The following is a 57,671-nucleotide window of genomic DNA, read 5'->3' on the forward strand; positions in this document are numbered from 1 at the left end:
AAAGGTTTTGTTCCTTACGGCGCAACATTCCTGATGTTTATGGAATACGCACGTAACGGTTTACGTATGTCTGCATTAATGAAGCAGCGTGCTATTCAGGTGTTTACTCATGACTCAATTGGTCTGGGTGAAGACGGTCCTACTCACCAGCCGGTAGAGCAGATTGCCAGCCTGCGTTTAACGCCGAATATGGACACATGGCGTCCATGTGACAGTGTTGAGTCTGCTGTTTCCTGGAAATCTGCAATCGAACGTACTGACGGTCCAACATCACTTATCTTCAGTCGTCAAAACCTTAAGCCGCAGCCTCGTGATGCACAGCAGTTAGCCGATGTTGCAAAAGGCGGTTACGTACTGTTAGACAGCGCGGCTCCTGCTGAAATTATCTTGATCGCTACTGGTTCTGAAGTACAGCTTGCAGTTGAAGCTCACGCTGAACTGACAGCTCAAGGTAAAGCGGTGCGTGTTGTTTCTCTTCCTTGTACAGATGTATTTGAAACGCAAAGTGCAGAGTATAAAGAGTCTGTATTACCGGCTGCTGTAACTAAACGTGTTGCAATTGAAGCGGGTATTGCGGATTACTGGTACAAGTACGTTGGTCTAAACGGTAAAGTTATCGGTATGACAACATTCGGTGAGTCAGCACCAGCTGAGCAGCTGTTTGAAATGTTCGGTTTCACTGTTAAAAATGTAGTTGAAACTGCTAACAGCCTGTAATCTTTAACTTATAAAGATTAATAAAAAACCGCGTTTATCGCGGTTTTTTTGTATCTGAGATAAATTCAGGCATTGATACTGTGCAGTGCTTCATCTAAGAGACTTTCCGGTGTATAGATTTTATCTGTTATGCCGATTCGATTCGCTCTGGACTGCTGCTCGGTTAACTCACCATAATTGAAAAGTACACGTTGTATTTCAAATACTTCGTTAATAACATTAAAGCTGTTTATGCCTTTATTTATATTCCTGTCAAGGTAGCTGTAAAAGCGCTCTACATCGTTTGTTTCTTTGAGCGGAACTGCCGTATCCTTTTTGCCCGCAGATGTAACCGGGCAGTAAGCTGCAAATTCATTGCTGTACCAGCGGTCATTCCACCATCCAATTTTTTTGCCGTTTATATGCTCCCCGGCTTTAGCGAGAGGCACAAAGAAATATACATTAGCATTGGCTTTCTTTATCTCCTTCAATGATGCCATTAATGCTCCGGCTCTGAGTGTGCTTTCATGCTCTATAAAATGATCGTATTTTTGTGATTTTCGAGTAAAAGCATTAAGCAGCTGAAAATGCACATAAGCTAATTTGTCCGGATAGATTAAGCTGCATTTTGTCAGTGCTTTTAGTTCGCCGACCAGTAACTGCTCAAAATGCTTTCTTTTCATATTTTGTGTATAGCGGTCGACCAGCATGTTTTCAGTACTTTCTAAGTCATGGCTAACAACGATTGTGCTGCTGTGTGCCTGGTAGTTGTCTTCAGTATGCAGCTTTGTTCTGGTTAGATTATGGCTCTGTAATAATATATAACCGCTGTTAATCTCGCTGCTGATCAGGCTGTAAACACCTCTTTTATGTTTCAGGGAAAGCACTTTTCCTTCGCTGTGCAGCCCTAAATATTTTCTCTCTATTATTTTTTCTTCATTTATTCTGCTGAAGTTTGCAAGGATTAAAGACAGCTGATGCAGGTAAAAATAATAGGATTTTGGCGAAAGCCCGGTTGTTTTTATCGCCTCACGGGTTTCCTGCTTGTTTACAATGGTAGATAAAACAGCCTGCAGCTGTTTGTTTTTTTTGAAGTTTGCTTTGGTAAAAACGGATCCGCATGCGGCGCATTGTTGTCTCTGCCGCCCCGAAGAGGTGAAACCATATTTATGTAAACGGGTATCTTTCTCAAAGAAAAAATAGCTGGAGCATTTAGGGCAGTGATTTAATTTTGCAGAGAAGTGTATCTCCAGTTTCTCTTTTATAATATTAGCCACAAGCTCGTTGTTCACCCACGGCGGGTTACTGCCGCATGATTTGCATGCCGTTGATAAATAACCTAATCTTGTGCTTTTATGAATGTAATCCTGACTGTTTAAAACACCAAAATTTCTGCAGTGGACAGCTTTACAGCAGTTAAAGTTATTTGCAAATTTAAACATGTTTCCGCCTGAAAACCTTCAAAAAACAACTTATAAGATTCATATTATAACCTATCAACAGATTTGGGTAACAGCTGTTTTAGATCTTAATTTAGACATTATTAAAGAGACTCTGGTCACACTTTGCTTTCTATAAATTACTAAACTGGTCTTAATTATTCAGTGCATCAACTTTCAGGGAACTCTTATGCATGAAATATTCAAGGCTTTGTTTGCAGGATTAGTTGTTGGACTGCTCTTTGCTTTTTTAAGATTACCAATACCTGCTCCACCGGTTTTATCGGGAATTATGGGTATTGTAGGCGTGTATTTAGGCGGTATGTTATTCCAAAAATACATCAGTAATTTACTTAATACCAAATAACTTTAATTAACTTGTCAATTAATAATTAGGAACTAAAAATATGTCTACTCCTCACATAAATGCAGAAATGGGTGATTTCGCTGATGTTGTTATTATGCCGGGCGATCCGCTTCGTGCTAAATTCATCGCTGATAATTTTTTAACAAACGTAGTTCAAGTTTGTGATGTCCGTAATATGCTTGGTTTTACCGGCGAATACAAAGGCCGTCGTATCTCAGTTATGGGACACGGTATGGGCATTCCTTCTGTTTCTATCTACACCACTGAACTTATTAAAGATTTCGGCGTAAAAACTATTATCCGTGTCGGTAGCTGTGGTGCCGTTCTTGATGATGTGAACTTAGGCGATATCGTTATTGCAGCCGGTGCCAGCACAGACTCTAAAGTAAACCGTATCAGATTTAATAATCATGATTTTGCAGCGATTGCTGATTATCAGTTAGTTGCTAATGCGATGAATACAGCTGAAACTCAGGGCGTGAAAGTTAAAGCGGGTAATGTTTTCACTGCGGATCTGTTTTACTCTGCAGAGCCTGAGTTTTTCAAGAAAATGGCTAGCTACGGCGTGCTTGGTGTAGATATGGAAGCTGCCGGTCTTTATGGTGTGGCTGCTGAATACGGTGCAAAAGCGTTAACTATTCTTACAGTATCAGATCATATTACTCGTGGTGAAGCAGCTTCATCTGAAGCTCGTCAAACCGGCTTTAAAGCAATGATTGAACTGGCTTTTGAATCGGTATTACTTGGCGATAAAAAAGCACTTTAGTTTCTTACACAAAAATTTTACAAGGTTATTATTATGACATCTAAATTAGATGAATTACGCAAACTGACAACTGTTGTAGCTGATACCGGGGATATTGAAGCAATTCAAAAATATAAACCTCAAGATGCAACCACTAACCCTTCTTTGATTTTAAAAGCTGCACAGATTGCTGATTATGCACCTTTAATCGACAGCGCTATTGAGTATGCAAAAGCACAAAGCGATTCTGCTGAACAGCAGGTTCAAGATACCTGTGACATGTTAGCGGTTAATATCGGTAAAGAGATTTTAAAGATTGTACCGGGGCGCATCTCTACTGAAGTTGATGCTCGTTTATCTTATGACACAGAAGCAAGCCTGGTTAAAGCGCGTCAGCTGATGAAAATGTATAACGATGCTGGCATTAGCAATGATCGTATTCTGATCAAACTTGCATCAACCTGGCAGGGCATTAGAGCCGCTGAGATTTTAGAAAAAGAGGGTATCAACTGTAATCTGACACTGCTGTTTTCTTTTGCTCAAGCGCGTGCATGTGCTGAAGCCGGTGTATATCTAATTTCTCCGTTTGTCGGCCGTATTATGGACTGGCATAAAGCCAACGAAGGGCGTGATTTTGCACCTCAGGAAGATCCGGGTGTACTGTCTGTTTCTAAAATATACAACTTCTACAAAGCAAACGATTATAAAACCGTTGTTATGGGCGCAAGCTTCAGAAACACAGGTGAAATTTTAGAGCTGGCCGGCTGTGACCGCTTAACTATCAGCCCTGAATTACTGCAGCAGTTAGAAGATACAGAGGGTGAAGTGGTTAGAAAATTAGCACCTTCTGTTACTGAGAAAACATCTCAAGCTCCGCTAACTCATGCTGAGTTTTTATGGGAACATAATCAGGATCCGATGGCGATTGAAAAACTAGCTGAAGGTATCCGCAATTTTGCTCTCGACCAGGATAAACTGGAAAAAATGATTGCAGAGCGTCTTTAATTAACTGATTAATCAGTTTGTAAAAAGCAAGAAAAAACCGCGTTTATCGCGGTTTTTTTATATTCAATAGAGACTGCTGTTTAAGTTTATTTTTGCAGAAGATCTGCAAGCTGCTGTTCTAACTTGATCTGATCAACAGCAAAGTTACGAATGCCTTCTGCTAACTTTTCCGTTGCCATGGCGTCTTCATTCATTAACCATCTAAAACCGCTTTCAGATAAGCTTGCACTTTTTTCTGCAGCCGCTGCTGCTGGATTCAATTTCTGTTCGACAGGCTCATCACTCTGCTCTAATGCCGCCATCAAATCCGGACTGATGGTTAAACGGTCGCAGCCGGCAAGTGCTAGAACTTCTTCAACACTTCGAAAACTAGCTCCCATTACCACGGTTTTATAACCCTGCTGTTTGTAATAGTTATAAATATTCGTTACCGAGATAACCCCGGGATCTTCATCTGCAGGGTATTCGCTGCGGCCGGTGTCTTTTTTATACCAGTCCAGGATTCTACCTACAAAAGGTGATATCAGATAAGCACCGGATTCAGCACAGGCACGGGCCTGAGCGAAACTGAACAGCAGCGTCAGGTTACAGTTAATACCTTCTTTTTCAAGCGCTTCAGCCGCTTTGATACCTTCCCAGGTTGAGGCCAGTTTAATCAGTATACGGCTATTATCAATGCCCGCTTCTTTGTACAGTGACATCAGTTTACGGGCTTTATCTATCGAAGCTTGTGTATCAAAAGATAAGCGTGCATCAACTTCAGTGGATATTCTTCCCGGTACAATTTTCAAGATTTCCAGACCAATCAATACAGACAGTTTATCGGCAGCATCTACGGTCTGCAGCTGGAGATCATTTGACTGCTGCTTTGCCCAGTCACAGGCCTGTAATAACAGCGGCTGGTACTGCTCTAATGAGGCTGCTTTTAATAATAATGACGGGTTTGTAGTTGCATCCTGCGGTTGAAATTTAGCAATTGCTTCAACATCACCGGTATCTGCGACGACTGTGGACATCTTTTTTAATTGTACAAGCTGGTTGGCCATGATATTTACCCTGCTGTTAATTGGTTAATAATTTATTTTTAATAAAGATAGAACAAAGGGAGTGCCTGAAATTTATATACTGCAGCCGTTCTGCAGCTGCCTTTTTATTAGTATCAAGAGTTTTATGGTTAAGCAAGTAAGCTTTTAATAATAATAGACTTGTTAAAAATTTAAATTTTTCCTTCCGATCCATCTCACATTTATTCATAAAGAGAAGTGCAATTTTTTTTGTTTTAGTCTAATTTTTACCCATCGAAACGTTTGCGCAAACGTTTCGATATGGTTTAAGTACAGTTTTCTTAAATGTTTTGAGTAACAATTTTTAAATTAAAGCGACTCTTCAAGGTGAATGTCATGAAAAAAACAGCATTAATTAACGCTGAATTATCTTATCTGGTAGCCTCTCTCGGGCATTTCGACGAGATTACCATCTGCGATGCCGGGCTTCCGGTTCCAAGTCAAACCCAGCGCATTGACCTGGCTTTAACGCATGGTGTTCCGGCGTTTATTGATACAGTCAGCGTGCTGCTGGATGAGATGCAGGTTACCGGCGTGATTTTAGCTGAAGAGTTCCAGCTGGTAAGTCCGGATCTGCACAATGCACTGCAGGGGCTTATTGCGAAAGAGCAGAAACAGGGTAAAGAAATCAGTGTTTCATATATCAGCCATGAAGAGTTCAAGGGACGTACCAGAGACAGCAAAGCGGTTGTACGTACCGGTGAGTGTACGCCTTATGCAAATGTTATTTTTCAGGCCGGTGTTGTTTTTTAGTCCAGCAAATAATTATTAAGGAGCTGCTATGAAACAGCCCATTTTAGAATTAAAAGGCATTCACAAAGCATTTCCCGGTGTAAAAGCGCTGGATGATGCATGTTTAAACGTTTACCCGGGTAAAGTGATGGCGCTGATGGGAGAAAACGGTGCTGGAAAATCAACGCTGATGAAAGTGCTTACCGGTATCTACTCTCGAGATGAAGGTGAAATCATCTACGAAAATGCCAAGGTAAACTTCAGCGGCCCGCGTCATTCCCAGGAAGCGGGGATCAGTATTATTCATCAGGAGCTTAACCTTCTTCCTGAGCTGACCATTGCAGAAAATATCTTTCTCGGCAGAGAAATAACTAATGCATTCGGCGCAATCAGGTGGTCGGTGATGTATGACGAAGCACAGGTCTTATTAGACCGTTTAAATGTGAAGCATAAACCTTCGCAGCTGCTTGGTGAGCTTAGCCTTGGTGAACAGCAGATGGTTGAAATCGCCAAAGCATTGTCATTTAAGTCTCAGGTTATCGTGATGGATGAGCCGACCGATGCATTAACTGAAACAGAAACAGCTTCTTTGTTTACCGTGATAAATGAATTACGCGATGAAGGTTACGGCATTGTTTATATCTCGCACCGTTTAAAAGAAATTTTTGAGATTTGTGATGATATTACTGTGCTGCGTGACGGAAAATTTATTGCCGAACGCCAGGTTGCAGAAACAGATGAGGACAGCTTAATTGAATTAATGGTGGGCCGCCGTTTAGATGAGCAGTATCCGCGTATTGAAAGTAAACACGGTACTAGATGTTTAGAGGTTAATAACTTATCGGCCGCCGATATTGATGATATCAGCTTCACGCTGGATCATGGTGAAATACTGGGTATTTCAGGTTTGATGGGGGCCGGGCGTACAGAATTAATGAAAGTGATTTATGGTGCTTTTCCGCGCAGTTCCGGAGAGATGCTGGTTGAGGGCAAAGCCGTTAATCCGCGCAGTCCTCAAGAGGGGCTTGCTAACGGCATCGCTTATATTTCTGAAGACCGTAAAGGTGACGGCCTGATCCTCGGACTGTCCGTTAAAGAAAATATGTCCCTGTGCTCTTTGAAACAGTTATCTAAAGGCATGCAGTTAGATCACGGGGCTGAATCCGTCGCAGTTGAAGATTTTATTCGTCTGTTCAATATTAAAACCCCGTCAAGAAATCAGATTATCGGTAACCTGTCCGGTGGTAATCAGCAGAAGGTAGCGATTGCAAAAGGTTTGATGACCCGTCCTAAGGTATTGATTCTTGACGAGCCGACACGAGGAGTAGATGTCGGTGCTAAAAAAGAGATCTATCAGCTTATCAATCAGTTCAAAGAAGAGGGCATGAGCATTATTCTCGTCTCTTCGGAGATGCCGGAAGTGTTAGGTATGAGTGATCGGATTCTGGTTATGCATCAGGGGCGGATCAGCGGTGAGTTTACGGCGCAAGAAGCGGATCAGGAAAAATTAATGGCCTGTGCTTTTGGTAACAAAATTATGGAGAAATCAGCATGAACAACAAGGTTATAACTAATCAGGACTCCCCTAAATCTGGTGGTCTGATAAATAAAGAATGGTTTATTGAACAAAAGTCATTAATCGCATTAATTATGCTGATTGTTGTCGTGTCCTTTCTTAATGAATACTTTTTTACGGTGGACAATATTCTTAATATTCTTCGTCAGACATCGGTTATTGCGATTTTAGCCGCCGGTATGACCTTAGTGATATTAACCGCCGGTATTGATTTAAGTGTCGGTTCTATTTTGGCATTGTGCGGTGCTTTTGCCGCCAGCATGATCAGCATGGAAATTCCTGTTCTGATTGCTGTGCCCGTTTCATTATTAGGCGGTGCCGCGCTTGGTTCTGTGGCCGGTGTTATTATCGCCAAAGGTAAGGTGCAGGCCTTTATTGCAACTCTGGTAACTATGACACTGTTACGCGGTGTGACCATGGTTTATACCGACGGCCGTCCTATTTCTACAGGTTTTACTGATGTTGCAGATGCTTTTGCCTGGTTTGGTACGGGTTATCTGTTTGGAATTCCGGTGCCTGTGTGGCTGATGGTCGGTGTATTCGCTGGTATCTGGTATCTGTTAAATCATACTCGTTTCGGTCGTTATATTTATGCGCTTGGCGGCAATGAATCGGCAACCCTGTTATCGGGAATTAATGTTGACCGTATCAAGATCGGTGTTTATTCAATCTGCGGATTATTATCAGCACTGGCGGGAATTATTATTACCTCGCGTTTATCATCAGCACAGCCGACAGCCGGTATGGGTTATGAACTAGACGCTATTGCCGCGGTTGTACTTGGCGGTACAAGTCTGGCGGGCGGTAAAGGGCGCATTATGGGGACGCTGATCGGTGCGCTTATTATCGGCGTATTAAACAATGCTTTAAACCTGTTAGACGTTTCGTCCTACTACCAGATGATTGTTAAAGCTGTGGTTATATTGTTAGCGGTACTTGTTGATAATAAACATAAATAAATTTTAATTTTAAAACCGGCGGGGAGCATAGTGCCTCCGCTAATACCAGTAAGATAAAAAGGAATAGAAAATGAAAAAGTTTACAACATTAGTTTCAGCAGCTGTAATCTCTGCTTCTTTTAGTGCAACCGCAATGGCACAGGATACGCTTGCGATGGTTGTCTCTACTTTAAACAATCCATTTTTTGTCACTATGAAAGAGGGAGCTGAAAAGAAAGCGGATCAGCTGGGTTACAAGCTTATTGTGCTTGATTCACAAAATGATCCGAGTAAAGAGCTGTCAAATGTTGAAGATCTGATTATTCGCGGTGTTAAAGCTATTTTAATCAATCCAACCGATTCCGACGCGGTTTCTAATGCTATCCGCGTGGCAAATCAGGCTAAAATTCCGGTATTAACACTAGACCGGGGAGCAAGCCGTGGTGATGTAGTCAGTCATATCGCTTCTGATAATGTCGCTGGCGGTGAAATGGCCGGTAAATTTATCAGTGAAAAAATTGGTAAAGATGCACGTGTTATTCAGCTTGAAGGTATCGCCGGTACATCAGCTGCCCGTGAACGCGGCCAGGGTTTTATGAACTCAGTTAAAAGCGAAAAAATGGATCTGCTGGCCAGCCAGCCTGCTGATTTTGACCGTACTAAAGGCCTGAATGTAATGGAAAATATGCTTTCTTCTAAACCGAATACACAAGCCGTATTTGCACAGAATGATGAAATGGCATTAGGTGCGGTACGTGCAGTACAGGCATCAGGTAAAGATATTCTGATTGTTGGTTTTGACGGAACCGATGACGGTATTGCCGCTGTTAAACGCGGCCTGTTAGGCGCAACAATTGCCCAGCAGCCTGGTTTGATTGGTGAGATTGGTATTGAGTCTGCAGCCAAAGTATTAAAAGGTGAAGCGGTAGATAAAAATATTCCGGTACCGTTAATGATGGTACTTAAATAAAAGAGCGGTTTTTGCAGTTGTCAGAACCGGGTTTACCCTGGTTCTGCCTGCTGCGAAGCCTATTGATTAATTTTGTTAAATACAGTGTTAATCAATATGTTTCACCTTTATGCTAAAAACTAAGTGGTCAATATTATGAATAAATTAGTCGTTTTAGGCAGTGTTAATGCAGATCATGTTCTGCAGGTTCCTTCATTCCCGCGTCCGGGAGAAACATTACACGGCCGGGGATATTGTGTAATCCCCGGAGGAAAAGGCGCCAATCAGGCGGTTGCGGCCGCACGTTTAGGGGCCGATGTGGCATTTATCGCCTGTGTGGGTGATGACAGTTTTGGTATCAATATACGTAAAGCATTCAGTGAAGACGGTATAAATGTTGATGCCGTGATGATTGAAGAAAACAAACCGACCGGGATCGCCATGATCCAGGTTGCAGCAAGCGGTGAAAACAGTATCTGTATTTCAGCTGAAGCAAATGCCTGTTTAACAGTTCCTCGACTGAAGCCTCACCAGCATCTTATCAGCAGCGCTGATATGCTGTTAATGCAGTTAGAAACGCCTGTTGAGGCGATTAAAAGTGCGGCGGAAACCGCTAAGCAGGCGGGCACTAAGGTGGTGCTTAATCCTGCTCCCGCGCAGCCGTTACCTGATGATTTACTGCAGCTTATTGATATAATTACGCCTAATGAAACAGAAGCAGAGCAGCTGACGGGAATTAAAGTCAGCGATATGCAGTCTGCGCAGCAGGCCGCTGATGTGCTTCACAGCAAGGGAATTAAGCTGGTTATGATAACCCTGGGCAGTGAAGGGGTGTGGATTAGTGAAAATGGTCAGGGTCAGCAGATAAAAGGGTTCCGTGTAAAAGCGCTTGATACAACGGCCGCTGGTGATACTTTTAACGGTGCATTACTGACGTCTCTATTAGAAGGGGCTGACCTAGCTGATGCTGTTCGCTTTGCACATGCCGCAGCCGCGATTACGGTGACCGGCGCGGGAGCACAGACTTCAATACCCTACAGAAATACAGTAGATAACTTTCTTATTAATGCGGATAATGAACCATAAATTTAATACCCATGATACTTCAAGATGCAAAGTCAGCATGGTAAATTGTACCAAGATGCTAGGCATAAAATTAAAGTATAGTTATTCTACATAGAGATTTTATAACAACGTAGATTGGTGCAAGTTACCTTGCCCTCTGGGGTGCTAGCTAGAATACTATCCCTGCGTTGCAACAATCGAAAAGGGAATAACCATTAACTCATGTTGCGCCTTGGACTAGCATCCTAGCTAGCACCTGACAAAGCATTTTGAAGCAACATGGGTATATAAGGATAACAATAAGATAATGGCAACTATCAAAGATGTGGCAAAACATGCCGGCGTGTCTACTTCAACGGTAAGCCATGCCCTTAATAAAACCCGCTATGTAAGCACAGATATTGTTGAGCGGGTGATGAAAGCGGTCGAGGAGCTGAATTACGCGCCTTCAGCACTGGCCCGCAGCTTAAAACTAAAAAATACACGTACCTTTGGTATGCTGGTGACAACTTCTGCGAATCCGTTTTTTGCCGAAGTGGTAAAAGGGGTTGAGCGCCGCTGTTATGAGCAGGGTTATAATCTGCTTTTGTGTAATACAGAAGGGGATCTGGACCGCCTGAATTTCAATATTGATATGCTGCTGCAGAAGCAGGTTGACGGTTTGTTACTGATGAGTGATGAGATCGCCAGTCAGAATTTAAATATATTCTCCCGCCATAAAGCCGTTCCGACTGTGGTGCTGGACTGCGGCGAGACTAATTTTCCCTGTGACAAAATACAGGATAACTCCCGTCACGGCGGTTATTTAGCGACTCAGTATCTGATTAATAGAGGCCATCGTAAAATTGCCTGTATCAGCGGACCTCGCGAGAAACAGGCAACCTCGGAGCGTTTTGCCGGTTATATTCAGGCAATGAATGAAGCTGATCTTAAGGTTGATGAAGACTGGCATGCATTTGGTAATTTCGAGTGTGAGGGCGGTAAGCAGGCTTTTGAAAGCATTTTAGCAACAGGTAAGATGCCTAGTGCAATTTTTGTCTGCAATGACATGATGGCGATGGGCGTGATCAATACCGCTAATAAGCACGGTATATCAGTTCCCGAGGATCTGTCGATTATCGGTTATGATGATATCAGTCTGGCTAAATTTATTACTCCGTCGTTAACCACGATTCATCAGCCTAAATTTAATTTGGGTCGAAAAGCCTTTGATACCCTGCTGGATCAGATTCAAAGCAGCCGTGAAAGCAACCTTGAGATCCATTTAGAACCGACATTAGTTGAGCGCGACAGCGTCAAAACATTAAACTAACCTTAGCGGCTAATTCTGAAATCAAAAAAAGCCGCCTGATTGAAAAATCAGACGGCTTTTTTATGATTTAATTTAAAGCTAAATAAAGACTATTTAAGTTTAGACAAATCGCGTACCGCGCCTTTATCCGCTGACGTAGCCATTGAAGCATACACTTTAAGCGCTGCTGAAATTGGACGAATACGGTTTAGCGGTTTCCAGCCGTGTGCATCCATTTTAGTGCGTCGCTCTGCTAAGATCTCTTCAGATACCTTCAGATCCATAACACGTGTTGGAATATTGATATCGATAATGTCACCGTTTTCAATTAATCCGACTACGCCGCCGGCAGCCGCTTCCGGAGAAACGTGGCCGATAGATAAACCTGAAGTCCCGCCGGAGAAACGACCGTCAGTGATTAATGCACATTTTTTGCCCAGTCCCATGGATTTCAGGTAACTAGTCGGGTAAAGCATCTCCTGCATGCCCGGGCCGCCCTGCGGACCCTCATAACGGATAACAACCACATCACCGGCTGCAACTTTACCGCCCAGGATCGCTTCAACCGCATCATCCTGGCTTTCGTATACTTTTGCCGGACCGGTGAACGTCAGGTTATCGTCATCAACCCCCGCAGTTTTAACCACAGCACCGTCAACGGCCATATTGCCAAACAATACCGCAAGACCGCCTTCTTCACTGAATGCATGCTCTAATGAGCGGACACAGCCGTCTTTACGGTCGTTATCCACTGTATCCCAGCGGCAGGCCTGACTGAATGCCTGAGTGGTACGGATACCTGCAGGACCGGCACGATAGAAATCGATAACTGCCTGGTCTTGAGTCTGCATAATATCGTATTGTGCTAACTGCTCTTTCATGGTCATATTTAAAATAGTCGGAATATCACTATTTAAGAAACCAGCTCTGTCGAGCTCACCTAGAATAGCCATTACGCCGCCGGCGCGATGAACATCTTCCATATGATATAAAGGTGTGGAAGGTGCAACTTTACAAAGCTGTGGAATACGGCGGGACATGGCATCCATATCACTTACCGTGAAATCAACACCGGCTTCCTGTGCGCAGGCTAAAAGGTGTAAAACTGTATTGGTTGAACCGCCCATAGCTATATCTAATGCCATTGCATTTTCAAAAGCAGCTTTGCCGGCGATTGCACGAGGCAGTACCGAGTAGTCATCTTCCTGGTAATGTCGTTTAGTGATTTCAACAATACGGCTGCCGGCATCTAAAAACAGCTGCTCACGATCGGCATGTGTTGCCAGCATTGAGCCGTTACCTGGAAGTGATAACCCTAGTGCTTCTGTTAAACAGTTCATGGAGTTTGCTGTGAACATACCAGAGCATGATCCGCAGGTCGGACACGCGCTGCGTTCAACATTAGCAACATCTTCGTCAGATACGTCTTTATCTGCGCCCATTACCATGGCATCAACTAAATCCAGTTTGATTATCTGATCGGAAAGTTTGGTTTTACCCGCTTCCATTGGGCCGCCGGAAACCATAATAATTGGAATGTTTAGACGCAGACCAGCCATTAACATTCCCGGAGTGATTTTGTCACAGTTGGAGATACAGACGATGGCATCTGCACAGTGTGCGTTAACCATATATTCAATAGAGTCGGCAATTAAATCACGAGACGGCAGGCTGTATAACATACCTGAGTGCCCCATAGCGATACCGTCATCAATGGCGATGGTATTAAATTCTTTAGCGATGCCGCCGGCGGCTTCAACAGCGCCTGCTACTAACTGGCCCATATCTTTTAAATGTACATGGCCCGGTACGAACTGCGTAAATGAGTTAGCAATGGCAATAATAGGTTTGCCGAAATCATCATCTTTTACGCCTGTCGCGCGCCACAGGGCACGTGCACCAGCCATATTACGGCCGTGTGTGGAAGTTTTTGAGCGGTAGTCTGGCATCTTAATTCCTTGTTTAGGTATAACTTATCCGCACCGTTTTTACTGCGGTTAGTTGTTGTCTGTTCATTGGAAGTTAACTGATTTAAGCAGATAACTTTGTCTTTAACAAGCGTTACGCACTGGCTTTAACTGCTTGTTCCTGCCCGATTGCCGCGACCCGGGTAATGCCGAATAATTTTTCAATCTGTTTAGTTAACAGGCTTACCGGTCGATCGCTGCACACAGTTAAAGTGACATGCAGTGATTTTTCATTCTCTGTTGTTTCGCCGTTAATATTTTGTACTCTAAATCCGCGGTGACGGCAGACTCGCAATAGGCGCTCTAATAGTTCAGGGCAGTTTTCACCTTGGATAATCAGTAAATATTTCATTTTAAACTCTCCATCATTTTATCGTTTGGTGCGCCGGGCGGAACCAGCGGCCATACGTTTTCTTCCTCTGAAATAGAAACATGCAGCAGGTACGGGCCGTCACTGTGCAGTAAACGGTTAAGTGCATCCTGAATCTGACTTTTTACTGAGATTGTTTCTCCCGGGATATCAAATGCGCTTGCCAGTGTAACGAAATCTGGATTATCCGTTAAAATGGTTTCACTGTAACGGCCGTCAAAAAACAGTTTTTGCCATTGACGCACCATGCCTAAACGCTGGTTATCAATAAGCACGATTTTAACCGGTAATTTTCTGCGCTTGATAGTACCTAGTTCCTGAACATTCATCATAAACGAACCGTCACCGGAAACGGTGATCACTGTATCATTCGGACGTGCTGTCTGTGCGCCGACGGCTGCCGGAATGCCGAAACCCATAGTTCCTAAACCGGAACTGGATATATGATTTTCCGGACGATCCACAAACATATGCTGTGCAACCCACATCTGATGTTGTCCGACATCGCTGCAGATGACACTGTTCGGCGGCATCATTTCAGCCAGCTGTCTCAGCATTGCCGGAGCATAAATTGCTTCACCCGGATGGTCATAGCGGCGGGCAAAATCTCTTTTCATTTTTAATATATGCTGCTGCCAGGCGCTGATAAAGGTTTCAACCTCAATGGCGGGTAAAACTTCTTTTAGATCATCCGTAACAGCAAGCTCAGCAAGTCGTAATTTATCGACTTCTGCCGCATCAATATCAAGGTGGATAACTTTTGCGTGACTGGCAAATTCATCGAGTTTACCGGTTACCCTGTCATCAAACCGGGCGCCGACGGCAATCAGCAGATCACACTCCTGGACTGCCAGGTTAGCGGCCTTGCTGCCGTGCATACCGACCATACCCATAAAGTATTCAGAATTATGTTCAATAACCCCGATCCCTTTCAGGGTGCAGACACTGGGAATATAGGTATATTGAATAAAGCTGCGCAGCTCCTGAACGGCATCTGCCATACCCACACCGCCACCGACATAAAGGAGCGGTTTACTGGCCGACTTTATCATCTCTTTAGCTTGTCTAATCACAGTGGCATCAAGAGGGAAGTTCAACTTTTTCTCAGTTGTAAGCACTTTTAATGTCGAAAATTCAGCATCAGCAAGCATAATATCTTTAGGGATATCAATTAAGACAGGGCCGGGACGACCAGATCTGGCTATTTCAAAAGCCTGCTCAATAATAGGGCCCAGCTGTTCGGCGCTCTGCACCATAAAGCTGTGTTTAGTGCAGGCTAAAGAAAGCCCTAATACGTCAACTTCCTGGAAGGCATCGGTACCGATCAAATTACTCGCTACCTGCCCGGTGATCGCAACGACGGGGATCGAATCTAATAAGGCATCGGCTAAACCGGTAACTAGATTGGTAGCTCCCGGGCCGGATGTTGCAATGCATACTCCTACATTACCTGTTGCTCTGGCATAACCTAAAGCCGCCATAGCAGCACCCTGCTCATGGCGGCATAAAAGGTGGTCCAGTCCGCCGTCATAAAGGGCATCGTAGAGCGGCATTATTGCGCCGCCCGGATAACCGAATACCTGAGTCACATTCTGTTTTTTTAGTGTTTGAACGATAAAATTGGCACCATTCATTTTTTGATCCGTCCTGAATTTAGTGAGGGCTTATCGTTGTTTTGTTCAAAGGAAAAATAGACAAAATAAGCAATGCTGAGTTTGAAAAGTGGTCATCTTTATAGCGTAAATGTCCGCCTTTTTCAACTTTTGTCACATTTCTGGATGAAAGTGCACAAGAAAACGTTGCCAATTTAAAATATTCCGCAATAAAGATACCTGTATTCAAGACTGTCTGGTTATTTAAAGTGAGCTGATATTCTTAATCTGCCTATACTAAAAGACATTGTCTTGACATAAATAAGAGAAAGCTATGGCATTAGCAAGTTTATACTGTCGTGCGATGCTGGGGGTAGATGCCCCCGAGGTCTTAGTTGAAGTACACCTAGGAACGGGACTGCCGGGTTTTTCGTTAGTAGGGCTGCCGGAAACATCCGTTAAAGAAGCTAAAGAAAGAGTACGCAGCGCGATACTGAACAGCGGTTTTAAATTTCCCAGTAAAAGAATCACGGTAAATCTTGCACCTGCTAATTTTCATTAGTAGTTATATGTTGCGCGATAACTTGTTGCACATTATGTAACGTGCAATAAAGGTAGGTATATAGAAAGGAAATTTCAGGGCAGGTGGTTTGGATAAGCTGGTGAGACATCTCATGGTTGTTCTATATACACAGTAACGCGAAACCATGAAATATTATGATTCATAATATTTCAAAAATACTTTTATCGATGATGTGTCAGTAGAACTGTAACTTTGTTTATCTGGCTCGCTTCGGGAAAAAGCGAGCGTGGAGATTTTTACTAACAGAGGGGGATTCTCAGCGATGGCTAACAAAAAATTGAAAAGTCATATTATTTCCCTTTTATAATAAAAATTATGTTTTTATATACAGCGTAGTGCTTTTGTCATTTTTCCACCGTAAATACGACAATTTCCAGCCTTTCTTCATGATTTGTCTTTGACTTATTATTTTAGCTCATTGATATATTAATCAAATCAAGTAATCTGACCTCATATTTAAATAAATAAACGACTGTCGTCTTTCCGCTGGAAATACGACAAAATGTCGCATAATAAGCTGTTATGAAACCAAGGAGAATTATGTCTTCAGAAAAAATACCAACAATTACCAAATCAGTTTCTTTAACATTAGCCTGCATAGTCGGATTACCCTTTCTTTGGTTTTTTTGCTTAGACTTTCCAATGGATACTATTAGTGAAGAATCTCGAAGAAAATTCGCTCAAATTGGATTGCTTATTAATCTTATAGCAGGGTTGTCTATGGTTGTTCGTTATTTGTGGCTAAACAGCTATAAAAGAAGGCTAAAACATCTTTATCAGATTGATGATTTGATGGTAGCTAAATACGAACTATTAAAGCACCATACTTTTGATAAGGCTACAAAAGAGAAAGATGATGCACAATTCAAGCTCGAGCAGAAACCATTATATGAAGAGCTCGAAAATTATTTGAAGTTTGATAAAGTGGAATCAGTTCATATGTTTATTGGACTTGCTGGTTTGTGTGTTGGCACTGTTTTCCAAATGATAGCTGCAGGGTAAGTTTCATAACAAGTCGTTCAACACGGAAGCGTAAACGGCTGTCATCGTTTTTGCAAAGACCAAAAGCGCAAAAACAATACCAACCTACGCTCCGGTTAACGAGGCGTTATGTTCTCATCACTCACCTCTTGAATCTGGACAATTAATCCCCACATATCTTATGTGTATTGTTGCACAATTTAACTTGGAGAGAATTATGGCTGGTATTATTTTAGATGCTGAATTGCATGCAATAGCTCGTTACTTGGTTAAGCTTGAAGATTACGTACAAGAAGAATATCAAGGTGTTGTTAATGTTGACTCAGAAATACAGCAACTTAATGAGCAATATGGGTTTGTTGTTAATGAAAATGCAGTCGCATTTAATAGCGATGTAAAAACTATGTATAATTTTGAACGTAAACGCTCATTAAAAAGTATTGATAATGTAGCTTTTGCTAAGTTCAAACTTGATAATTTAACTGGTAATAATAGGCTCCAACAAATTAAGACTGAATTGGCAAACGAGCTTCAAGCTGCACGAACATAACAAGTGTTTTCAAGTCGGACACAAAAAGTTGGCTGCGACTCGTTCTGCGCGCATTATAGCCAACTTTTCTTAGCCGCTTAAAACGGCGTTAGGCTTCTTTAGAGTTTGTTAATTAACCATGTATAACTGAAAATAGTAGTTTTATATTTTCCAAATTTGAGAGGTATATTTTGAAAGAAGTAATTGGCTACACAGAATTTTGCAAAGAAAAAGGACTGAACTTTTCTTCACAGAAATCACAGACTGAGTATCAGAAATATACTGGTGAGATCGATATCGAAAATCGCTCACATTACGATGATATATATAGAAAGGCTGAAGAAATTAAAAGTATACTTTCTAAGAAAAAGTAGAGTTTACTCTCGTTCTAAAGTGGTTGGGTGATGACTTAGTTTTGGTTTTACTAATTCGGAATCAAAGCCTAACAAATTGTTGCACGCGGACTCGGTAGAGTTGGTGAGCAAGGCGTTAGCATGACAAATATAAGTAGTACGGAGTTACTCGTGGATTTTTACAATAATTTGAATTGTAATCAAAAAAAAGCCTTTGATGATTACAAAAATGCAGAAAGCATTTACGAAGGAAATGCGTTTGCTTACCATGTAAACCATCTATTACTAAATCAAGAGACGCCTCCTGCTGAGTATGACTCCCATATAGCATCACTTGATAGCATCTCCAAAGTAGAGTCGCTGACTGAAGATACCACTTTATATCGAGCTTGTTTTGATAATACAGTAAATGGTCATTTAGATAATTCGAGTCAATTAAATATTTATCGTGCATTTATGTCAACATCGACAACCAACACCAATCTCCGTTTACACTTTGTTCGTTGTTTAATAGCAGATTCATGTGTGCCTTGTTATATTGAGATAAAATGCAAAAAGGGTGCGTACATAATACCCCTTGAAAAATCAGCTCAAGATACTGAAAAAGAAGTACTGTTACCGAGAAATAGCCAATTTAAGCTTATAAGTAAATCCATAATTACCTGTAAATCTGAAATTGAAAATTTGGCGGGATTTAATGGTCGTAAATTTACAGAAATTATTAAGCTCGAACTTGAGTATATTAGTAAATAGCAATAACCGCATCTTAGTACGATCATGCTAACAAGACATTTAAGCGGACTAAAACAGTGTGTTAGGTTCCGCTTTGCTTCACATTATAACCCACTGTTTTAGTCCGCTTAATGCGGTGTTTATGCTAAGCCTGTAGCAGTTCTGGTAAATATTGTGTAACGCTCTGTTGGGAGTAAGCGAACGCATTACCAAACGTTTTTAATTTGAACATCTGCTATTAACAATTCTGTTGGCGTTACCCTGTATAGCTTCTATTTTCTTGCTACGTTTACATTCCCAATCACTAACTGGATACATTTTGTCCCACGCATTCATTAACTGTTTCTGTTGTCGGCTCATGCTGTATCTACTGTAAGCTTCATCCATGTATAAATAAGTGCGTGCTATCTGTCCTCTTGATCTTACTGGAGGCTCTGCTTTACGGTTATTTATCTTCATTTCACAACTGCCGAAACTACTCTTTTCATCAGGTAACATAACAAAGTTGTAATTACTTCTTAGCGCATTCACTGCACCAATGGCAGGGTATAGATTAAACATATCGGCTTGCATGTAGCGGTACTCTTTATTCACCTTTTCAGCACATTTACGCCCCTTAAATGATTTTCTCTTATTGTTAACGCATTGAGCATCACCATCTCGCCATTCTGTAAATGTTCTGCCGAAGTTTTCAGCAGGAACTACATGCTCCCATTCTACTTTTTTGGCGCGTTTCAGATATTTCGTTGTTACAAAACCTTCAGGTGGAGTTATTAGTTTTTTAGAATCGAATGTAGCGGCGCAGTACAGTGTAGTTCTATTATCTGGGTATACATTTCTCTCCAATGATTTTTTGGCTTTACTAAAAGAGTCATTGGTTTGATTCGCAGCGAAGATTGGACTAACCGATATTAACAAGCATAGCGTGAGTAGTATTTTTTTGATGAAAGTATCCATAAGTTTCATTTACCTCGCACATTTGAAATGGGGGGGGAATTCAACTATAGCAGACTTGAACAGGCTAATCGGATATAGAGTAAAGTGATCAAAGCTGGAAAAGTAGAAATCGGTATGTCAGAGGAAGCTATTAAATTTTTCGGTGCAACGTTGATTAGTGAAAAATCAATGTTGTCGGTCACTGAAACAGTTTACAAATATAAAACATTTTCTGGTTATACATATTGTTCGTTAATAAATAGCAAACTTGCAGGGATTCGTTATCTGAACATATAAATACAATCGAAGGCGGTATTTTTACCGCCTTTTTACGATAAAGTGTGTTTTGATACAAATTAAACATTTAGAAATAGAAGAAGTGACGCAAATCATTCCTCCATTATTTAATGAATACTTTATTAAATAATCTGCTGGTGGTGCTGTAACTTGATTTATCAGCGTTCGCTAATCCCTATTAGCGAACCAGTATGGTCTACCTTTTTGTTCAAGGTAATCACTGACTGCATACATAGCTCGTGTTGTATTTCGTGTTTCCACCGCAAAATATGGGATTATTCCGCCTTTCTACAATAAGTGAGCCTTCTAAAAAATATAACCATTTGATAAGTAGTGTTAATGCATGTAATGTTTATTTTTATTACAAATAGTTGATGGGTCGCTCTTGTGGGAATACGGAATTATTTCGCCTAATAAGTGTTATGGCTCATGAAATTAAGGATATTTAGTGAACGACTTAGAATTTGCTTTAAAGTTGTTAGAGTTTCAACAAGTTCAAGACAATATTGAAAAAATCACTGAGAGAAAATTAGATATTTATGCTGTTGTTCAATATCTCAATGGTAAATGTAATGATTTTAGTGATGTCGAAGAAGTTGTACATCTCTTGGATGAAGAATTTTTGTCTCAGTACCCCAAAATTCTTGATAGAGTTGTTTGTGAGGAATCGGTGATTCCCTCTAATGTCCCTATAATTCTTGAAAAGAAAAAATACAAGCATAAAGGGGAAGTCTGGGTTGTACATCAAAATGATGTCGACCCATTCCCTTCATCTCCGCACGCACATAACTATGATCAAAATTTAGTGCTGCATCTTGGTAATGGCAAAATGTTTAGAAAACGCGAATATATTGCAACAGTTCAGAGAAAGCAGTTTCTTATGCTTAGAAAACTAATAACTAACATTAGTTTGCCACCTTTAGAGTATTAGCCATAATAAGTCGCTTTACTTGACGGTTTACCGCTGTCACGTTTTTTGAAAAATACTCAAAAACAATACCAACCATAAACCGCAAGTGAGCAAAGCGTTATATTTTCAAGGAGGTTCTTTGTATATCAAAGCTTATTCATATGATGGAATTAGTTTTATTAATCTTAGCTCTCAACTTTCAATGGAGGATTTGAAAAGAGAGTTAATTGATGAATGGACGCCAAATATTGACTGTTTTAAATGTGGTAGAAAAAGTTACTGTAAGTACTCTGTTAACAGAGGGAACTGTGATTATCTTTATCAAGAAATTCAGTGTGGTGTTGTATCTAATTTCATAGAAGAGTATTTGGATATTGCCGATAAGAAGTATCAAAGCTTGAATAAAGCTAAAAAAGAAGAATTTTTAAAGGGGTTGTATCATTTAACTAAGTTTACATATGATGCTGAAAATTATATTGGAGCATTTCAAGAAAAGGGCTTTATCAGTGAGATGTATTCCGAGCAAGTCGGCGAAAGACTTTTAGGTTTGGCTGCGGATATAAATGACTCTTTAGTAAAAGCTTGTTCACATTTGAAAAATACAGAATTTACTCGCTCAGAAAGAATAATGTTATTAGTTGAGGGACAGTCTGAAAAAGATTTTGTTGAACTTTTTACCAAGTTGAATTCTGCATATTTTAGCGGTGTCTATGTTGAAAGTTACGATGGTAAGGATAACAAACGTAAGGATAAAGTTTTCCTTCTTATAAATTATTTTAAAGAAAAAGGGTTTAAAGTTATCTTTCAAATAGATCAGGATGGAAATCCTGCTATAAACCTAAATCAACATATAAAAAGTAACCTAATAACGGAAAACGATTTCTTTGCATTTAGCGATGATTTAGAAGCAACATACCCTAAAGAACTTATTGCTGAGTGCTTGACGGAGTTTGGAAGTGATTATGGAACCATCATAGAACATTTGAATTCTCCAAAGAAAGATGATGTTACGCTATACAATCACCTTAAAAATATTGCAGTGTGGATGCCTCCAAAGCCCCTGTTTGCTAAAAAAATGGCGGAGTTGGTTTCTGATTATGATTTATTCTACCGTGAAGATTATAAGGATTTTGAATTAGTATCCTTTCTGAAATTTGTATCGTCACACGCAATGAAAATATAAGCTTGTTCAACAGGACTAAAAACAGCAGTCTATTTTCGTTGCGATCAAGCTTAGTCCACTATTTTTAGCCCGTTAACAAGGGTGTTGAAAAATTAAAGGTAAATTATGTACCGAAATTATGTTTGTAAGCTTAGAGTTTCCACCGATGCTTATTTTTATAAAGTTAAAGAAGTAACTGCATTTGGTTATTTTGACGGAGAGAATAACATACTTGTAACCGCCGCTCATATCGTTACAGATTTACTTGGGTGCTACCCTGCATCGAATCAATCTACTTTGTATGTGGAGTTTGAAAATCATAATGGGGTCTTGCACCCAAACAATCTTGTCGCTACCTTTGTGATGAGTCGTCTCAATAATCAATTAAATTTCAACGTATCTTCACCATTTCCTTTCTTTGATATCGCAGAAATTAAATTTGAAGGTGCTTGTCCTGTTACTCAGTTCTTTGGCCCAGGTAGTTATAATGTTGGAGATCACATTGAAGGTGTCGGTTTTCCTGTAGGTAGTCAATCAATACAGGTTCTTAAAGGTAATATCACAAATATTAATCATCAGCCATGTACACAAATATCAGCAAATTTGAGCGTTAGATCAGAAGTAAACCATAATAGTCAACCTGGTTGTTCTGGAGGCCCTTATATAATTATGGATGCTGAAGAAAATCCTTGTGTGATTGGTTGCTTGATTGGATCTATGTCTCTTAGGAGTAATTCTCCAGTAGCAATACAGTGTATTTCAAATTTACGGTGAAATTTTTAACGCGTCATTTAAAGTCGGACTCATAACCGTTGGCCGAGTTCCGCTTCGCTCCACATTATAGCCAACTTATTTGTCGCTTAATGTGGCTGTTAGTTTTACTGTATTTATTTGCACAATCACGAAGGTATTAAGGAGTTGAAATGTTTGGTAGCAGTGAAGAGAAAATGGAAAAAAGGCTACAAGAAGAAAAAGGATATCTTTGGGACGAAATAGATAGAATAAATTCAAAAATATCCTCGCAAAAAGAGTCTGTTGATAATATATCCAAAAATGCGCCTGAACATTTTAAAGAATTACAATTATCGGCTAAAGATGCTTCGTATTATAAAAATCGAGCTCAAGAACAGTTCAATGCTGTTGAAAATTCTGTTAGTAAAATAGATGCGATAAAAACAGAAATCGAAGCTCTTACTACAGATGCGAAACTGCATGCTGAATATCTAAACGAGCAGAAGACACAAGCAAAAACAAGCTTGGTAAACATAGCAGAGTACGAAACAACGATAAATGATTCTAAAGAATCAATCGCAAATACTATTGATATTTTAAGTGAATTAGCCGATCAGAAAGAAGACTTAGAAGAAAGTATTAATGCTATAAATACTTTTTCCGAAGAAACTAAAGAGGTGGCTGGTCGAGTTAAATCTTTGATGTCTGGTTTTGTTAAAGATCGAAATGAAATAAAGGAACTACACAGTAAAATTTTTGGTTATAAAACTGAAAATGAAGATGGGGAGTTTGATTATGTAGAAGGTCTGTCATCTGAGCTTGAAACAAGTTATGAAAATATAAAAAGTAAACTTGAAATATTAGGAAATAATATATCAGAGGCTGAAACGGAACTAACGAACAACCTCAATCAATCTAAAGAAAATGCAGAAAGAGATTTTAATAATTACATTCATGATTGTGACATTGAGCAGGATGAGGTGATGAAACAAATTAAATCTTTATTGCCAAATGCGTTAACAGCAGGTTTAGCTGGGGCTTATGAAGCAAAAACAACCCGAGAAGAAAATCAATTATCTAAGCATGATTCTTCTTTTAACATCGCAATCGCCTTGTTAATATTTTGTTCATTACTACCTATTGCTTTTAATATTTACCGGTTATTTACCAATGTTCCATTAGCTGAGGTGTTAAAGGATATTCCCGTAATTATAACAATGATGTTTCCACTATATATGCCTATTTTATGGGTGGCATATTCATCGAGTAAAAAATATAAATTATCGAAACGACTTATCGAAGAATACACTCATAAAGGTGTATTAAGTAAAACCTTCGAAGGATTATCAAAACAAGTTCAAGATATTAAAGAAGATGATATTAGCCGAGAGTTGCGGAACAAGCTTTTATATAATTTAATTGATGTTAATAGTGAAAATCCAGGCAAGTTAATTTCAGACTATAACAAGAGTGATCACCCGTTAATGGAAGCTTTGGATAAAAGCTCTCAATTAGCAGATGCTCTTTCTAAAGTTGAGCGTGTTCCTGTCCTATCATCATTGGTCAAACACTTTGCTGAAAAGCAAAGTAAAATAATTGAAGTGAATAATGATAAAATTAAAGACATTATCGACAAAGAAATTAAAACTGATGGTCAAACTATAAGTAGTTAAACGTGGATGCATAATGGTTGTCATCGTTCTTGCATAAGAAAAATCGGTAAAACAGCCCCGCTTACCCACCGATGAGTAAGGCGTTGTTCTCAAGGATAAATATGGCAGATTACAAATACATCGTAGATGCACTAAGCTCCACTGCTGCATTAACTGCAATTGTTACGGTATTGTGGAGTTGGTTTAAGAACTCCCAAATGCCGCTAAAAATTGAGAGATTAGTTGTCCACAATAAAGCTTCTGAAAGCACATACATTATTGTTATTAAAAACAGTAAGACATACCCTGTAAATATAAAATCGACATCTTGTTACACAAAAGTATCTTACAAGGTAGAGAAAAAAAACAATCAAAAACCAGAATATATGGATACATTATCTCTGTCTGATAATTTATTTCTTAATAACGATGATTTTGAAATCGGTGCTAACGGTCATACAGATATCCGAATTATCGGAAGTCATTTGAACCCTGATATAACCAAGTTACTGTTCACTATCCAAACATCACACGGTTATCATCAGATTTGGTGTGATAGCATCATAACCGTAGACATGATTGGCAAAACTGCATCTTTTGGGATGGAAAAGATGTACAATTTTGATTCAAAATTTAAAGCCAAAAGAAAATACTATTGGTTAAAATTTATTACTTTATTTCGGCGTTTAGTGCGACGTTGAGGCTGTAGAATAGCTCGATTTTTATAACTTTCTGATCCCCACACTTTTCAATCTTTTATTTTAAAAGGCAATGTAATTAGAAAAAGTGTAGCTTTCTGAAAATGGAGAAATTCTACAGCCTCGTTATGTTTTTAGTTGAATAATCACACAGGAGTTACATGGACTTTACTTTGGAACAATTTACAGAATTTTTATTAACAACAATACTTGGTGTTATTTTATTAGGTGCTGTTGGTAGTATACTTGGTGGGCTTTTGGTTTTTTTGGTTAAAAAAATATTTGTTTTATCCGTTGAAAGGATTCGTAAATATTCGCCTGCAAACAGAATGCTGTTCCCTCTAAAGCGCTCTTACTTCACAGCAATTCAATTAAGGACTGAGTACGTTACAGAGGCTTATGAATTTGAGTACCCACTATATGTGGTTAAAAAGCTAATTATATTCGCTTTAGATGCTGTGATATTTATTTGTTTTGCTTTGTTAACAGCCATAGTGTCCATAATTTATGGTTTGGATCGGCCTATTCTTTTATCTTATTTAATATCATTTATGTTGTTTTTTTTCTGGAAAATGCTTAAAACAGCAGTGCATTCGTCAGCATTAGTAGGAGAAAATGTAAGAATTTCTGCTCACAAAATAGATGGAAAAACGCCTAAAAAATATTGTCCTAAAGAAAGACTAAGTATAAAAAACAAACCTAACTAATTGCTTAAACTGTTGTTTTTCGACTGGTAAGGCGTTAAATGGTAAGGAGAGTGCTCGCAATGTCGACAGATGTACGGCAAAAAATGTACGATGAATTAAGAGATGAGCTATACAAAAGGGAACTTTCGAACTCTGAGAGTTTTGATAAAGCAATTTTATCTTTATCAAGTGCTGGGCTTGCAATTTCTCTGACATTTATCAAGTCGATAGTTGCTATTGATGAAGCAATATACATATATTGGTTGTACTCGTCTTGGGTGTTTTTTGGCATGGCAATTATTTTAACGTTACTATCACTTATGTTTAGTAATCAGGGAATGAAGAAGCAATTAGATTTAGCTGAACGGTATTATTTATTAAATGAAGAAGACGCTTTTAATAAACCAGATTGGTTTGCGAAAGCAACGGAGTTGAGCAATTTGCTTTCAGGTATTGTTTTTATCTTTGCAATTTCCTCTGTAATTGTATTTTCCATAGCAAACTTTAGTAATAAAAATTCAAGTATAAAATCAGGAGTATATGAAATGTCAGATTCAAAAAAAGTTATCCATACTAATGGTCAATCAGTTCCTCAGATGAAACGAGTGTATACTACTGATGGAGCTACGATCCCGAAAATGCAGAAAACACCTGAGCCGACAGCAAAGAAAGTTGAAGCAACTAAAAAATAGATTCTGGCAATAATTAATGCCATTTTACGAATAAGGATAGCTCGTAGGAGCCACTAACCACGTCTATCCTATTGTTTAGTGTGTTGATGTGCTTATTTATAAGCAATATATCGGGTTTACTGGGGGAACAAATCGTTTGTCCAATATTAGTGTATGATGAAGTTACGGTGTGATATCAAAATATTGACGTTTTCTGCAGCCGATTGATTCACACCTAAGTTCCATAACAAAAATAACTTATGCGTCATTCAACTTCTTCCAATGTCTTTTAACCGTAGCAATGCTGATACCTAAGTCTTTTGCGGTTTTGGACTGAGACAAACCATCATTCTTGCATCTTTTTACTTTTTTAGTCGTATCATCAGCGACAGGTCTTCCCAGTTTAATACCATTATCCTTGGCTCTCTGTAATCCCTCCATTGTTCTCTCTCTAATGCGATTCCTCTCAAATTCGGCAAATGCGGAGAACATATGAAGCATAAGTTTACCCTCTGAGCTTGATAAATCTTCAATTGGTAAATCTAAACAGATTATTTTTATGCCCTTATTAAGCAATAGTTCCACGGTGGTCTGTACGTCGATATTGTCGCGGCCGAGGCGGTCCAATTTCAACACAACTAACCGATCGCCAGCCTCAAGTTTATGTTCAACTAAATTTTTAAATTTCTCTCGTGACATTGCTTTTGTTGTACCAGATACAGTTTCCGATATAACTCTACTGTCTTCGATATCATAACCTGCTGTACGAATAGCTATTATTTGGTTTTTAGTCGTCTGTTCACTCGTACTGACACGGCAATATGCAAATGTCCTCATGGCAAATTCCTTTTTATGATTGTGTCATCAAATGGTATCATAAAGTGAGGGGTGTCATCAAATCGGTATCTCATGTTTTATGACACCTAAATCACAACGTTAATATAGGTATCATTAAACACTCGTTTGATGGACTGCTGCATAATCAGCCAGTCAGTGCATTTTGTGGTGAAGCTTATGGGGGTCGAATAACAGGTCTATAAAAAGAGTTAGTGGCTATGCGCAATTTAACTACAATAAAAAACGGTATTATGAATCACTTTCTAACTACTTAATTAATGATCCCTAAGTGAGTATCAATCTGATCTTTCATCCTCTTAGGGGATTGGCACTCACTTACTAACCAAAATTAATCTTTGAAAAATCAGATTTTTTATTTATGTTTTTCTTGATATCTTCAAACATTAAAACCCTATCAAGGCATATATCCGAAGATGGGGTTTTGTCTTCTGACAAGGTATTTAAAACACCATAATCTTCATCATCATTGCTGGCATTTGCACTTGTTATGGCTTCTATTGATTCACTCATCGGATTAGGCTGGTTTAATTTTTTCACCGGATCAATAAATATATCCTCTCTTTTAGTTGGTTTTAACTTGGTTTTTACCAACTCTTCAAATGTAGATTTAGCTTTTTGACCTCGTAAGCCTGCCATAGTCTTAAGGAGAACACTTGGTTCAAAACAATCAACGTCAGATCCGTACTTTTTACGTAATCTTGATCTAATATTCTCCTCGGCCTTAGTCATTTTATCCCCAGTAATTGATTTTGTTTTGCGTCCACTAACTGCGCTTTTGAAGCTCTCTGATAACTTAGGATCAAGTAATTGAATATCAACTTCGATCCCTTGTTCTTCAAGTAAACGAGCCTGTAAATATTCAGCATCGGCTTTAGTTGGACAAACAAAATCACATTCTCGAGTATCATCGCTATGACGCAGGACTCCACGAAACAGATTTTGCATAAGATTATTTCTGTGGATAAAATTATCTAAATCATCAAATGTTAATCCTGTTACGTGGCTAAGAACGTGTTTACTTGAAACATCTAAATCCATATTGAACAAACAGCATATTAATGAATTTTCCTTTAGATGGTTTATACCTTTAGTAATCGGGCTTGTAACCGTTAAATCAAAGTTATCTTTTAGCTCATCTTCAAAAATACCTTGTTCTTGCTGGTCTTTATTGATGTTAATTAACATTTTATTGTGTTTTTCACCAAAGGTACTAATCAAGGTTTTACTAATTCTTGATGGCAAATATGGAATGCGAGATATGCGTGTCTTTGCAAAATTGTGTGTCGTAACAAAATGTATTTTTTTGATTCGTTGTTGTAAATTTTCAGAGCGACATTTCATTTTTATAGACTTAAACATAACCCCACAATTATTGGTTAACATTTTAACATATGGGTTATTTTCGATTTCATCACCAACAAAAAACACGGCTTTAAACATTTTCAATTTCTCAATGTTGAACATATATAATTGCGTGATTTTGTTCTTTAAAGTAAGTTCATCTTTAGCGATATAGTAATACGTTACGTTGTTTAAGTTTGGTGCTCTTTTAGCAGCATCAACTCTCGCATACATATGTTCTTTATCACCAATGTTGGCTTGACTACCCATGTACGAGAGACCGTGAATACTCGCGCTAATTACTTTGTGTGTTTCACCGTTAGATTCAAATTCAATGTATTTTTTCAATTTCGAGACTTCAATATCGGTCCATTCGTTAGATATCTTTTTTGCAGTTGGTAACGAACTGATATCATCAAACACTATACGATGCTGACATTTGAACATTTCATCCAAATTAACTAATTCAAGACCAGCCATTGTGAGGAATATGATTCCCCCTTTGCCTTTGTTTTGTAATTCGTCCAATGCAATATTAAATTGAATACTAACAGCTGATTTTTTTTCTCCTGTGTTTTCATCTGTACCTGATGCAATTGTTTGAACGTTTAATAAGTGTTCGTTATATTGGTTGTTAGTTAAAACACCACTTTGCCTTAGCTCAATTAAATACTTGTCTGTTTCTTGATAACGGCTATCTGTAACTGTCTTATTAAAGCTTTGCTTATCAGGGCATACATAGATAGTGATCTCGTCGTTCATCATCCAATCTATTGCATCCCGTACCATTTGGTACGATTTGCCAGATCCAGGAAGTCCCACAACCATTGTTGCATCTAACTCTGATAAATCGCCTAATTCGATGGATCCTTTAACTTTGGTTTTAACAACTTCAATTTTAGGTTTGTTCGTAGTAAGGGCTGTTATTTTATCGTTTATACCCTTAATTTTTAAATCTAATGAATCAATATAATTTTTATTATCGCCCCTTATCTCGCCACCACCATATTGTGAACCTGTAGCTTTCATGGCATTACTAACTTGATTTTTAATAGTAAAGGTCATTTTGCTAAGATTATGCTGCTTAAAACGGGTCACATACTCAGTTACGGTCGCATGGTCTAAACCTATTTTAAAACATGAGCAAGCAAGGCTAAAACTCGTTTTGTTACCTTTGTTCATGGTAGATTTAATAGCGGATGCCAATACCTTTTCAGCATACTTGCGTTTGTTCGCTCTTTCTAAATCTGATAAATCGTGCCAGCTTACATACTCGCCCGCTGTTTTAGTCGCTATTAGGGCCTTTTCTTTCTTACGAATAATAGCTTGTTCTTCATTATGCAGATTTAAAATAGCTGTAATTGCCTGTTCCATTTCAACAACTTCTGCATTATTGTATAATTTTATTTTGAAGTTTTCGCCGCCAGTCAGATAACATTTACTGTTAGGGTTGGTTGGCATATAATCGTAATATTTATTTAAAGATACACTCGAAAGTAATGATTTAACGGTATAACGACAAAGTTTAGTGAACATTTGACGGTTTTTTGGGGTGTTTTCTAAGTCAGTTAACCAAAATGCTTTGATTCCACCGTTAGGGCTACGGAACATGAATAAAGGTTTCGTTTTCTCCATTCTTGACCATACTTCGTTAAAGTCTGTTTGGGCAATTTTATCAAGATCCGCATGGATTAAACCGGAGATATGCCAACGATTGTGATTCCACATATCGTTTTCATCTAATAATTTACGTTGACCATCATAATAAGCGTGTGGCAAAAAACTTGGAAAAAAATCATCTTTACTGACCTGATCTTTAGATGCCTCTTTCGCTTTAAGGTATTTCGATTGGCAAGCTGCGAAATTATCATTTTTAAGTTCTCTTAATAATGATAATAAAGGCTTAATTGTTACATTAAAATTATCGCCAGTTGTAGAAAATGCGATTCGTAATTGCTGTATTTGTGCTTTCATCTCCTTCTTGTTGCTTACTTTTGACATTTTGTCACCTATGTTTTTATTGGTGACTACTAAATAAGATATTTATTTATGAACGATTAATTCCAGTCATAAATATTGTTAGATTGTTATTTTAGTAGTTCCTTATTTTTATTAAAAATTGAATTGATGTTTATCGAGAACATTAATTCAAAAATGATTTGTTAAAAGCCTCTTAATTGAGGTTTTTTTATGCGTAGATATTTATCGATTTTTTAGGATGAACTAAATACCACTTCTGGCTGTTCTGATCTGACGGTTTCAATAACTGGAAGATGTGGTATCGAAGTTTTTACTGGACGGTTTGTGATTCTTTTGATTAGCTCACTAACACGTATTTTGGCTTGGTTTAATTCTTTCTGACGTTGACTGATCGCATCTCTATGCTTCAGCATTAATTTCTCAATAATGTTCATGTTTATTTCCTCAATTAGTTATGCTCTATTTCCTTTTTTGAAAACGCAAAAAAAACTGTTCCATTTTGGCAGTCCAAAATTAGATACAGTTCTATAAAATATTTAAAATGCAGGTCTCGAGTATTTCGAACCAGTTAGTTAACGATTATTGTTAACGTTGAAAATGCTAACTGTTCTGGTTTGATAAGTCAAGTGTTTTTTTGTGAGGTGTGTTTTGTCTCCGCCTGTCCCTAATTCGTATTTGGATAGTGGTGAACCTTGATTCAGATGACATTAATACGACACGTCAGCTGGTGATTGAGCAAGCCTTGATTTCCTCGAATTTCATAAGTAATCACAAACGTTTGATTTTGAATAATTAGACCAGCATTATCTAAATCGACATTTTAGAATGAAAATCGATAATCCTGCCTATGAGAATGAACACTCGAAAGGCAGTCATTCTCACAGGAAATTTGATCATATTAAAGATGCGTACCAAGTCGAAAGAAAATATTAAACAAGAAAGCTCTAACGATAATTATTGTTAGTACTTCAATAGTGAACAATCTAATATTTTATTAGCACCGATCCATTGCTGTATTTTGGGGAGCTGTTTTTCTATTTTGCTCCTACATATCACTAAATATTTTGTATCATTACCTTTTTGCGTAGTAAAACTGATTGTGTACAACCAGCCTTTTTTTATTAAATCTTTTTTAGCGAGGGATTTGTGGCTCTGCCATTGCTTATCACTAATCAACTCATCATTTAACAGGAACTTCTTATAGAAGACAAAGAAACCATTCTTTGCTTCATATTCCAATAGAACATTCACGAATTTATCCAGTGCTGTGTATCGTGTATGTTCTTCGGAATACAGCCTTAGAAAATCAGGATGAATACTCTCAATATTACAGCGGTATGCATTATTTTTTACTTCATCTTCCGTAAAAGTGATCATTTTGAAATGTTCATCACTTTTCATACTTTGATAATTCTTATCATCAGGTTCAATAATAATAAGATTGTACCCAAGCCTGCGTCCCGTTTGCTTCATCTGTTCTGGCAGATAGTAGTAAATGCTCTTATTATCAATTAACGTGATATTAATTAAACCATCTTTGTAAATAGTAATATTATTTACCAATTTAGCGATTTTCTCGCCATTTTCCCGTTTAGATTCACTATCTCCGTTGATTATTTTCTCTTTATCATCACCCCATGACTTAATATCGTCGAGTGTTTTTCTACTTCCTGATGTCAGCAATACTTTCTGTTTTTCTTCCGCTAATTTAACTTCTAAATCACTTATATTTTGATTCAATTTTATTAATTCGAGCTTTGCGAAATCGCCAAATGACTCAGGGTTATCGAATACTAATTTTTGCTTCGTATTGAATAACTCTGTTTTTGATATTAACTCTTGCTTTAATGAAATTAGCTTTGAATCATCAATATCGGATTCGGCTAACAAAAGGTGGCTCAGAGCATTCACCACAATATGATCGAGGGTGTAAATCTGTTCGCTTAATAGGCATTTGTGATTGATACAAGTGTAATAAACCGCGCCTTTTCCTGTGGAGTGATTTGCACTTAGTGGTGAACCACAATCACCGCAGAATAAAAACCGTTTACCAGCAAGAAGGGTATAACTTTGGCGATTGCCATTAGATTTAGATTTTTTCCTTGAGTGCTGTAATTGGTAATATTCTGCTTCTGTACAAATTGTTTCTCCATTGAAGCTGTAGTATCCATTCAGCTTGATTGGCTTCTCATGCTGGAGGCTTATTTCCAAGCAACCAAATAGAGCTGGACTGCTTAAAATATCTCGAATGCCCTGTTTAGTATATTTTAACCCTTTACCCTCTAAGAAATTCTGGCAACGACCCAAGCCGTTTTTTAGTCCATATTGAACAAGATCCTTTGCTATTATCCAGTTCTCACTATGCTGACGAACTGGAGGGTTTTTTCTCGTGGTTCCTTCAGTGGTCTTTGTTGTGATGTAAAATGGATGATGCCCTACACCGATATCATAAGGATAGCCGCAAGGTGTCCGTTCACCATCTAAAAATCGGTTAACTTGAGCTTGTGCGTTTCTGTTAATGTAATAACTTTTTCTCGCGCTTTCCTCGTTGGCTGTGGCGAATGCAAAACCGACGAGAGCGTTATTCATTGCCTTGGTTTGGTTGTCTACTGCATTGCTATAGAGGTGATTATCCATAGTGGTGTATATTTCAATACCTTTACTTAGTATTGAATTGAAAAGCTCCATAGAATTCTCAAAATCTAAGCGGGATAGGCGGTCAAGATGGCGCATTACGATAATATCATGAGGCTTGATCGTGTTATTATCAATATCCTTTAGTAGCTCGCCGAGCTCACCTTTCAGGTGATCTCCTTTGTAAGCACTCTTACCTTCGTCTTTGTAAATACGACCTACAGTTGTATTGTATTTAATAGCAAGCTCTTCTAACAAAGGTCTATCATTCTGTAGTGACATCGACAGTCCTTCGAGTTGTTTTGCTTTCGATACCCTGCAATATGCGTAGATCATAATTCCCTTGATTAATAGATATTTTAATGACGACTATGCTAACACAGCTCCGGCTAATTTACCTAAAGAGGGCGGGCGGTTTGATCTGGCGATTGCGCTTGGGATTTTAATTGCTTCCGATCAGGTTCAGGGAGATCAGGTTAAGCAGTTCGAATGCTTTGCCGAGCTTGCCCTGTCCGGCGAACTGCGTGCAGTTGACGGTATTATTCCCTGCGCGCTGGCCGCTAAAGAAAAATCACGCGCTTTAATCATCTGTTGTGAAAATCAGCATGAAAGCGCCTTAACCGGCGTGCAGGCTTTTGTTGCCTCTAACCTTACTGATGTTTGTGCTTTTCTGCAGGGGCAGAAATCGTTAGCGCAGGCGCAGTTCTGCTCGACACCTAAAGCGCACAATCAGCCGGATATGAGTGACGTATTAGGACAGGAACAGGCGAAAAGGGTGTTAGAAATTGCCGCTGTCGGCGGACATAATTTATTATTAGTCGGCCCGCCCGGTACCGGCAAGAGCATGTTAGCAGAACGTTTTATGACCCTGCTGCCGAAATTAAGCGAGAAGCATGCTCTGCAGACGGCCGCAATTTATTCTGTCTGCGGTAAACGCCGCGATGACTGGTATCAACCGCCGTACCGTAGTCCGCATCACAGTGCCTCTTCCGTCGCGCTGGTGGGAGGCGGAGGAAAACCTAAACCGGGAGAAATATCCCTGTCTCATCGCGGCGTTTTATTTCTGGATGAGCTCCCGGAATTTCCTAAATCTGTTTTAGACAGTCTGCGCCAGCCGCTGGAAACCAATGAGGTTACTATTTCCCGGGCTGCTAATCAGGTTACCTTTCCGGCAGATTTCCAATTGATCGGTGCAATGAACCCCAGTCCCTGCGGACATATAAGCGGAGAACTAAGACGCAGTACGCCGGATCAGATCCTGCGTTATCTCGGGCGGTTATCCGGGCCGTTTTTAGACCGCTTTTCCCTGTCAATTATGGTGCCGTTATTACCTAAAGGAACGCTGGCCTGTACGCAGGCTGGACGGAAGCCGTCAAGTGAAAGCAGTGAGCAGATAAAAGTTCGTGTCCTGCAGGCAAGAGAAAAACAGATCCTGCGTCAGGGCAAATTAAATCATGCGCTGACTACTCGCGAGATAACTGAATTTTGTAAGCTGAGTATTGATGACGCAGAGTTTTTAGAGCATGCCATTAATCAAATGGGCTTATCAATTCGAGCCTGGCACAGTTTATTAAAAGTTGCGCGCAGTATTGCAGACTTAGCCGGCAGTGAACAGCTGCAGCGTCAGCATCTGCTGGAGTCTTTGTCGTATCGGGCAATGGATCGCTTATTAAAAAGTATTTCTTATGAGTAATTTCACTCTAATTCTTATTTTTACTGTCTGGGAAATATTTTGTTTTAAATCGGGTGGACGGTGCTTTTAAAGCGTTAATGGTCTGCTGTGAAAGAGTTGGGTTTTGTAACTCAATGAACTTCCTATCTTTAAGGTCCAGCTCATTGATGAGTTCCAGGAAATAAAATTCAAACAGGAGCTCTGTTACTCCGCTCCTGTTTAAACGAGTTAATCCCAGCTGCAGGCGTTCAGCCAGCAGAGGTTTTTTCGGGTTAACAAAAAAGAACAGCGGGAAGGGGTAATGAATCACGATATTCTTTTCTATCGCTAAACCAAGTGAGGGATGATTTGACAGTTCAGAATTAATTTCATTTATACCTCGAGCGAAGCAGTCAAAACGGTTCATAGACAGCTGCTGAAATAATAGATCCCGTTTAAAAGTTGTTTTTACAGTGATTCCATTACTTTCTAATATTTTAGTATCCGGCCAGTTATGGTGCTGGCTGATAGTAATGTTTTTTTCTATCCACTGCTGCTTACTGCTGATACCTGTGAATTTCTCTTGATTACCCTCTTTGATTAAGCATAAACGATAACCGTAAAGCCCCTGCAGAATAGGAATACGAACTGCAGTCGCCTGCTGCTCTCGTTTTTCAGTTGCAATGAAGTGTGCTAAATCGATACGTGAGTTTGCAAGCTCACGCAGGGCACGGTCCTGCTCCATGGCTGTTGAGGTAATAAGCTGATATTCTCCATAGTCATCTTTGGTTATTTCCAGTGCGCGGTACAGAGTATCCCAGATAATACCCGAGTCGGCAGCGGTTTTATTCCATAGGACTATCTCGTTATTTTTAGCCAGACTAAAATTCGCTTTCAGTGCCAGAAGTAAAAACAGTATTATTATATTCTTCATTATCAGTAACCCTTTTATTAGTAAAATTAAAAAGTTATAGCTAATTCTGTGTATCGGGTGATCCGCTTGTATTCTGTAAATATTTTTCTCTAAATCTTTGTGTCGGTATTTTCAGCGCCTGAATGGTCTTTTCTGATAAGGTCGGATTATGCAGATCAATAACCGTTCTGTCTGTCAGTTTTAATTCATCAATAATCGGTGAGAAGAACTGCTCAAAAGTTCGGTCAAATTCACCGGAGTCGGTTAATCTCTGCAGTCCTAACTGTATACGCTCTGCTAAAAGGGGGCGTGATTTATTCACAAAGAAAAAGATCGGCAGCGGATAATAGATCAGCAGTTTTTTTTCAATAACAACACCTTGAGATTTATGGCTTAAATACTCTGCATAAATTTCACTGGCGCCGCGGCTGAAGCAGTCAAAACGCCCCCGGATCAGCTTTTGAAACAGCAGCTCTTTTTTATGGGTGGTTTGTACGGGAATATTATTGGAACGTAAAATGGTGGTATCGGGCCAGTCCTGATGCTGACCTATGCTGATATGCTTATTAATCAGCTGCTGTTTATTTTCAATATTTTGAAAAAGAGTCTGATTTTTTTCATCGATTAAACATAAACGGTAACCCATCAGGCCGCTGAGTAGAGGAATACGGATCGCAATAGCCTGTTTTTCTCGTTCTTCTGTTGGCGCGTAGGTTGCTAAATCAAGCTTTGCATGTTCCAGTCTGCCCAGTTCAACTAAAGAACGCCCCTGTTCCATTTTAGCTGATTCTATTAACTGATAATCTCCGTACTCTTCTGTGGTTACCTCTAATGCCCGATGCAGATAATTCATCACGATGGGTGTCGGATTATTATAAAGGCTGTCCCAGACAATAATTTTAGTGACCCTGGCATAACCGTATGAGTTGTAAAAAACAAAAAAAATAATAACCAGCCATTTCATTTATAATCATCCTGATTAATGAAGGATATTAGGAAGTGTAATACGAATAGACCCATTTTTAGTAAAAAAGATACTTTATTAACTGCTTGTATTCAAAAAACTTGTAAAAAAAAAGATCCGCACCATAAGGGGCGGATCTTTTATCTGCGGACTTACTCAGCGCTGAAATTACAGGGCTTTGATCGTTTTAATCTGCTCGTTTAATTTATCACAAGTTGTCTGCAGTTCATCCTGCTTAGCACGCTCTTTAGCAATAACGGCTTCCGGTGCATTGCTGACAAAACGTTCGTTGCTTAACTTGCCGGAGATTTTTGCCAGTTCTTTGGCCGCTTTCTCAAGCTGTTTATTTAAACGTGCAAGCTCAGCTTCTACATCGATTAACCCTGCCATTGGGATTAACAGTTCAAGTTCACCAACAAATGCGGTTGCAGAAACAGGTGTTTCTTCACCTTCCGCAACAATAGTAACCGTCTCTAATTTTGCTAAAGCGCTTAAGAATGCTTCATTATCAGAGAAACGTCGCTGGTCTTCGGTTGTTGCGTTTTTAGCTAATAAGTTAAGCGGCGTTTTCGGGCTGATATCCATTTCACCACGGATATTACGAATCGCTACGATAACTTGTTTAACCCATTCAAGATCTTCAACCGCCAGCTGGTCGTTCAGCTTCTCGTTAAATTCAGGGAAGCTTTCAAGCATGATGCTGTCACCGCCTAAACCAGTAATACCTTTCACACGCTGCCAGATCTCTTCGGTCATAAACGGCATAATCGGGTGTGCTAAACGTAATAGTGTTTCAAGTACTGTGATTAATGTATTACGTGTACCGCGCTGCTCAGCTTCACTGCCTTTAAATAGTACTGGCTTAGTTAACTCTAAGTACCAGCCGCAGAACTGGCTCCATGTGAATTCGTATAAGATATTTGCCGCTAAATCGAAACGGAAGGTATCTAAAGCATGCGTATATTCTTTAATGGTATTCTGCAGTTGACCCTGGATCCAGCGATCTGCAAGACTAAGCTGCATTTCATTACCTGCATCACTACCGAAGCCTGAAGGATTCTCTTCACAGCTCATTAATACATAACGGCTGGCATTCCATAGTTTATTACAGAAGTTACGGTAACCTTCAAGACGGTTCATATCCCAGTTGATATCACGACCCGTTGAAGCCATTGCCGCCAGTGTGAAACGCAGTGCATCAGTACCGTGTGCTTCAATACCATCCTCAAAGGCTTTACGCGTTTGTTTTTCAATTTTCTTAGCCAGCTGCGGCTGCATCATATTGCCGCAGCGCTTAGTCACTAAGCTTTCTAAATCGATACCGTCGATCATATCTAAAGGATCTAGTACGTTACCTTTAGATTTAGACATCTTATCGCCGTTTTCATCACGGATAAGGCCGGTTACATAAACGGTTTTAAACGGTACCTGTGGTTTGCCGTCTTCATCTTTCATAAAGTGCATGGTCATCATGATCATACGGGCAACCCAGAAGAAGATGATGTCAAAACCTGTTACTAATACATCTGTAGAGTGGAAGGTTTTAAGATCCAATGTCTGCTGCGGCCAGCCTAGCGTAGAGAATGTCCATAGACCCGACGAGAACCAGGTATCTAATACATCATCATCCTGGGTTAATACTACAGAATCATCTAAATTGTGTTCTTTACGTACTAATGCTTCATCGTGACCTACGTAAACTTTACCTGATTCATCATACCAGGCCGGGATACGGTGCCCCCACCAAAGCTGACGAGAAATACACCAGTCTTGTACGTCGTTCATCCACGAGTTGTACATGTTCTCATACTGCTGCGGTACAAATTTGATATCACCGTTGGCTACTGCTTCAGTTGCTGTTTTAGCCAGTGGAGCAACACGTACATACCATTGGTCGGTCAGCATAGGCTCGATAACTACGCCGCCACGGTCACCGTAAGGTACGGTTAAATCATGAGGTTTGATTTCATCTACCAGACCTAGCGCTTCAAGCTCAGAAACCACTAATTTACGTGCATCTTCACGTGTCAGGCCCTGGAACTGCTGTGGTAATGCTGTGCTGTAATCGCCGCTCTTTTCACCGTTGCTGTTGAATACTTCCGACTCATCACGGATGCAGGCATCAAAGGTTAATACATTAATCATCGGCAGCTGGTTACGTTTACCTACTTCGTAATCGTTAAAGTCATGCGCTGGGGTGATTTTTACACAACCCGTGCCTTTTTCCATATCAGCATGGTCATCAGCAATAACTGGGATTTCACGGTTTACAAATGGAAGAAGAATTTTCTTGCCGATCAGATCTTTGTAACGCGGATCTTCAGGGTTAACCGCAACAGCCGTATCACCCAGCATGGTTTCCGGACGTGTTGTTGCTACAACCAGGTAGTTTTTACCGTCAGCTGTTAATGCGCCGTCCGCTAACGGGTAACGGAAGTGCCACATTGAGCCTTTAACATCTTTGTTTTCAACTTCTAAGTCTGAAATAGCAGTATGCAGTTTTGGATCCCAGTTAACTAAACGCTTACCGCGGTAGATAAGGTCGTCGTTGTACAGATCTACAAATGTCTTTTTAACCGCTTCAGATAAACCGTCATCCATGGTAAAACGTTCACGATCCCAGTCTACAGAGGTACCTAAACGACGCATCTGCTTAGAGATATTACCGCCGGATTCGGCTTTCCAGTCCCAGATCTTATCAATAAAAGTTTCACGACCTAACTCTTTACGAGTTTGTCCTGTTTCAGCAAACAGTTTACGTTCAACAACCATCTGTGTTGCGATACCCGCGTGGTCGGTACCCATCTGCCATAGGGTATTTTTACCCTGCATACGCTGGTAACGGATAAGCGTATCCATAATCGTATCCTGAAAAGCATGACCCATGTGCAGACTACCCGTGACATTCGGCGGCGGGATCATGATGCAGTAGCTTTCTTTATCAGTATCACCGTGCGGTTTGAAATAACCTTTCTCTTCCCACGTCTGGTAGTTTTTCTGCTCTATGGCACTTGGGTTGTATGTCTTTTCCATGTGTTAATCTTCTGTTTTGGTGGTTGACTCAACAGTTTCTGTATTTTTAACTGTTTGAGTAGAAAGTGTCAGGCCCATTTTTTTATAGGCGCTGTAACGTGTTCGTGCTGCAATTTTTAAGAGCTCCGCAAAGGGAACAAAATCGATGACCTGCTGGAAGTTAACCGCAAAGTCCGGCACGTTTGAACTTAAATTTATTAATATCTGGCGAGGGTGTGTCGGGGCCTGCCAGCTGATTTCAACTGGCGTACCGAAACGCGGGCCTTCGCCAAGCAGGTTGTGCGGTACAAAACTGTCACCGTCAAACTGCCATAGGTATTCATCTACCGCAAATGCATCCTGCCTCGTATCGGTATAAATAAATACTTTTCTGTTCTGCAGATAATAAAAGGCTGCAGTCGAACAAGCATATGCAAAATGTGCAGGCAGCACCTGACTCTCCGGCTCTGCTTGTTCGTCTAATATATAAAAAACAACCTGGCTCATTATTTAACTGTTTGCTTCTGTTGTTTCATTTTCACTGCGGTTAATTAAAAACTGCGTTAATAATGAAACCGGGCGGCCGGTCGCTCCTTTGTTAGCACCGCTTTTCCAGGCTGTTCCTGCTACATCTAGATGTGCCCAGTTATAACTTTTAGTAAAGCGGGAAAGGAAGCAGGCTGCAGTAATGGTACCGGCAGGGCGTCCGCCGATATTAGCCATATCTGCAAACGGGCTGTCCAGCTGTTTCTGGAACTCTTCATCCATCGGCAGCTGCCATGCTTTATCACCAGACTGGTTTGATGCATTTAACAGCTCATGTGCCAGACCTTTATGCGGTGTCATTAATCCGCTGATATTATGACCTAATGCCATAATACACGCGCCGGTTAATGTAGCAATATCAACAACACATTCTGGTTCAAAGCGTTCTACGTAAGTTAATACATCACATAAAACCAGACGGCCTTCAGCATCTGTGTTTAATACCTCCACTGTCTGTCCTGACATAGTGGTTAAGATATCACCGGGACGATAGGCATTAGCCGCCGGCATATTTTCTGCTCCGGCTAAAATACCGATAACATTAATCGGCAGATTAAGTTTTGCTAATGCTTTCATCGCGCCGAATACAGCTGCCGCCCCGCCCATATCATATTTCATTTCGTCCATGCCTGCGCCTGGTTTTAATGAAATACCGCCGGAGTCAAAAGTCAGCCCCTTACCCACTAATACAATTGGTTTCTGATCTTCGCCGCCGCCGTTGTAATGCATTAAAGACATATAAGCCGGGTGATCCGAACCTTTTGCCACTGCTAAGTAACTGTCCATTTTCAGTTCAGTCATCTGCTCAGTATCAACAATTTCAGTGCTGATTTTATCAAAGCGCTCATCCAGGGCCTGTGCCTGTTCTGCTAAATACAGTGGTGTACAGATATTCGGCGGCATATTAGCCAGATCTTTACAGGCTTTCGCACCGGAAGAAACTGCTAAACCATGCTGCAGTGCAAGTTCAGCGCGTGCTAATTCCTTACGGCTTGGTACATTGAAAGTTAATTTACGCAGAGGACGACGCGTATTGTCTTTATTGGTTTTGAACAGATCAAAGTTATACAAAGAATCTTTTGCCGCTTCAACGGCCTGACGTACGGCCCAGTATGTATCGCGGCCTTTAATATGAAGTTCAGAAAGGAAACAGATTGATTCCAGTGAGCCGGTGTCATTTAATGTGGCAATGGTTTTAGCGATGATCTGTTTGTATTGTGTTTCAGTTAATTCCCGCTCTTTACCACAACCGACTAATAAAACACGTTCGCTTAATACGTTAGGCACATGATGCAGGAATAAAACCTGGCCGACTTTACCTTCGATATCACCGCGGCGCAGCAGGGTACTTAAGTAACCTTCGCTTATCTCATCAAGCTGCTCGCCGGCTTGTGATAAACGACGCGGTTCGAATACACCAACGACAATACAAGCACTACGCTGTTTTTCCGGGTTACCGCTTTTAACTAGAAATTCCATATGTATCCTTAAGTCGAATAGATTATATTACGATTAACTGTGCTATTTTTCTGAAAATGCAGTTATTATAGAGGTATGTGGATCTTGATAACTCTTCTAAATATACAAAAATAGCAATTTTACCGTATTTACTTGCTTAATCCACTATTTTACCATCTTTCATAGAATCTTATTTTACACTGGAGAACAGGGTGATACTTCTTCGTTATCTAATGCTGGAAACATTTAAAAGCCAGATTGGAATTCTGTTTGTTCTACTTCTTATTTTTGTCAGCCAAAAATTTATTTCCATACTTGCTCAGGCCATTAAAGGTGTTATTCCACCGGATCTGGTCATGACAATCCTGTATTTAAATCTGCCCACACTAGGCACATTAATGCTGCCGATCAGTTTTTTTCTGGCTGTTCTTTTTGCTCACGGCCGCCTGCACAGCGAAAGTGAAATGGTGGCAATGACATCATGCGGATACAGCCCTAATAAAGTGCTTAAAGCAACGCTGTTATTGTCATTTTTAACCTTTTCTTTTGCTTCTTTTAACAGCCTGTATCTAGCGCCTGCTGCCGAAGATGAGATGGTTAGTGTTATTGAAAATGCGGAATCGGATGCTGGTACAGCAACGCTTATTGAAGGACGTTTTCATAAAACCTCCGATAACGGCGGAGTGGTTTATATTGAAAAATATAAAAACGGTAATGAATTAGAAAAAGTGTTTGCCGCTCACTGGCCTCAAGAAGCAGGCAAGTCGCCTTCGGTATTATCTTCATTAACCGGCAAGGTGGAAGATAAAAGCGACGGCGTGTGGCTGACACTTGAAGACGGCCAGCGTTATGCAGGTATTGTCGGCCAGAATGAGTTTGATAATACCGGCTTTGACTCTTACGAAGTGCATATTGCTAACCGTGAAGTACAGAGCAAAGTGCGCGGCGTAGAGGCCCTGCCGACTCAGCAGCTGATTGGTGTGGCAGATCTTAGCTATCAGGCGGAGCTGCAGTGGCGTATTGCGATTCCTCTGTCAATATTACTGCTGACTTTTATGGCTGTGCCGCTGGCGAAAGTCAATCCGCGTCAGGGACGTTACTCCAAATTATTACCTGCATTAGCTTTGTATTTAACCTTTTTCTTATTATTAAGTACATCAAAAAGTCTTATTGAAGAAGGCACTTTACCTGCATTAAGCATGTGGGTGGTGCAGATTATATTCTTTATAGTCGGTCTTATTTTACACCTGCAGAGTTTAGGTAAGTTCACTAAAGTTAGTCAATCCAAGTAACTTGGTTATAAAAACGGAATTAGCATCATGGGTATTTTAGATCGTTACATTGGTAAAACTATTTTTGCAGCCACTTTTTTAAGCCTGTTTGTTTTGATCGGCTTAAGCAGCATCATTAAATTTGTTGAGCAGATGAGAAATGTGGGGCAGGGCACTTATGATGCACTGGCAGCCGCTTATTTTGTGGTTTTGAAAATGCCGGTTGAAATTGCGGTGTTTTTCCCGATGGCCGCCTTAATCGGGGCATTAATCGGATTAGGCAGTCTGGCAAGCAGCAGTGAGCTGGTAGTAATGCAGGCTGCCGGCATGTCCAAACTGCGTATTGCCGGCGCTGTATTGAAAACCGCGATTCCTATGGTATTGATGGTGATGGTGCTGGGGGAGTTCGTTGCCCCGCAGACGGATAAAGAAGCTTATTCTATGCGTGATCAGGCTCGGAGCGGGCAGGAACAGGTGAGTAATAAATACGGTGTATGGGTAAAAGATGCTAAGTCCTTTATCAGTATCGGGCGTATGAACAGCCAGTCAGAACTGTTTAATGTTCAGCTGTATTTTTTTGATGATGAAATGAAACTTGATAATGCGGTTGTTGCACAAAAAGGCGTGTACCAGCAGGGCTCATGGTTATTAGAACAGATCAGCCGTACCCGTTTCTTAGATGACAAAACAGCGGTGGATCAGCTTCCGGAATTTGTCTGGAAAACTGAGCTTACCCCGAAAAAATTAGAGGTGATATTAAGCGATCCTGACAAAATGTCGATGCGCGATATCTATAATTATATCCAGTACCTGGAAACCAATGAGCAGGATGCGAACAGTTACTGGCTGGTGCTGTGGCGTAAAGCGGTGCTGCCTTTTACTGTTATTGTAATGATGCTGCTGTCTGTTTCATTTATATTCGGCGGTTTACGCTCGGTAAGCATGGGAACCCGCCTGATTTTTGGTATTGCCAGCGGTTTTGCTTTCCACGTATCCGGCGAGTTATTCGGGCCCTTTAGCCTGGTATTTAACCTGCCTCCGTTACTTGGGGCACTGCTGCCGAGTATTCTGGTGTTAACGATTGCTATGTATCTGCTGAAACGACAAAGTTAAAGTACTGCTGATACAAAAATGCCGCCTGAACTTTCTACAAGTTCAGGCGGCATTTTTATTTAACTAATAAGGGGATTGTTATTTATCCTGATCCATAAACGCCATGCCTTTGAAGCCTTTCCAGTTGCTTAATTCTTTTGTTAACACAACCACTTCACATTCAGCCCATAAATCTTGAAATGCATTACGATTTTCAAAAAATGCCATAATATTGCCTAAACCGAATGCTGACGTCGCTAGACGAATTAATGCCTGGGTAAAGCTGATATTACTGCCGTCACTATTCTGTACACGCAGGCGCCATGCTTTCATGCCGATGGTCTGTCCGCCTTTGCTCCAGAAGTAACCGTAAAAAGCGACGATAACCAGAGCTAAGTAAGCAGCAAAGAGGCCGCTGTGACTTAAGTATTCTGCAGTATCTTTATAAGCATCAAGGTTAATCAAGCCCGTTTTATCAGCGATAATGGTGACTAGAATTGCAAATACAACTGCCAGCATCAGCAGTGCCGCCAGCGCAAACAGATCATAAATATATGCGCCTAAACGCTTAAAAAAATTAGCACGGGGGCAGCTTTGATATTGTTCCTGTAAGGTCGGTTTAGTTACCTTTTTCTGATTACGTTTGGCCATAATAATTCCTTAAAAAGTGAAAACTCAGTGTAACAAATGCAAAATCACTTGGCAGTTCTTTTATATTATGTGAAGTTATGAATAGTGTGAGGTGTTTAACAGCAGAGCATAAGTTTTGTCGCCTTTTTAAGCAGTTACCTGTTTATTGAATGAAATATCTTGTTTGAAATGAATGCCTAGGTATAATCCTTTTGTCTTATCAGTCATATATAATCTTTTAAGATCTAAAAATTAGCCGTTGTGATGAAATTGGTATACATAGGGGATTCAAAATCCCCCGTCGAAAGACGTGTCGGTTCGAGTCCGACCAGCGGCACCACTTTTAAAAAAACAGACTTAACAGTCTGTTTTTTTTCGCCTAGAATTTATTAAGACTCCTTTCTACTTAGGCTTTTCTATGTATGTTCAAAATAAAGATATAAGTGATGAACAGATAATTGAGGCTGTCAATACTTGCCCTACGATGCGGCAGGCACAAATTTTCGTTAATATGAGCGCAAGCAGTTTTAAAAGAAGGTGTATTGCGATCGGTGTTTATCATCCGAATCAAGGCGGTAGAAATGCCCAATATCCAGTTAGAGGTAAACATAGCCGTATTAGTTTAACTGAAATAACTGCAGGTAAGCATCCTTATTATCAGACGGATAAACTGCGCCGCAGGTTAATTGCAGAGGGGGTAAAAAAGCATGAATGCGAGATATGCGGGACAAAAGACTGGTTAGGTCAGAAGGTGGCGGTTGTGCTTGATCATATTGACGGTAACAATAGTAATCATTTATTAAGTAATTTAAGAATCATCTGCCGGAATTGTGATGGAAATCTTGAAACATTTGCGGGCAGAAATAAAGGTTAATTCTCGAATAAACTTTTTAGATTTTTTCTGCCTACAGCTTGGTAATTCTCATTTATTGCAGGCTTTCGCTTGCCGCGTCTGGTTTAACTTTTATTGTTGGAGTTCCGCCCTTGACGGCGGGTAGACGATGATAAACCGAAACGTAATTTCGCAGTTTGAGGGAGTCATGCTTTTCAACAGCAAGAAAAACAGGGCACACAGAGCTTAGCCCGCTCGTGACACTATGCAACCGCATAACTCGCCCCAAAAAGTGCAGCCCCAAGCCATTTTTTACCTTATGTTGTCCAACCGCTTTTTAACGCACCATTTCCGAATGGGCATTATGTAGCTAAACTGGCTTGTAATTCTAATGCATTGAATTATCTATAAAATAAAATGGATGTTCGATTTTTTTGTTCTGATGAATATAACCGCCATCGAATTGTCATGCTTAGGATTTGAATTCGCCTTTAACTTGTTGAAATGTAATAGCTAAAAGTTTCCTCTTAATAATGTCGCCTCTCTATTTTAGTTAACCTGTCGTAATAACTTCTTTTTTGAATATATCTGTTTTTTATAGATGAAATGCTTTTTTATCAAAAAACACTTGCGGTGAGCTATTTGTGATTTATTATGCATCTTTTTTTGTGCTTATGTTCGCCTTTCTTTTTGGTTAATCAAATAGTCCAAATCAATATGTTGGTTTCTAAAGCATACAATTATTCAATTCAAAGGTTAGATAATAATGTTTGGTTTTTTTAAAAAATATGATGCGCATTTATGCTCGGCAGTTTCAGGTCAGATTTTGCTTAATGGGAAACCGCTGGTGGGGGGGAAGGTTGAAAGAGGTTTAAACTATATCGATGATAAAAAGCGTGAAGATCATACGCTGACTGATGAACAAGGCTGCTTTACTATGCCTGCTGTTAATGTTCGCTCAAAAGCGCCTGGATGGGCGTTTGCAGAACAACTTACGATGCAATTAATTTATATTGAGCATAACAATAAACCCTATGTACTTTGGAGTGCTTGTTTATCGGGAACAGAGCCAGTACCTGCTTATGATAAAAAATTGAAAACACTACAGGCGGATCTTTCTAACCCTGAAGTTGCATTTACTTTTATCAATGAAAGCAACCCTAATGTTCCTCATTGTGTTCGCAGTGTTTGTCGATGGAATGATGACTTTGAAATACTCCACATTGTTAAAGATTAAAAAACTCATAAGGACATAAAAATGCATGATTTAACGCCGCAAATGGCAGTACAACTAGCTAACAGTGCATACCAGATAAAAGATAAAAATAAGCTTGGTAGATATGCAGCTCCGGCATTAGATTATTTAGCAAAAGATTTCGATTTTGATCTCTCCAACAATGTTATGAAAGGTGTTAGTGGTACATTTATGGAACATCTTTTCGATCATAAAACAGGTTTTGCGGTAATTGGTAAAGGTAAGCAGGGCGGTCAGTATCAAGGACATCATGTCATTGCCTTCCGAGGTACTGCCAGCAAACGTGATGCAATAACTGATCTACATTGTGGTTTAAGCACCAGTGCAAATAATCTGCCTGTTCACGCTGGTTTTAATAAAAGTTTTAATTCAATGAAGTCGGCGCTTGAAACCTATTTCACTAAAAATGATATGGGACCTGTGCACTGTGTTGGGCATAGTTTAGGTGGTGCACTGGCAACTTTGGCTGCGAACTGGCTGAAAGCTAGATATAAAGGACGACCTGTTAATTTATATACTTTCGGCAGTCCTCGCATCGGTTATGAAGGTTTCGCTAACCAAACCAAGGCGAGCCTTAATAAAATATACCGCTGTATTCATGCCGCTGACCCTGTACCTTTAGTACCGTTATGGCCTTTTGTGCATACTAATGGGGAATATCTATTAAACGCAGGGCCGAGTATTAGTGCTGAAGCGCATAAAATGGCTGGTAATGCACCCGGTTATATAAACACAGCAAGCTCATATAAAGATTTTAAAGCGATAAATAAACATTCAGGTCAGCAGCATAAAGAACAGATCCGCCTTGATTATGAAAAACGTAATCAGGCTTCATTTACATCGCAGTGGGCTCATCGAATCGGGGCCACTTTGGTGACGTTATTAAGGGATAGCGGCATGTTGGCGGGTATTCAAGTTGCGATAACCAGTACATTGACCCTGTACGATAATATTGCACTGGCATTGACTAAAATAGCCAAAATATCAGACTAGTTCGCTGCACAGCAGAAAGGCTTATTAGGGCATATGCTGGTATTTGCAGGTAAACCAACGGTTAAAATCACGGAATTAAGCTACAGCTTTATTCGCTGGGTGTTATCACTCACGCTTGAGAAAGTAGCTCTTATCGCTGGTTCGGCAGTTAGTATGACTAAATAATCTGACAACGGTTTCATCCATGAACATAAGGTCTGTTTTACTTCGGTACGCGATCTTTTACTGCTAATCTTAAAAACTATCTATATTAATAATCCCCAATACAACAGAGCGCAGCTTCCGAAAATTTGTTGTATTGGGGATTATATAATCGTTAATTTCATTTCAATTTAAATTCGATAAACCTCATCAAGACTTATCCTGGATGAACAGGTAAAATGTTATAAATATTAATAGGTTATATCGAAAGCTTGCAGTGTTGTTACCCATGCTGGCAGTAATTTAAAATCCTATAGCGGGAACCGTGCCGGATCTTTAATTTTGATATCAAGATTAAAGATCTGGTACCTGATATTTGCATGTCAGTCTCACACTGTGAGACTAACTATTGATAATTTTTTCTTATAGCTGCCCCTAGATCCAGCGCTACTAATTGGCATCTCTCTGATTCGCAAGCGAATGAAAACGCCTTATAGGTACAAAAAATTAACTCGTACTATAGATATAAATAACACCAACCTGTAGTAATGTTGACACGTTGCAACTGCATGATTATAAAGGGTAATATGTTTGTGCTTGCTGTTTTTTTGGGGAGTTATAGTATCCGATTAATCGGATTGGATTTTTTTGTCCCTTTATAACCATTGCTTATGTGTTCAGGGAAAATTAAACCTATAAGTACCCACGTAAATTTAAACGGATAATATGTTAAACACAATTTGGAGATAAAAAATGAATTTTAAAATGCTTGAAAAAATATTTGATATGAAGACCGAAAAACTAGCTTGGATTGCAGTGATTGGACTTATAGGATTACTTTACATCGCATAATGACTCGCTTAAGCAGGTTGTTTAAATACATAACGATTCGTTAGGTGTGTATTTTTTTTATTTACCATAACACCCGTTACACGAAGCTAACGAAAGGCTGCCAGATGGTGGCCTTTTTTGCATCTGACCATTAATTAACATAATCAGTATTTTATGCATATTACTTCTATGTAATTAAAAGGCTACCTTTGTTATTTTCTCTAAAACTATTGCGTGGAAGATTGGATCTATATTTAAAACCAACTTCATTAGTTGTTTATGTTTTGTGTATTATATCAACAAATTGGCAGTTTCATACTGTATGATGATGTGTTGATATAACATGTCTTTACGTAATAGGAGCGCAATGATGGCAAAATATATATTACCTTTATATTCTTTTCTACATAGATCTGTACAGGAACACAGTGGTCTTAATCAAGGGTATTCTGCTGGACGACATCGTGATTTTAATGAGGTTTATATACCAATTCCTCAAGCTTTTTATGACCACTACGGTGAGGAGGCATTACCTGATAGGGGAGTTCAATTCCAGCTTGTTTTACCTTCTGGGGACCTTTTAAATGCTAAAGTATGTCAGGATAATCGCAAAGCATTAATGTCTAATCCCAATGCATCATTAGGGAAATGGATATTTTTTGAACTAGGAATTGATTCTAATCAATTGGTTACTAATGTCGATTTAACTAATGCAGGTTTTGATTCTGTAATTTTAGAAAATAATGGGGATGGTAGTTTTAATATTTCACGTTGCTTGGAGAAAAATAAATTTCAACAAGAAATGGGCAGAGAAGATATATTTTGAATATATTATTCTGTAGGAATTGTAGTGGCCAAATAATCAGGCCACATTTTGTAAGATCATTTGCAAATTAATAAATATAGGGATGATTAATTATTTGATCTGCATTTTACATAGCATCAGTTACACGAAGCTAACAAAAGGCTGCCAAATGATGGCCTTTTTGTATGTATTTATCTCATATAGGAAACGATATAGTCGGGCTAAAGCTTCGATAGTTAAAAACTGAATATTTATGTTGTTCATTTTTGCATAACTAAGCACTCTAATTTGAGTGCTTTTTTTGTATTTTATTATCTATATGTTCGTATTAAGCCGTATATAGTCGTAAATGATACTTGTCTGTTTTTAGTGTGTTGATTTAAAAGGGAAATAAGTGATTTCCAAATCTGAATGTTTTGTAAATAGAGATCAAGACTGTAAAAATAACATGTGCGGACTCTGTGCGCATTAGCTTACAGGGGGGATGTGAAGGAAAACGGGTTCCGTTCAACATATAAATTTGTAACAGAAAAACATGGGATAGTTTTTGTACTTTGCTCTATAGGCAAAAGATAAGAGCTAACATAAATGGTTATATGTAATGTGTCCAAAAAATGCTATATATAAGCATTCTAAATTATAAAGAGAGTAAGCATGGACGATCAAAATATTTACAAAGAAGCAGATGTTGAACTAACTCAAGTGCCCCCCGTGATTGGCGGCTGGCTTCGTTTTTTAAAAATCATTTGTATTACCAAAGTAGTGGTGGTGGCCATTGCGACTGTTCTATCTGTCATATTTTACTTTGCTGGTAAGGAACTATTTGATACTCCTGCGGATTTCATCGCCGCACTTGCTGAGTCTCTGCCTATTTTAATATTTTCAGTGCTTATCCTTAAATTTATTCATATTCGTAATGAAGCAATACCCACGAAAATATATGTCATTATATTTTCGTATATGGCGACCAGTGCAGTTATATATTTCATATCATTGTACCTTTTTAACTCTGGTTATCTCACTGAAGAGCCTACGCGTTTAATTGGAGATGTTATCTATACTTTGGTCTGGACAGCATATTTTAAAAAATCTAAACGAGTGAAGTCTTATTACGGCGCTAATGCTAATGTATAAAAACATATGATGCGGACCTTGCGGCTTCTTTTTTAGATAAGCCATGAGACTTGCTGTTTTGAGGTGTTGGAAGTCACATTACTGCGTATCTTTCAACACCTCACATTCCTTCATTTTAACTACTTCAAAACCTGCAGAATCATTGGGCTCTAATAAGGTTTCTCCGAACGGGCTGCTCTCATTTTTATGAAGCAGCTTATCGACTTTGTTGAGGTCGCTAACCGGCTGAATCTTAAGTTTTTATTCTAGGACAGAGAACGCCGCCGTTCTCTCAATGACTTAATTCACCTCATCTGCAAATTCTCTTTCGACAACTGCTATCGGAATGGCATAACCAAATACTTCTGAGCCAAGCGTACCGTCAGCGCGGTAAACAGCAGTATTAATACCAACCACATCTCCCTCTGGAGTAATTAACGGGCCTCCGCTGTTTCCGGGAAGTATCTGGGTATCCGTTACAATATTTCCTCTTTCCCGGCCCATAATAATTCCCTTGGTGACATAATCTTTAAAACCCAGCGGGCTGCCGATTGCATAAACGTCCATTCCTTGAGTGAAGCGGGGGGCATTTTTCAGATACGGGGTTTTGTAGCTTCCTGTTAACTGCAGCAGAGCTAAATCAAATTCAGAACTCAGCTTAATCAGTTTAGCCTGCAGCTCGGTATTATCTTTGAGAATAATCTTAAAGGTACTGGATGCTTTAGAGCGGCGAATTTTGCTTTTCTGTTTTGCTAGTGATTTTTTGGCTTGCATATAGTTATCAGTAATTCTGCTTTGCTCTTTTTTCTGATTATTATAACGTTTTAAGTAATAATCATATGTTTCCTGCATTGTCGCTTTGTCTGTTTTGTGCGCTTTAACCATGCGTTTTTTGTAATTTTCCAGATCTTTTTTATAGCTGCGCATTTCTAATTTTTTTTGTTTTAAATAGTCCCCGGCTTCTTTTATTTTTTTCTCTTCAGACTCAAGTTTTTTTTGTTCTGATTTCCAATACTTAGTCGCAGTAATACGTACAACATGTTTGTTAGTAATAATATGCCCCTGCTCACTGATAAAAAATCCAGAGCCAGATCCTGTCAGGGTTTCTATTTTCACAACTGCAAGGGTCGCTTTTTCGATATCATTATTCGGCTTAATTGAATCACTTAAATAAGCCTGCAGATCTTGAGGCGTTTTTTTTCTACTCGACACTGCCGCTGTTTCTGTCTTGTCAAAACCGAGCTGTTCAGCATTTTTATCTTCGGCGGGAGTTACGTCTGTAAAATGCCATTTACCCTGCTCATCTTGATAGCGGTATATTTCAGCATGACTACTCACTACATATAAAGAAGCAAGTATTAATAAGGTTGGTACAATACGCTGGGCCATTTTAATTATTCTCAAATTCATTAACGACTAATACAAGTATATTAATCTTCCTAGGGTTTTAACCAAGATGGGACATTATTAACCAATATAAGCCAACAAGACAGACAAATAATAATGCAATTATTAGCCATGCCCATCTGTCACCCATAATTTTATTAAATATTAATAAATCATCATAATCACTTTGATGGAAGCGCCTTTTTTATTGAATATGATTGATGCAGATATCTACCGTGCCGCCGCCGAATAACTGTTCTTTTTCTGTATTTATACAAAAATTTGCTCTTTTTGCTAGGGAGATAGAAAGCTGTTATTTTTGAAAGGAAAGCCTTATAAACAAAGAGGTTTTTAAAGGCCTAGTATGAGCTCGGAGGGCTTGTGGTCTACATTGCTCTTACTTCCTGTTAACATCCTGCTAACATTATTCCGGCATTATCCTACATTTACAGATACGTATAACAGAAGGATCCTGCTCATGAAACTTAAACAAAAAGTGATCATTGGTGCCGGCACACTAGCTGCCGTTCCGGTGATTATTGCCTGTGTTACCATTGGCATTACTGCATCGAATAACAGCGAAGATGCTTTAAAAGAGGTTGCGCAGGAGCACCTGGTTGCTGTTCGGGATCTGACTAAAGGACGTATCGAAGATTATTTCAGCACTATTCGTAAACAGGTGCAGACCTTATCTAATAATCAGATGACTATTGATGCAATGCAGTCATTTAAAGAAGGTTTTGCTGATTATAAATATGAAGTCCCAGTAGATCTGTCTGACTTTAAAGATCAGTTATCCAGCTATTACCAGAATGATTTTTCTAACGAATATAAAAAACGTAATAATAATCAGCGTCCGGATGTCTCTTCCTGGCTGGCAAAACTAGATGATGATTCGCTTGTTCTGCAGTATAAAATGATAAAAGCAAACCCGAGTCCGCTGGGTGAAAAAAACAACCTTAACGATATGGGGGATAATTCCACGTATAATCAAGCCCATAAAAAATACCATCCGGTTTTTAATTATTTTCTGCAGAAATTTGGTTATTACGATGTTTTTCTTGTTGATTCCGACTCCGGGGATATTATTTATTCGGTCTTCAAAGAGCTTGATTATACGACCTCTTTGAAAAACGGTGCCTATGCGGACAGCGCTATTGGTGAAGTGTTCCGCAAAGCTAACCAGGCTGGCTCTAGTGATTTTGTCGCGGTTGCTGATTTTGCATCTTACCCGCCTTCTTATCAGGATCCAGCCTCTTTTATCGCCTCGCCAATATTTAATAATGGTGTCAAAAGCGGTGTATTAATCTTTCAGATGCCCATTGATAATATCAATAATATTATGACTCATCACCAAAAGTGGGAAGAGAGCGGTTTAGGTGAATCTGGTGAAACCTATCTGGTTGCTCAGGACAAAACATTACGTTCAATGAGCCGTTTTTTGATTGAAGATAAAGCGGGATATATTAAGGCGTTATCTGAATCCGGCGTAGCGCAGAGCACTATTGATGCTATTTCAACTAAGGATACCAGTATCGGGTTACAGCCGGCCGGTACTCCCGGTGTGACTAAGGCGCTGTCTGGAAATTCCGGTTTTGATATTTATCCTGACTACCGGAATGTGCCGGTACTTTCAACTTATGCTCCGGTTAAAATTGAAGGGCTGAACTGGATTATTATGAGTGAAATTGATGAGGCAGAGGCTTTTGCACCTGCCTATGTCCTCACCAAAAGCATATTTATGCTGTCTGTTACTATTACTGTGCTGCTGGTCGCCGTAGGTATTGCTATTGGTATTGTCTTTGCGATTGCCACTACTAAACCGATAATTAAACTTAGTCAGATGATTAATGAGATTGAGAAAAACTCGGATCTGACTAAAAGAATTGATATTAAATCTAATGATGAAATAGGTATGGCTGCCGGATCATTGAATCTTATGATGGAAAAATTTCATACCGGTATTCTGCAGGTATCCCGCGCCTCCCTTGATATTGCCAGTGCATCGGAACAGACTTCGGCAGTAACCAGTCAGACTAGTCAGATTATTTTCGAACAGAAGAATCAAACCGAGCAGGTTGCCACTGCGATTAATGAGATGAATGCCACCGTGCAGGAAGTCAGTGTGAATATTACCAAAACGGCTGAAGCCGCCGGTGAAGCAAATGATGAAACGGTTGCCGGAAGCCAGATGGTGAATCAAACGGTTGAGGATATTCAGGAGCTTTCTGATTTTATTGAAAATGCCGCCGGTGTTATTCATCAGCTTGAAAAAGACAGTGAAAATATAAGTACGGTAATGGATGTAATTAGAGGTGTTGCCGAGCAGACAAACCTGTTAGCGCTTAATGCCGCTATCGAGGCCGCCCGCGCAGGTGAGCAGGGTCGGGGGTTTGCCGTTGTTGCCGATGAAGTGCGTACACTGGCCGGACGTACCCAGCAGTCCACTGAAGAGATTCAGCAGATGATTGAGAAGCTCCAGTCAGGCTCGCTTAAAGCGGTTGAAGCAATGGATGTAAGCAGTACTAAAGCACTTTCGGTTGTTGATCAGGCCAATCAGGCTGGTAATTCATTAACCGTGATTGCCAGTGCTGTGTCCCGCATTAATGATATGAGTACGCAGATAGCCAGCGCCGCGGAGGAGCAGAATGCTGTTAATGAAGATATTAACCGCAGTATTGTCAGCATTAATGATATGGCGGAGCAGACCTCAGAGGGCGCAGTGCAGACAACGGCCGCCAGTGAAAAACTTGCTGAACTGGCCGGAGATCTTAAACTGCTTGTGGATCAGTTTAAAGTTGAATAACTGTTAAACTTATGACGTTATGCTGATCCTGCCCGGGGAATGCAGGTCGACTTTATCGAGTCGGCTTGTCCGCAGCTGTTTTCCTTATCTGGCTCTTATTTTTAACGAAAAATAAAAGTGATATCTGTTACATAACTCCCACTGACTGAGCGACTATAGGTGCCGGGCTGTTTCCGGCATGGTAAGCTTTCTCTCTGTTTGCAGCAAGGAATTAAGACTGACATGAAGGATCATGGCGTTTTTAAGTTAGCATTAGAAAATAATATATTAATTGTGGAAGGCCGCGGTCCATGGAATAAAGAAGCGCTGAAAATTTCCTTTGCTAACGCGAAGATGATGCTCAAGCTGCGGGAGAGGGGGAAATGGGGGATTATTGCTGTTATGTATGGTGAACCTGTGCATACACCCGATGCCGCTGAACTGCTTATTGAGCAGATAAAATATGAAAAAACACACGGCCGTACTGCCACCGCTTTTATTTTAACGGACTCCAACTCACCAGAACTGGGTAAGCGCCATCTTTCTGAACTGTGTGTTAAAGCTGATGAAACTTTTCAGTTTTTTAATAATGTTTCGGATGCCGAAAGATGGATGAAACCTCTGCTTTCAGACTGACTGTTACAGGCCGTATTTCAACAGTCAGTAATACCTGTCAGTATAAAATTTATTCCTCTCATCCTGTTTGTATTCAGTACAGCAGCTGCCTTGCCCGCTACTATAAATTATCTTAGTTAAAACAACAGTCACAGTGAACGTTTAGTCTTTTTACCTGTCCTTTTACTTTAGCTTTACGACAGCTAATGTCAGTAACAAATATTTTATAATTGTATTTTTCAAGATAGCTATAATCGCTTTCAGCAGGCCTTACATTCTTTTACTCAGCTTTACTTAGTGCTGAATAAAGACAAGGCAAAGTTTGAATATAATATACCCGTTATCATTCAAGATGCAAAAATCAGCAAGTCGTGAGGTGAACAGATTCTAGGCGTGAAGGTGAAGATCTAACGGGTTAAATCGAAACTTCACAACAACGAAGATGTTTGCCTCACGGGTTGCCCGTGGGTCGCTAGCTCTAAAGGTCATCATGCTGCGCCTTGCTTTGGTGTCCGGGCTAGCGACTGATAAATGTATTTTGATTGCTAACGGGTATAAGTCTCAATTTCAATATATGGAATAAAAAATGAATAAACGTGTTTCCCTGACACTATTAATTACCATGATATTAAGTATATCCGGCTATAGTTCTGCGCTTAGCGCTAAAACTTCAGCCGCTGCTGAGCGGGCTGTTGCTGTTTACAGTGAACTGGTTGAATATCATGAAGTTTCACAGTCTATTTCGCTGATCGGTAAACTGCAGTCGGATCAGTTTGTCAGTATTGCCCCCGAGGTCGCGGGTAAAGTAAACACCATCAATGTCCAGGCTAATCAAAAAGTACAAGCGGGGCAGGCGCTGCTGCAGTTAGATGATTCTAAAGCTCAGGCGGCTCTGCTTGAGGCCTCTGCTTATCTGCTTGATGAGCAGCGTAAACTGAATGAATACGTAAGCCTGGTAAAAAAAGGTGCAGTCACCCAGACGCTGCTTGATGCCCAGTATGCTTTTGTTGAGATCGGTAAAGCGCGCTTACTGGCGGCTCAAGCTGAAGTTGATGATCATCATTTAACGGCGCCGTTTTCCGGCACTATCGGTCTGATTGATTTCAGCCGCGGCAAGATGGTTTCTGCGGGAAGCGAATTATTAACCCTGGATGATCTGTCTGTTATGCAGCTGGATCTGCAGGTGCCTGAATCTTATCTGTCTATGTTATCCGAAGGCCTGAAAGTAAGAGCTTCCAGCAGCGCGTGGCCGGGCACGGTTTTTCATGGGGAAATAATTGCCATTGATTCTAGAATTAATCCGGAAACACTTAACCTTCGCGTCCGGGTGCAGTTTAATAATCCGCAGAATAAATTAAAACCGGGCATGATGATGTCGGCAACCATGGCGTTTCCTGCCATTAATGAGCCGATTATTCCTGTACAGGCATTAGAGTATTCCGGTACTAAACGTTTTGTGTATGTGATCAATGATCAGGGTTTTGTTAAACGTACCGAGGTGCTGTTAGGAGCACGTATCGTTAACCAGGTTCTAATCGAAAAGGGGGTTGAAGTTGGTGACAGAATCGTTGTGCAGGGACTGGTGAATATGAAAGACGGATTAAAAGTTAAAGATCTTGCCGGCGACAGTAAAGTAAATAAGGAGCTTAACTAATGTGGCTCTCCGATACCTCGGTTAAACGTCCCGTTGTTGCAATTGTTTTAAGTTTATTACTTTGTGTTTTTGGCGCCGTATCTTTCAGTAAGTTGTCTATGAGAGAAATGCCGGATGTTGAAAGTCCGGTTGTTACGGTTATGACTATCTATGACGGTGCTTCGGCTTCCATTATGGAAAGCCAGGTTACGAC

The 57,671-nt window shown here is 39.9% G+C and carries 52 protein-coding genes, 1 tRNA gene and 1 pseudogene (1 of these 54 running past the window's edge); 37 read left to right on the top strand and 17 right to left on the bottom strand.

What is annotated here, in order from left to right:
• Positions 1–717, top strand: a 717-nt coding sequence (locus tag G337_RS0102010; RefSeq protein WP_028862391.1) for a transketolase-like TK C-terminal-containing protein, incomplete at its 5' end; no start/stop codon positions are given.
• A gap of 65 nt (positions 718–782) precedes the next feature.
• On the opposite strand, the gene G337_RS0102015 is transcribed toward G337_RS0102010, so the two are convergent.
• Positions 783–2,138, bottom strand: a complete 1,356-nt coding sequence (locus G337_RS0102015) for a hypothetical protein (protein WP_028862392.1) — start codon at positions 2,136–2,138, stop codon at positions 783–785.
• Positions 2,139–2,325: 187 nt separating this feature from the next.
• Between G337_RS0102015 and G337_RS25370 the strand changes: the two genes are divergently transcribed.
• The 3 genes from G337_RS25370 to tal (G337_RS0102035) are packed head-to-tail and all read left to right on the top strand — an operon-like array spanning position 2,326 to position 4,252.
• Positions 2,326–2,502, top strand: a complete 177-nt coding sequence (locus G337_RS25370; RefSeq protein ID WP_037026937.1) for a XapX domain-containing protein — start codon at positions 2,326–2,328, stop codon at positions 2,500–2,502.
• A 40-nt stretch (positions 2,503–2,542) separates the two neighbouring features.
• Positions 2,543–3,268 (top strand): purine-nucleoside phosphorylase, encoded by a 726-nt coding sequence (gene deoD / locus G337_RS0102030; RefSeq protein WP_028862393.1) that lies wholly within the window; start codon positions 2,543–2,545, stop codon positions 3,266–3,268.
• 33 nt (positions 3,269–3,301) lie between these two features.
• Positions 3,302–4,252, top strand: coding sequence for a transaldolase (gene tal / locus G337_RS0102035; protein ID WP_028862394.1), 951 nt, complete (start codon positions 3,302–3,304; stop codon positions 4,250–4,252).
• Between the two features lie 86 nt (positions 4,253–4,338).
• On the opposite strand, the gene tal (G337_RS0102040) is transcribed toward tal (G337_RS0102035), so the two are convergent.
• Entirely contained in the window at positions 4,339–5,298 is a 960-nt protein-coding gene (gene tal, locus G337_RS0102040; protein WP_028862395.1) for a transaldolase, read from the bottom strand.
• A gap of 354 nt (positions 5,299–5,652) precedes the next feature.
• On the opposite strand from tal (G337_RS0102040), the gene rbsD reads away from it, so the two are divergent.
• The 6 genes from rbsD to G337_RS0102075 all read left to right on the top strand — a co-directional run bounded on the left by rbsD (position 5,653) and on the right by G337_RS0102075 (position 11,888).
• Positions 5,653–6,069, top strand: a complete 417-nt coding sequence (gene rbsD, locus G337_RS0102050) for a D-ribose pyranase (protein WP_028862397.1) — start codon at positions 5,653–5,655, stop codon at positions 6,067–6,069.
• Between the two features lie 28 nt (positions 6,070–6,097).
• Positions 6,098–7,603, top strand: coding sequence for a ribose ABC transporter ATP-binding protein RbsA (gene rbsA / locus G337_RS0102055; protein ID WP_028862398.1), 1,506 nt, complete (start codon positions 6,098–6,100; stop codon positions 7,601–7,603).
• Complete coding sequence (rbsC, locus tag G337_RS0102060) at positions 7,600–8,583, top strand: ribose ABC transporter permease (RefSeq protein WP_028862399.1); 984 nt, start codon at positions 7,600–7,602, stop codon at positions 8,581–8,583. Before rbsA ends, rbsC begins: the two co-directional genes overlap by 4 nt.
• 70 nt (positions 8,584–8,653) lie before the next feature.
• On the top strand, positions 8,654–9,532 hold the full coding sequence (gene rbsB / locus G337_RS0102065) for a ribose ABC transporter substrate-binding protein RbsB (RefSeq protein ID WP_028862400.1): 879 nt from the start codon (positions 8,654–8,656) through the stop codon (positions 9,530–9,532).
• A gap of 135 nt (positions 9,533–9,667) precedes the next feature.
• Complete coding sequence (gene rbsK / locus G337_RS0102070; RefSeq protein WP_028862401.1) at positions 9,668–10,597, top strand: ribokinase; 930 nt, start codon at positions 9,668–9,670, stop codon at positions 10,595–10,597.
• Positions 10,598–10,883: 286 nt separating this feature from the next.
• A complete protein-coding gene (locus tag G337_RS0102075) occupies positions 10,884–11,888 on the top strand; it encodes a substrate-binding domain-containing protein (protein ID WP_028862402.1) in 1,005 nt (334 codons plus the stop codon).
• Positions 11,889–11,977: 89 nt separating this feature from the next.
• On the opposite strand, the gene ilvD is transcribed toward G337_RS0102075, so the two are convergent.
• From ilvD to ilvG, 3 genes are all read right to left on the bottom strand, one after another.
• Entirely contained in the window at positions 11,978–13,816 is a 1,839-nt protein-coding gene (gene ilvD / locus G337_RS0102080; protein WP_028862403.1) for a dihydroxy-acid dehydratase, read from the bottom strand.
• Positions 13,817–13,928: 112 nt separating this feature from the next.
• The gene (gene ilvM / locus G337_RS0102085; RefSeq protein WP_028862404.1) at positions 13,929–14,186 is read right to left on the bottom strand and encodes an acetolactate synthase 2 small subunit; all 258 of its coding nucleotides are present in this window, start codon (positions 14,184–14,186) and stop codon (positions 13,929–13,931) included.
• Positions 14,183–15,838, bottom strand: a complete 1,656-nt coding sequence (gene ilvG, locus G337_RS0102090; protein ID WP_028862405.1) for an acetolactate synthase 2 catalytic subunit — start codon at positions 15,836–15,838, stop codon at positions 14,183–14,185. Before ilvG ends, ilvM begins: the two co-directional genes overlap by 4 nt.
• Positions 15,839–16,130: 292 nt before the next feature.
• Between ilvG and G337_RS0102095 the strand changes: the two are divergent.
• The 5 genes and pseudogenes from G337_RS0102095 to G337_RS27505 all read left to right on the top strand — a co-directional run.
• A pseudogene (locus tag G337_RS0102095) lies at positions 16,131–16,349 on the top strand (magnesium chelatase domain-containing protein); the annotation flags it as partial.
• A 570-nt stretch (positions 16,350–16,919) separates the two neighbouring features.
• Complete coding sequence (locus tag G337_RS0102100) at positions 16,920–17,381, top strand: hypothetical protein (RefSeq protein ID WP_028862407.1); 462 nt, start codon at positions 16,920–16,922, stop codon at positions 17,379–17,381.
• A gap of 196 nt (positions 17,382–17,577) precedes the next feature.
• On the top strand, positions 17,578–17,910 hold the full coding sequence (locus G337_RS0102105) for a hypothetical protein (RefSeq protein ID WP_028862408.1): 333 nt from the start codon (positions 17,578–17,580) through the stop codon (positions 17,908–17,910).
• 170 nt (positions 17,911–18,080) lie between these two features.
• Positions 18,081–18,263, top strand: a complete 183-nt coding sequence (locus G337_RS0102110) for a hypothetical protein (RefSeq protein ID WP_028862409.1) — start codon at positions 18,081–18,083, stop codon at positions 18,261–18,263.
• A gap of 120 nt (positions 18,264–18,383) precedes the next feature.
• Positions 18,384–18,995 carry an ADP-ribosyltransferase gene (locus G337_RS27505; RefSeq protein WP_028862410.1) on the top strand — a complete coding sequence of 204 codons (612 nt, stop codon included), beginning with the start codon at positions 18,384–18,386 and terminating at the stop codon, positions 18,993–18,995.
• 198 nt (positions 18,996–19,193) lie between these two features.
• Here G337_RS27505 and G337_RS0102120 read toward each other — a convergent pair whose 3' ends face one another.
• Positions 19,194–19,931 (bottom strand): endonuclease, encoded by a 738-nt coding sequence (locus G337_RS0102120; RefSeq protein ID WP_425414421.1) that lies wholly within the window; start codon positions 19,929–19,931, stop codon positions 19,194–19,196.
• A gap of 84 nt (positions 19,932–20,015) precedes the next feature.
• Between G337_RS0102120 and G337_RS28535 the strand changes: the two genes are divergently transcribed.
• The 8 genes from G337_RS28535 (at position 20,016) to G337_RS25385 (ending at position 26,739) form a co-directional block, all read left to right on the top strand.
• The gene (locus G337_RS28535; protein ID WP_157619169.1) at positions 20,016–20,207 is read left to right on the top strand and encodes a hypothetical protein; all 192 of its coding nucleotides are present in this window, start codon (positions 20,016–20,018) and stop codon (positions 20,205–20,207) included.
• Between the two features lie 448 nt (positions 20,208–20,655).
• A complete protein-coding gene (locus G337_RS0102125; RefSeq protein ID WP_028862412.1) occupies positions 20,656–21,138 on the top strand; it encodes a hypothetical protein in 483 nt (160 codons plus the stop codon).
• A 118-nt stretch (positions 21,139–21,256) separates the two neighbouring features.
• Positions 21,257–22,300: a hypothetical protein gene (locus G337_RS0102130; RefSeq protein WP_028862413.1), complete on the top strand. Its 1,044-nt coding sequence runs from the start codon at positions 21,257–21,259 to the stop codon at positions 22,298–22,300.
• Positions 22,301–22,405: 105 nt separating this feature from the next.
• Positions 22,406–23,053, top strand: a complete 648-nt coding sequence (locus tag G337_RS25380) for a hypothetical protein (RefSeq protein WP_051302892.1) — start codon at positions 22,406–22,408, stop codon at positions 23,051–23,053.
• 149 nt (positions 23,054–23,202) lie between these two features.
• Positions 23,203–24,684 carry a hypothetical protein gene (locus G337_RS0102140; RefSeq protein WP_028862414.1) on the top strand — a complete coding sequence of 494 codons (1,482 nt, stop codon included), beginning with the start codon at positions 23,203–23,205 and terminating at the stop codon, positions 24,682–24,684.
• A gap of 101 nt (positions 24,685–24,785) precedes the next feature.
• Positions 24,786–25,364 (top strand): hypothetical protein, encoded by a 579-nt coding sequence (locus G337_RS0102145; RefSeq protein ID WP_028862415.1) that lies wholly within the window; start codon positions 24,786–24,788, stop codon positions 25,362–25,364.
• A 158-nt stretch (positions 25,365–25,522) separates the two neighbouring features.
• Positions 25,523–26,068: a hypothetical protein gene (locus tag G337_RS0102150; protein WP_028862416.1), complete on the top strand. Its 546-nt coding sequence runs from the start codon at positions 25,523–25,525 to the stop codon at positions 26,066–26,068.
• Positions 26,069–26,127: 59 nt separating this feature from the next.
• Positions 26,128–26,739 carry a hypothetical protein gene (locus tag G337_RS25385; RefSeq protein WP_051302893.1) on the top strand — a complete coding sequence of 204 codons (612 nt, stop codon included), beginning with the start codon at positions 26,128–26,130 and terminating at the stop codon, positions 26,737–26,739.
• 237 nt (positions 26,740–26,976) lie between these two features.
• Here G337_RS25385 and G337_RS0102160 read toward each other — a convergent pair whose 3' ends face one another.
• From G337_RS0102160 to G337_RS0102175, 4 genes are all read right to left on the bottom strand, one after another.
• Positions 26,977–27,555, bottom strand: coding sequence for a recombinase family protein (locus G337_RS0102160; protein ID WP_028862417.1), 579 nt, complete (start codon positions 27,553–27,555; stop codon positions 26,977–26,979).
• A gap of 339 nt (positions 27,556–27,894) precedes the next feature.
• Complete coding sequence (locus G337_RS0102165) at positions 27,895–30,918, bottom strand: hypothetical protein (RefSeq protein WP_028862418.1); 3,024 nt, start codon at positions 30,916–30,918, stop codon at positions 27,895–27,897.
• Positions 30,919–31,130: 212 nt separating this feature from the next.
• Complete coding sequence (locus G337_RS0102170; protein WP_028862419.1) at positions 31,131–31,331, bottom strand: hypothetical protein; 201 nt, start codon at positions 31,329–31,331, stop codon at positions 31,131–31,133.
• A gap of 526 nt (positions 31,332–31,857) precedes the next feature.
• Positions 31,858–33,867, bottom strand: coding sequence for a recombinase family protein (locus G337_RS0102175; RefSeq protein WP_084605262.1), 2,010 nt, complete (start codon positions 33,865–33,867; stop codon positions 31,858–31,860).
• 7 nt (positions 33,868–33,874) lie between these two features.
• Between G337_RS0102175 and G337_RS25390 the strand changes: the two genes are divergently transcribed.
• Positions 33,875–35,224 (top strand): YifB family Mg chelatase-like AAA ATPase, encoded by a 1,350-nt coding sequence (locus G337_RS25390; RefSeq protein WP_245597614.1) that lies wholly within the window; start codon positions 33,875–33,877, stop codon positions 35,222–35,224.
• 7 nt (positions 35,225–35,231) lie between these two features.
• Here G337_RS25390 and G337_RS25395 read toward each other — a convergent pair whose 3' ends face one another.
• The 5 genes from G337_RS25395 to pepA all read right to left on the bottom strand — a co-directional run bounded on the left by G337_RS25395 (position 35,232) and on the right by pepA (position 42,096).
• On the bottom strand, positions 35,232–36,116 hold the full coding sequence (locus G337_RS25395) for a transporter substrate-binding domain-containing protein (RefSeq protein WP_051302894.1): 885 nt from the start codon (positions 36,114–36,116) through the stop codon (positions 35,232–35,234).
• 40 nt (positions 36,117–36,156) lie between these two features.
• Positions 36,157–37,059: a type 2 periplasmic-binding domain-containing protein gene (locus G337_RS25400; RefSeq protein ID WP_051302895.1), complete on the bottom strand. Its 903-nt coding sequence runs from the start codon at positions 37,057–37,059 to the stop codon at positions 36,157–36,159.
• Between the two features lie 168 nt (positions 37,060–37,227).
• Complete coding sequence (locus G337_RS0102195) at positions 37,228–40,092, bottom strand: valine--tRNA ligase (protein WP_028862421.1); 2,865 nt, start codon at positions 40,090–40,092, stop codon at positions 37,228–37,230.
• 3 nt (positions 40,093–40,095) lie between these two features.
• Positions 40,096–40,578: a DNA polymerase III subunit chi gene (locus tag G337_RS0102200; RefSeq protein WP_028862422.1), complete on the bottom strand. Its 483-nt coding sequence runs from the start codon at positions 40,576–40,578 to the stop codon at positions 40,096–40,098.
• Between the two features lie 3 nt (positions 40,579–40,581).
• On the bottom strand, positions 40,582–42,096 hold the full coding sequence (gene pepA, locus G337_RS0102205) for a leucyl aminopeptidase (RefSeq protein WP_028862423.1): 1,515 nt from the start codon (positions 42,094–42,096) through the stop codon (positions 40,582–40,584).
• 191 nt (positions 42,097–42,287) lie between these two features.
• On the opposite strand from pepA, the gene lptF reads away from it, so the two are divergent.
• Positions 42,288–43,367, top strand: a complete 1,080-nt coding sequence (lptF, locus tag G337_RS0102210) for an LPS export ABC transporter permease LptF (protein WP_028862424.1) — start codon at positions 42,288–42,290, stop codon at positions 43,365–43,367.
• Between the two features lie 27 nt (positions 43,368–43,394).
• A complete protein-coding gene (gene lptG / locus G337_RS0102215; RefSeq protein ID WP_051302897.1) occupies positions 43,395–44,459 on the top strand; it encodes an LPS export ABC transporter permease LptG in 1,065 nt (354 codons plus the stop codon).
• A gap of 78 nt (positions 44,460–44,537) precedes the next feature.
• Here lptG and G337_RS0102220 read toward each other — a convergent pair whose 3' ends face one another.
• Complete coding sequence (locus tag G337_RS0102220) at positions 44,538–45,089, bottom strand: RDD family protein (RefSeq protein WP_028862426.1); 552 nt, start codon at positions 45,087–45,089, stop codon at positions 44,538–44,540.
• A gap of 234 nt (positions 45,090–45,323) precedes the next feature.
• On the opposite strand from G337_RS0102220, the gene G337_RS0102225 reads away from it, so the two are divergent.
• The 7 genes from G337_RS0102225 to G337_RS0102255 all read left to right on the top strand — a co-directional run bounded on the left by G337_RS0102225 (position 45,324) and on the right by G337_RS0102255 (position 51,059).
• Positions 45,324–45,408 (top strand) — tRNA-Leu (locus G337_RS0102225).
• A gap of 78 nt (positions 45,409–45,486) precedes the next feature.
• Complete coding sequence (locus G337_RS27510) at positions 45,487–45,942, top strand: HNH endonuclease (RefSeq protein ID WP_051302898.1); 456 nt, start codon at positions 45,487–45,489, stop codon at positions 45,940–45,942.
• Between the two features lie 724 nt (positions 45,943–46,666).
• Positions 46,667–47,137, top strand: coding sequence for a DUF6795 domain-containing protein (locus G337_RS0102235; RefSeq protein ID WP_028862427.1), 471 nt, complete (start codon positions 46,667–46,669; stop codon positions 47,135–47,137).
• Positions 47,138–47,158: 21 nt separating this feature from the next.
• Positions 47,159–48,148, top strand: coding sequence for a lipase family protein (locus tag G337_RS25410; protein WP_245597615.1), 990 nt, complete (start codon positions 47,159–47,161; stop codon positions 48,146–48,148).
• Between the two features lie 33 nt (positions 48,149–48,181).
• Complete coding sequence (locus tag G337_RS29405) at positions 48,182–48,313, top strand: hypothetical protein (RefSeq protein WP_281170195.1); 132 nt, start codon at positions 48,182–48,184, stop codon at positions 48,311–48,313.
• A 1,174-nt stretch (positions 48,314–49,487) separates the two neighbouring features.
• Positions 49,488–49,946, top strand: coding sequence for a phospholipase D-like domain-containing protein (locus tag G337_RS0102250; RefSeq protein ID WP_169719600.1), 459 nt, complete (start codon positions 49,488–49,490; stop codon positions 49,944–49,946).
• Between the two features lie 633 nt (positions 49,947–50,579).
• Positions 50,580–51,059, top strand: coding sequence for a DUF2569 family protein (locus tag G337_RS0102255; protein WP_028862429.1), 480 nt, complete (start codon positions 50,580–50,582; stop codon positions 51,057–51,059).
• A 279-nt stretch (positions 51,060–51,338) separates the two neighbouring features.
• Here G337_RS0102255 and G337_RS27515 read toward each other — a convergent pair whose 3' ends face one another.
• A complete protein-coding gene (locus G337_RS27515) occupies positions 51,339–52,427 on the bottom strand; it encodes a trypsin-like peptidase domain-containing protein (RefSeq protein WP_169719601.1) in 1,089 nt (362 codons plus the stop codon).
• 475 nt (positions 52,428–52,902) lie between these two features.
• Here G337_RS27515 and G337_RS0102265 point away from each other — a divergent pair, with 475 nt between their 5' ends.
• The 4 genes from G337_RS0102265 to G337_RS0102285 all read left to right on the top strand — a co-directional run.
• A complete protein-coding gene (locus G337_RS0102265; RefSeq protein ID WP_028862431.1) occupies positions 52,903–55,230 on the top strand; it encodes a methyl-accepting chemotaxis protein in 2,328 nt (775 codons plus the stop codon).
• A gap of 222 nt (positions 55,231–55,452) precedes the next feature.
• On the top strand, positions 55,453–55,845 hold the full coding sequence (locus tag G337_RS0102270) for a hypothetical protein (RefSeq protein ID WP_037026949.1): 393 nt from the start codon (positions 55,453–55,455) through the stop codon (positions 55,843–55,845).
• Between the two features lie 565 nt (positions 55,846–56,410).
• Entirely contained in the window at positions 56,411–57,478 is a 1,068-nt protein-coding gene (locus G337_RS0102280) for an efflux RND transporter periplasmic adaptor subunit (RefSeq protein WP_028862433.1), read from the top strand.
• Positions 57,478–57,671, top strand: partial view of a multidrug efflux RND transporter permease subunit gene (locus G337_RS0102285; protein ID WP_028862434.1) — the start only. 2,920 nt of this gene lie beyond the right edge of the window; only the first 194 of its 3,114 coding nucleotides appear in the window; it begins with the start codon at positions 57,478–57,480; the stop codon falls past the right edge of the window. The genes G337_RS0102280 and G337_RS0102285 overlap by 1 nt, the downstream gene beginning before the upstream one ends.

It is taken from the genome of Psychromonas aquimarina ATCC BAA-1526 (assembly GCF_000428725.1).
Taxonomy (GTDB): domain Bacteria; phylum Pseudomonadota; class Gammaproteobacteria; order Enterobacterales; family Psychromonadaceae; genus Psychromonas; species Psychromonas aquimarina.

Coding starts and splice junctions, on each gene's coding strand:
- G337_RS0102015 (WP_028862392.1), bottom strand. CDS start 2,138: ATGTTTAAATTTGCAAATAACTTTAACTGCTGTAAAGCTGTCCACTGC.
- G337_RS25370 (WP_037026937.1), top strand. CDS start 2,326: ATGCATGAAATATTCAAGGCTTTGTTTGCAGGATTAGTTGTTGGACTG.
- deoD (WP_028862393.1), top strand. CDS start 2,543: ATGTCTACTCCTCACATAAATGCAGAAATGGGTGATTTCGCTGATGTT.
- tal (WP_028862394.1), top strand. CDS start 3,302: ATGACATCTAAATTAGATGAATTACGCAAACTGACAACTGTTGTAGCT.
- tal (WP_028862395.1), bottom strand. CDS start 5,298: ATGGCCAACCAGCTTGTACAATTAAAAAAGATGTCCACAGTCGTCGCA.
- rbsD (WP_028862397.1), top strand. CDS start 5,653: ATGAAAAAAACAGCATTAATTAACGCTGAATTATCTTATCTGGTAGCC.
- rbsA (WP_028862398.1), top strand. CDS start 6,098: ATGAAACAGCCCATTTTAGAATTAAAAGGCATTCACAAAGCATTTCCC.
- rbsC (WP_028862399.1), top strand. CDS start 7,600: ATGAACAACAAGGTTATAACTAATCAGGACTCCCCTAAATCTGGTGGT.
- rbsB (WP_028862400.1), top strand. CDS start 8,654: ATGAAAAAGTTTACAACATTAGTTTCAGCAGCTGTAATCTCTGCTTCT.
- rbsK (WP_028862401.1), top strand. CDS start 9,668: ATGAATAAATTAGTCGTTTTAGGCAGTGTTAATGCAGATCATGTTCTG.
- G337_RS0102075 (WP_028862402.1), top strand. CDS start 10,884: ATGGCAACTATCAAAGATGTGGCAAAACATGCCGGCGTGTCTACTTCA.
- ilvD (WP_028862403.1), bottom strand. CDS start 13,816: ATGCCAGACTACCGCTCAAAAACTTCCACACACGGCCGTAATATGGCT.
- ilvM (WP_028862404.1), bottom strand. CDS start 14,186: ATGAAATATTTACTGATTATCCAAGGTGAAAACTGCCCTGAACTATTA.
- ilvG (WP_028862405.1), bottom strand. CDS start 15,838: ATGAATGGTGCCAATTTTATCGTTCAAACACTAAAAAAACAGAATGTG.
- G337_RS0102100 (WP_028862407.1), top strand. CDS start 16,920: ATGTCTTCAGAAAAAATACCAACAATTACCAAATCAGTTTCTTTAACA.
- G337_RS0102105 (WP_028862408.1), top strand. CDS start 17,578: ATGGCTGGTATTATTTTAGATGCTGAATTGCATGCAATAGCTCGTTAC.
- G337_RS27505 (WP_028862410.1), top strand. CDS start 18,384: ATGACAAATATAAGTAGTACGGAGTTACTCGTGGATTTTTACAATAAT.
- G337_RS0102120 (WP_425414421.1), bottom strand. CDS start 19,931: ATGGATACTTTCATCAAAAAAATACTACTCACGCTATGCTTGTTAATA.
- G337_RS25380 (WP_051302892.1), top strand. CDS start 22,406: ATGTACCGAAATTATGTTTGTAAGCTTAGAGTTTCCACCGATGCTTAT.
- G337_RS0102140 (WP_028862414.1), top strand. CDS start 23,203: ATGTTTGGTAGCAGTGAAGAGAAAATGGAAAAAAGGCTACAAGAAGAA.
- G337_RS0102145 (WP_028862415.1), top strand. CDS start 24,786: ATGGCAGATTACAAATACATCGTAGATGCACTAAGCTCCACTGCTGCA.
- G337_RS0102150 (WP_028862416.1), top strand. CDS start 25,523: ATGGACTTTACTTTGGAACAATTTACAGAATTTTTATTAACAACAATA.
- G337_RS25385 (WP_051302893.1), top strand. CDS start 26,128: ATGTCGACAGATGTACGGCAAAAAATGTACGATGAATTAAGAGATGAG.
- G337_RS0102160 (WP_028862417.1), bottom strand. CDS start 27,555: ATGAGGACATTTGCATATTGCCGTGTCAGTACGAGTGAACAGACGACT.
- G337_RS0102165 (WP_028862418.1), bottom strand. CDS start 30,918: ATGTCAAAAGTAAGCAACAAGAAGGAGATGAAAGCACAAATACAGCAA.
- G337_RS0102170 (WP_028862419.1), bottom strand. CDS start 31,331: ATGAACATTATTGAGAAATTAATGCTGAAGCATAGAGATGCGATCAGT.
- G337_RS0102175 (WP_084605262.1), bottom strand. CDS start 33,867: ATGATCTACGCATATTGCAGGGTATCGAAAGCAAAACAACTCGAAGGA.
- G337_RS25395 (WP_051302894.1), bottom strand. CDS start 36,116: ATGAAGAATATAATAATACTGTTTTTACTTCTGGCACTGAAAGCGAAT.
- G337_RS25400 (WP_051302895.1), bottom strand. CDS start 37,059: ATGAAATGGCTGGTTATTATTTTTTTTGTTTTTTACAACTCATACGGT.
- G337_RS0102195 (WP_028862421.1), bottom strand. CDS start 40,092: ATGGAAAAGACATACAACCCAAGTGCCATAGAGCAGAAAAACTACCAG.
- G337_RS0102200 (WP_028862422.1), bottom strand. CDS start 40,578: ATGAGCCAGGTTGTTTTTTATATATTAGACGAACAAGCAGAGCCGGAG.
- pepA (WP_028862423.1), bottom strand. CDS start 42,096: ATGGAATTTCTAGTTAAAAGCGGTAACCCGGAAAAACAGCGTAGTGCT.
- lptG (WP_051302897.1), top strand. CDS start 43,395: ATGGGTATTTTAGATCGTTACATTGGTAAAACTATTTTTGCAGCCACT.
- G337_RS0102220 (WP_028862426.1), bottom strand. CDS start 45,089: ATGGCCAAACGTAATCAGAAAAAGGTAACTAAACCGACCTTACAGGAA.
- G337_RS27510 (WP_051302898.1), top strand. CDS start 45,487: ATGTATGTTCAAAATAAAGATATAAGTGATGAACAGATAATTGAGGCT.
- G337_RS0102235 (WP_028862427.1), top strand. CDS start 46,667: ATGTTTGGTTTTTTTAAAAAATATGATGCGCATTTATGCTCGGCAGTT.
- G337_RS25410 (WP_245597615.1), top strand. CDS start 47,159: ATGCATGATTTAACGCCGCAAATGGCAGTACAACTAGCTAACAGTGCA.
- G337_RS29405 (WP_281170195.1), top strand. CDS start 48,182: ATGCTGGTATTTGCAGGTAAACCAACGGTTAAAATCACGGAATTAAGC.
- G337_RS0102250 (WP_169719600.1), top strand. CDS start 49,488: ATGATGGCAAAATATATATTACCTTTATATTCTTTTCTACATAGATCT.
- G337_RS0102255 (WP_028862429.1), top strand. CDS start 50,580: ATGGACGATCAAAATATTTACAAAGAAGCAGATGTTGAACTAACTCAA.
- G337_RS27515 (WP_169719601.1), bottom strand. CDS start 52,427: ATGGCCCAGCGTATTGTACCAACCTTATTAATACTTGCTTCTTTATAT.
- G337_RS0102265 (WP_028862431.1), top strand. CDS start 52,903: ATGAAACTTAAACAAAAAGTGATCATTGGTGCCGGCACACTAGCTGCC.
- G337_RS0102270 (WP_037026949.1), top strand. CDS start 55,453: ATGAAGGATCATGGCGTTTTTAAGTTAGCATTAGAAAATAATATATTA.
- G337_RS0102280 (WP_028862433.1), top strand. CDS start 56,411: ATGAATAAACGTGTTTCCCTGACACTATTAATTACCATGATATTAAGT.